Consider the following 56269-nt stretch of genomic DNA (forward strand, 5'->3'; position numbering starts at 1 on the left):
CGCCGGCGCCTGCGCCTGCCGCCCGTCTCCGTCCCGCCCACGCCGGCCGCCACCCGAACCGCCCCCGCCCGTTTCGGCCACCCCTCCCACTCGTCGGCGGGATCCCGGTGGGCCCCGGGCCGAAGAGCGGACCCGGTACCCGGCGCACCCTCTCGCCGTCCAGGGTGGCCGAGGCCGCCTCGAGCGCGCAGGGCCTACTCCACCTCGATGCCGTAGTCCTTGACGAGTTCCTCCAGACCTCCCGTGTAGCCCTTGCCACCGAGGACGAAGTCCCAGTCCCCGTTCGCCCTGCGGCGGAAGGAGCCGAGTGCCAAGGCGGTCTCACGGGGTCGGCCGTCGGAGACCTCAAGGCGTCCCAGTTCCGTCATCCCGGGATCGAGAAGCCGGATGAACGCGTCCGTGAAGCCGGAGAGGTCGGCGTGCGGATTGGTCTCGGGGTCGATGGCGGCCACGAGAACGAACCGGTCGGCCTCCGCGGGCAACGCGTCGAAGGAGACGCAGATCGCGGCCGTGTCGGGTGGCGTGGCGGGAAGAGCGCGTACGGAGCCGTCCGGCGTCCGCGGGTTGTTGTAGAAGACGAAGTGATCGTCGCTGAGGACCTGGTTGCCTCGGCAGACGAGAGCGCACACGTCCAAGGCGACGCTTCCGGTCCACGACATGCCCAGGACGTTGTGGTCGGCGGGCAGCCGGGTCTCCGGAACCGTCGGCGTCGACCGCGCTCCATGCCGGCGGGCGCCCTCACCCAGGCGCCCGCGGAGGCCGTGCCGGTGCAGCAGATCGACGAGTTCGGTTCCCGAGATCAGCTCCAGCGGCTTGCCGTTGGCGAAGGTGTGTGAGCCGGGGCCGAACCCTGACGTCGTCACGAGGACACCCTTGTTGGCGCCGGCGTCCTGAACGGTTCCGTACAAGTCACGCACGGCGGTGGGCGGCACCGTGTGGCGGTAGCGCTTCACCTGCACGACGATCTTGCCGCCTCGGATCGGTGCCGGATCCAGTGCGTCGACGTCCACCCCACCGTCGTGCGAGCGTTGGGTGGTGACCGCCCGCATCCCCATGGCCCGGAACAGATCGGCGACGAGGTCCTCGAAGGCGATCGGATCCATGTCGTACAGGTCTGGTTCCTCGTCGCCGCCGTGCGTGACGACGCGGTTCCCGACGTCCTGCGGCCGGCGGCTCGGCCGCACGGGCGTGAGCTGGTCGGGGCGGGCCGAGAGTTGCCCGCGCAGCGCATCGGCCAGGCAACTGCCAGCGTCCACCTGCGCCAGGTGCAGGTCGCGGAAGGTCGAGCGCGGAGCCATGACGGTCGCCAACGGGATGTGGCCCGGCCGGCCCGTCGTGGGGTCGTGCCCGTCCACGAAACCGTTCAAGGTCACCGATTCGAGGGCGCCCCGCTCGTCCGCGGCGAAGAGTTCGTGCAGGACGAGCAGCATGCACTGCGCAAGGACCTCGCGGTACAGGGCCCGACGCTGACTCACCGGCCGGGCGGTCTCCTTGTCCTGGTCCGCTCCGGGCATGTACCGGACAGACTTGACCTCGGGGACGACGCGGTAGGCGGGCAGCTCCCAGTCCAGCACCAGCTGGCCGGCTGCCGGGTCGTAGGCCGCCGCCACCTGACGCGGGAAACCCTCCGGCCACGCGGTCGAGGCGTAGAGAGCGGCGGAGAAGTACTCGACCACGGAGTCGGGATCGCGGCGCCCGACTCCCTCGGTCAGTTCGGCGATGCCGGCGTTGTGTCGCCGCACATCGGCCAGCTGGGCGTCGGCCCAGTGCTGGTACTGCCTCTGGTAGGACGCCAACTGCCGCTGCCGCTGCGCCTCCGCCGCCTGGGCCGCGTGCCAGTCCCGCTCGAAGCGCGCTCGGGCCTCGGCCTGTGCCTGAGCGCGGCGACTGGCCGTCCACCCGCTCTGCGTCTGGTAGTGATCGAAGTCCGGCATGGGCACGGGCTGGGCCAGAGGTCCCGGCGCGAAGGGCTCGACGACTTCGGGGCGTATGAGAGAGGAAGCCCGGAAGGCCGGAGCCCGGCACCCCGAGGCGAGGAGACCTTGCAGCGACGCGACCTGCGCGTCCAGCTCCTCAGTGCGACGCAGTGCCTCCGCCTGCCGGTACTCGCGGTAATTCTGCGCCGCGCGCCGTTGGCGGGCACGTTCTTGCTGCTCCTCCTGCCTCCGTCGTCTGGCTTCGGCCTCCACCTGGCGCTGCTGCTGCCTCTGCATCTCGGCCCAGACGCCGACCATGCCTTGAGAACGACGACTCATGTGCTGCAGGCCCTCCCCGAGGCGCTCCGGCTGTCCCCACAACCAGGTGTAACGGGACGACTTTATACAGCAATGGCCGGGTCGCATATCCACTCGGCAAGGGCGGCCGTTCCGGGCCGGGCCGGACCAGGTCGGGGCGGGTCACGTGGGGTGGGGCCGGGTCGGGCCGTGCGCTGCCCCTCGGTGTCGCGTGACGCGGCGTGACAGCTCCCGCTGACGGTCGGCACAGCTCGTGGGCGGGCCGGACACGGTACCCCGTCCCTGCCCACGAGAGCGGGGCCGCGCAACGTCCTTGCAACGTCCGCCTTCCTAGCCTCGTGCCGAAGCTGCCCGACGGCGGGCAGCGCTGCTGAGGGAGGCACACCAGGATGACCCGTTACGCGGCGCCCGGCACCGAGGGCGCGATCGTCTCCTACCAGGCGCGCTACGACCACTTCATCGGTGGGGAGTACGTGCCGCCGGCCCGCGGGCAGTACTTCGAGAACCCGTCGCCGGTGAACGGGCAGCCGTTCACTGAGGTCGCGCGCGGCACGGCGGAGGACGTGGAGCGGGCGCTGGACGCGGCGCACGCGGCCGCCCCAGGCTGGGCCCGGACGTCGGCGACGGAGCGCTCCGACATCCTCCTGAAGATCGCCGACCGTATGGAGGCGAACCTCGAAGCCCTCGCGGTCGCCGAGAGCTGGGAGAACGGCAAGCCGGTCCGCGAGACGCTGGCGGCCGACATCCCGCTGGCGATCGACCACTTCCGCTACTTCGCGGGCGCGATCCGCGCGCAGGAGGGCTCGCTCTCCGAGATCGACGACGACACGGTGGCGTACCACTTCCACGAGCCGCTCGGGGTGGTCGCGCAGATCATCCCGTGGAACTTCCCGATCCTGATGGCGGCGTGGAAGCTCGCTCCGGCGCTGGCCGCGGGCAACGCCGTGATCCTCAAGCCGGCCGAGCAGACCCCGGCCTCCATCCACTTCTGGATGAGCCTGATCGCGGACCTGCTCCCGCCGGGTGTGCTGAACATCGTCAACGGCTTCGGCGTGGAGGCGGGCAAGCCGCTGGCCTCCAGCCCGCGGGTGGCGAAGGTGGCGTTCACCGGCGAGACCACGACGGGGCGGCTGATCATGCAGTACGCCTCGGAGAACATCAGGCCGGTCACGCTGGAACTCGGCGGCAAGTCGCCGAACATCTTCTTCGACGACGTCTCGGCGCACGACGACGACTTCCTGGACAAGGCGCTCGAGGGCTTCACCATGTTCGCGCTCAACCAGGGCGAGGTGTGCACCTGCCCGTCCCGGGCGCTGATCCAGAGCGGCCACTACCGCGAGTTCCTGGAGGCCGCCGTCGCGCGCACCGAGCTGATCAAGCCGGGGCACCCCCTCGACACCGACACGATGATCGGCGCGCAGGCCTCCAACGACCAGCTGGAGAAGATCCTCTCCTACTTCGACATCGGCCGGCAGGAAGGCGCGCGCGTCCTGACCGGCGGCGAACGCATCGAGTACGACGGCGAGTTGAAGGGCGGCTACTACGTCAAGCCGACGATCTTCGAGGGCGACAACCGGATGCGGATCTTCCAGGAGGAGATCTTCGGGCCGGTGGTGTCGGTGGCGTCCTTCGACGACTTCGACGACGCCCTCAAGATCGCCAATGACACGCTGTACGGGCTCGGGGCGGGCGTGTGGACCCGGGACGTCAACACCGCCTACCGCGCGGGCCGCGCGATCCAGGCCGGCCGGGTCTGGACGAACTGCTACCACGCCTACCCGGCCCATGCCGCCTTCGGCGGCTACAAGCAGTCCGGGATCGGACGCGAGACGCACAAGATGATGCTGGAGCACTACCAGCAGACGAAGAACCTGCTCGTGTCGTACTCGCCGAAGAAGCTGGGCTTCTTCTAGACGCACGCGAAAAGGCGCCTGACCTGGGTTTTCACCCGTCAGGCGCCTTTCGCTCAGCTGGCTCTCGACCGAGCCCGGCTTGCGCGCTGACTCCCAATTTCCCCCACGGCTGTGCCCCTCCTTACCAGTGCTTCCGGACCAGCCACGGACCAAACCCCTGGTTCAACCCTCGGGTACGTCACCGGGGAGCGGAATACGTTGCGCCGGGGCATACCAAGGCGGGCGTGATCGTGGCGAAGGCATCAGTCAGGGAGCGGCGGGTGTTCCCTGGCGCGCGCCGGTGGACGAGCCATTGACGTTTCCTCGGGGATTGCGGATTGACGGCCGCCCAGGCGGCAGCACGCCGCTTGTGACGGCTGTCGAGGGCCGCGCTGTGCCGTAGGGACGAGGTATCCCGATGGCGGAGGGCTGACCGCTGACGAGCGAGTCCGGCGTGAGGGGGTCCGGTTGGCGGTCCCCGATCGATCGAGGCGCGGGCGAGTGACCGGAAGGTGGCCCGGCAAGGGTCTCTGGCGGACCGAACATAGGGGCCGGCCGGCGCGATCGGAGCACGAGGCCGCGCCGTGCCGTCCTCACGAACACCCCGAGCCCGTTGTCGATCAGCCGGCTCAGATCGTGTGCAACGACACGCTCGGAGATGGGGTCCCGCGTGATGGTGCAGGCGATCACCGTGCAGGTGTGCGCGGGCGGATGCCCGGGGCGTGCATCCGGTGACGGTCTCCGCTCCCTGCGCATGAGGCAGCCACCGTGCAACTCTCCATGGTGAAGGGAGCAGTTCAACGCAGGAGGTGCGCGGTGGCCTTGTCCCGGCCTGACTTACTCCGCCTGCTGGAGTCACTACGTTCGGCGGACGGACTCGAACTCGTGCGGAGTGTGGCCGAGCGATGCTGCAGGAGCTGATCGAGTGCGAGGCCGCGGCCCGGACCGGCGCCGAGTGGAACGAGCACACCAAGGCCCGCACCGCCTACCGCAACGGGCTCCTGCGGCTGGTCACCGCCGTGCTCTTCCTCGACGCTCTGCCCGAGATGGACCTCGACGGCCACCGGGAGGGAGTCGTCTGGCGCCCCGCTCCCTCCACCACTGCCTGGTCGCCCTGCCCGTCACCTCCCACGAGCTGAAGGAGACCTCACCGTGTCCGAACAGCAGATACTCGTCCTCGACCCGACCGGATCCGACCCGGACGCCGAACACCAGGCCCTGCGCGAGCGCGGCCCGGCGACGCTGGTGGACATCCTCGGCGTGCGCGCCTGGTCGGTCTCCGACCCGGCCCTCCTCAAGCATCTTCTGACCAGCAAGGACGTCTCCAAGGACGGTCGCTCCCACTGGCCGGCCTTCGCCGAGACCGTCGCCACCTGGCCGCTGGCCCTGTGGGTCGCGGTGGAGAACATGTTCACCGCCTACGGCAAGGATCACAGCCGCCTGCGCCGCATGGTTGCCCCCGCCCTCTCCGCCCGCCGCACCGCCGCTCTCCAGGCGGACATCGAGGCGCTCGTCGACGGCATCCTCGACGCCCTCCCGGCCGGCGAGACGGTCGACCTGCGCGAGCACCTCGCCTACCCGCTCCCGATCGCTGTCATCGGCAAGCTCATGGGCGTCCACGCCGACCAGCGCGCCGAACTCCGCACCGTGGTGGACAACGTGTTCGCCACCCATCTCTCCGCCCAGGAACAGGCCGCGAACACCGCCGCCCTCTACAGCCTGCTGGACGTCCTGATCGAGACCAAGCGCACTGAGCCCGGTGAGGACATGGCCTCGCTGCTCATCGCCACCCGCGACGAGGAAGACGGCTCCGCCCTCAGCCACGCCGAGCTGCGCGACACGCTCCTGCTGATGATCAGCGCCGGATACGAGACCACCGTCAACGTCATCGACCAGGCCATCACCACCCTGCTGACCGATCCCCAGCAGCTCGCCCACATCCGGGAAGGCCGCTGCACCTGGCAGGACGTCGTCGAGGAGACCCTGCGCCACCAACCCGCGGTCAAGCACCTTCCCCTGCGCTACGCCCGCACCGACATCCCGCTCCCCGACGGCCGAACGATCAAGGCCGGCGAGGCGATCCTCGCCTCCTACGCCGCCGCCAACCGCCACCCCGACTGGCACAAGGAGGCCGACCGTTTCGACGCCACCCGCCCCAGCAAGGAACACCTCGCCTTCGGACACGGCGTTCACTTCTGCCTCGGTGCCCCGCTGGCACGACTCGAAGTCGCCACCGCGCTGCGCATGCTCTTCGAGCGCTTCCCCGACGCCCAACTCGCCACGGAGCGAACCGCGCTGAAGAGGCTGCCGAGCCTTATCAGCAACGGACACGCCTCCGTCCCCGTGCGCCTGCGCCCGATGTCGGGCCGCTGACCGATACCGACGGGGAAGACCACCATGACTGCCCCCGCCCCGACCACGCCGCTCACCCGGCCGGGGGGCGCATCGCCCAGCACATGGCGAGAGCCGGCTGGGTGATGTGCCCGCTTCCGGCCCAGGTTCCCCATGAACCCCGGGCAGACCGACGACAGCACACCGGACAGTGACGGGTCATCGGTCAGGGAAGCGGCCGGGAAACCGCACGCAGCATGCTGACGGGCTTGTTGGGTCGCCCACGCTGCAAAGCGCCCGACGGAGGAAGGCGGGTGTGCCAAGATCCGGACCAGGTGCGGACCAACTCGGTTGCGCAGCAGAGGATTCCACCATCTGCCGCAGGTCAGGGGCGGATGGGGCCGTGTACCACCAGCAGACGAAGAACCTGCTCGTGTCGTACTCGCCGAAGAAGCTGGGTTTCTTCTAGCCGCACGAGAGGGGCGCCCGACCAGGGCGGTTGCCCGGCAGGCGCCCCTGTCGAGCTCGCCCTGGGTCGCGACGCGAAGTTCGGCCCGCACCCGATGCCTGCAGCGCCTCGCGCTCGTCCCACCGCCGCATGGAGTCCTCGATGAGACGGTTCGTGGGAGCACGCGCTGCGACTTGCGGAGGTCCGCAGAGCTCCAGCACACGGGCCCGGCGAAGTCGACGCCGAGGGCCGCGAGTCAGCGGCCCACCACCCCGGCGTCGATTCCGACGATGTCCGCGCTAGACACCGATGCCAGCTCCTTGCCTGAACGGCAACGCGTCACCCAGCAGTTGCCCCCCGTCGATCACCATGGTCTCGCCCGTGATCCAACTCGCGGCGTCCGAGACGAGGAAGGCGACCGCGGAGGCGATGTCGGCAGGCTCCCCTATGCGGCCGAGCGCCACCGAGGCGGACACCGCCTGCTCGTGCTCCTTCCACAGAGCCTCGGCCAGCTTCGTGCGCACCACACCCGGTGCCACGGCGTTGACGCGTACCTTCGGCGAGAGCTCCAGGGCCAGTTGCCTGGTGAGATGGATCAGTGCGGCCTTCGAGGCGTTGTACAACCCGATGTTCGCCTCGGAGGCCATGCCGCCCACCGACGCGGTGTTGACGACCGCCCCGCCGTGCTCCCCCATCCAGGCCCGGGTGGCCAGACCCGTCCACAGGACGGGCGCCCACAGGTTCACGTCGAAGGTCTTCGCGAAGCGACCGTGGTCCTGGGCGATGACCGGCCCGTAGGCCGGGTTGGTCCCCGCGTTGTTGACGAGGACGTCCAGGCTGCCGAAGCGCTCGAGTGTCAGCTCCACACAGCGTTGGGCCGCCTCTTCGTCGACCGCGTGCGCACCGACGCCGACCGCTGTGCCCTCGACCTGGGCCGCGGCGGCGTCCGCCGCCTCCTGGGACCGGGAGGTGAGGACGACGTTTGCGCCGGCCGCGGCGATGGCCTGGGCGATCGCCAGCCCGATACCGCGCGAGGCCCCGGTGACAACGGCGGTGCGACCGGTGAGATCGAGTCCTGTCATCTCAGCTCACCGCCGCCGTCGCCGTGTCCCGGTACTGCCGCAGTTCCTGCTTGGCGATGGCCCGCTTGTGAACCTCGTCCGGACCGTCCGCCAGCCGCAACGTCCGCAGCCCCGCGTACATCATCGCCAGGGGGAAGTCGTCGGTCACTCCCGCTCCCCCGTGCACCTGGATCGCGCGGTCGACGATCTTCAACGCGATGTTGGGGGCGGCGACCTTGATGGCCGCGATCTCGGTGCGTGCTTCCTTGTTCCCGACCGTGTCCATGAGATGCGCGGTCTTGAGCGTGAGCAGGCGGATCATCTCGATGTCGATACGCGCTTCCGCGATCCAGTCCTGGATGTTGGACCGTTCGGCAAGCGGGCTGCCGAAGGTCACCCGTGACTGTGCGCGCCGGCACAACAGTTCCAGCGCCCGCTCGGCCGCGCCGATGGCCCGCATGCAGTGGTGAATACGACCGGGCCCGAGCCGGGCCTGGCTGATCGCGAACCCCTCGCCCTCGCCCTTGAGCAGGTCCTTGGCCGGCACCCGGACATTCTCGAAGATGATCTCCGCATGGCCCTCGCGATCCGCGTACCCGAACACCGGGAGGTTCCGGACCACGGTGACCCCGGGGGCGTCGATCGGGACGACCATCATCGACTGCTGGCGATGCGGGGCCGCAGTGGGGTCGGTCTTGCCCATCACGATGAGCACCTTGCAGTTCTTGTGCATCGCGTTCGAGGCGAACCACTTGCGGCCGTTGAGCACGTACGCGTCGCCGTCGCGCTCCATCCGCAGCTCGATGTTGGTGGCGTCGGAGCTGGCGACACGCGGCTCGGTCATCGCGAACGCCGAGGCCATCGTCCCGTCGAGGAGGGGCTTGAGGTACTTCTCCTTGTGCTCGTCGCTGCCGAACAGCGTGAGCACCTCCATGTTGCCGGTGTCGGGCGCGTTGCAGTTGCACGCCTCGGAGGCAATGTGGCTGCGGCCCATGATCTCCGCCAGCGGCGCGTACTCAAGGTTCGTCAGACCCGGACCCCACTCCGGGTGCGGGTGGAACAGGTTCCACAGCCCGCGCCTGCGCGCCTCCGCCTTGAGCTCCTCGAGGATCGGCGGGTGGAAGTGCGGGTCACCCGACGCGCGCATCTGCTCGTGGTAGACGGCCTCGGCGGGGTAGATGTGCGCTTCCATGAACTCGAGCAGATCCGCCCGGTATTTCTCGGCGCGGTCCGACACTTCAAACAGGGACATTCGAACTCCTGACGGGTTGACGGGTAGGGAGGGAAGGGGCGGGCGAGCGCTTCTCCGGGTGACTGGCCACGCCTTCGCCGACGTCGGCCCCCGGGCGGGGCTGGGGCATGGCCCCGAGAGGCCGTGCTCTTGCCGACCTGTATAATTGAATCCGGCGTCAAGTTCAATATTGGGGTGTGCGGCGCCGCTCGAGGCACGGCTTCAGACCGGCCCGGTGAAGGAGGCGGGAAAAAGGAAGAGCACCCGGCGTTGCCGGGTGCTGTGAAGTGGGCGGTCCAGCCGCCGGCTCAGCGGTGGCCGGGGAAGCGGAGGGCGTTCGCCCAGAGCCGGGTGACCGTGGACACGAGCTCCTCGAAGCCCGCCGCCGCCCCTTCCTCCCGTTCGCCGAGCACGAAGGCGTTGTAGGCCATGACGCTGACCATGCCCGACAGTGCACGGGAGGCCATCATCGGATCGACCTCGCGGTCTGCGACCCCCCGTGCCTGCAGATCGGCGATGCCGCGGGCATTGCGGCGGATGAACGCGTCGGCGCGCCGTCTGCGGAACTCACGGAATTCCGGCTCCACCTGGGCGACCTGCTCGAGCAGTCCCATCAGCTTGGCGTTCCGCTTGTACGCCTCGAGATACGCGCGATTGCTCGCCTCGAGAACCGCATAGGGATCGTCGGTACCCTGCACCCGGCCCATGCCGGGGTGCATCATGTCCTCCTGCGCCTCCAGAAGGACGGCGGCAAGCACCTCTTCCTTGTTGGCGAAGTAGGTGTAGAAGGATCCCGCGGCGCACTGAGCCTCTTTGGTGATGTCGGTCAGGCGGGTGTCGAGGTAGCCGTCCCGTTCGAACACCTTCCGCGCGGCCCTCACCAAAGCGGCCCGGGTCCGCGCTCCGCGCTTCGTCGTGGGCGGCTCACGAAGGTGCGAGAGGGGCGCCATGGGCGGTGCCTGCTCGCCGTCCAGCTCCTCGGGCCCAGTGGTCTCCATTCCGGGAACTGTACTTGAATCCGACACCACAATCACAAGGCAGAGGGCGCGGGCTCAGTGCCGACGGGCGGCAACGTCGGTGGGCGCCGTGTCACGGGTCAGGACCGCGTACGGTCGATGGACCGTGAGGATCCTCCCGGTCGGGCCCTTGGGCAACGCGTCGACGAACCGGACGATGCGCGGCGTCTTGTAGGTGGACAGCCGCTGTCGTGCCCAGCTCGACACTTCGGCGGCACCGAGCCGCGAACCGGATCGGGCGGCGACGAGCGCGGCGACCTCCTCGCCGTAGAGCTCGTCGGGAACGCCGATCACGGCTGCCTCGACGACGTCCGGGTGCTCGTGGAGAACAGCCGACGCGGGCCACGAAGGCCCGGGCGGTCTCCCCCCGGGAACCGACGCGCCGCCGGAGACGGCGACACGGAGCCCGGCGAAGTCCGCCGGGTTCGCATCACCCGCCTCGTGCAGCAGGGCGTTCCACATGGTCGGTACGCCGGCCATGAGGGTGAGCCGGTCGCGGCGCAGCATGTCCAGCATCGGCTCCCGGCCGGATCGGGCCGGCAACGACATCGAACCGCCCAGGGTCAGGGTCGCCATCATGACCGCTGCCCGGCCGAACATGCGGAACAGCGGGAGTCCGGTGCCGGTACGGTCGGCGCTCGAGGCACGGCTGCACTCGGCGCCGATCTCTCCGGCGGACAACAGGTTCCCGACGGTGAGTCGGGCCCCCTTCGGCCGCCCCGCTTCCCCCGAGGACAGGCCTGCGGCTGCCAGGGCGCCCGCGTACCGCATGCTCGCGTCCCGCAGCTGTAGGTAGGCCCACTGATCCGTGGCGCCGCGCAGTGCGATGTGGTCGGGGGTGGCGGCCGCGTGGCGGCGCACTGGATCGAGAACACCGGTCATGGGCGGTGCCTTCCGGGATGTGAGCGGGTGAGGGTGCGGATCGCACCCTCACCGACGGCTTGACGTGGCCCGGTTTCGATATCAAGTTCCCGGACGGTGTGGCCGGATGACCGACATCACTGCGCCCGGTCGCCGGATCGTCAGGTGGTGATCCGGAAGCGTTCGGCGAGTTGGCGGCGGGTGTCGGCGGCGCTGGTGTGCAGTACGCCCTCGATTCCGATCCGTGCCGCTCCGTCGAGGTTCTGCTGCAGATCGTCGATCATGACTGCCTCCTCGGGATCGATACCGAGACGTTCGCATGCGATCGCGTAGATCCGCCGGGAGGGCTTGCGAATCCCGGCCTCACCGGAGATGACGATCACATCGGCTACGGCGTCGAGTTCGACACCGTCGTAGGTGCCGGTACCGAACGAATTGGAGACGAGCGCAACGGGACGGCCGGCGGCTCGGAGGTCACCGAGCAGCGCCAGCATGTCCTGGTCGATCGACATTCCCGCCTGCATGCGGGCCGTGAGCCCCTCGGCCGCCACGTCGGCACCATGGGCACGGAGCCGTTCGGCGAATCCTCGCTCGAAGGCTTCGGCGTCGATACGGCCGCACTCGTGGTCGGCCAGGAGGGTGCGTGATTCCTCGTCCCGGCCGAGGAGGTCCAGTGGCAGGCGCGGGTCGCCGCCGAGCGAGGCGCCGAAGCCGGTGAAAGCCCGCAGCACACTGGAGGTGATGACCCCGCCGAAGTCCACGAGGACCGCGGTCCGCGCCTTGTCCGTCACGCTCGGCACCTCAGGCGACCTCGAACAGCCCGGCCGCGCCCATTCCGCCGCCGATGCACATCGAAATCACCACATACCGGACGCCTCGGCGTTTGCCCTCGATGAGGGCATGCCCCACCAGCCGGGCACCGGTCATTCCGTACGGATGACCGACCGAGATGGCACCGCCGTTGACGTTGAACCGGTCCGGATCGATGCGCAGTTCGTCCCGGCAGTACAGCGCCTGGGAGGCGAAGGCCTCGTTGAGCTCCCACAGGCCGATGTCGTCGATGGTGAGGTTGTGCTGCTTCAGCAGCTTCGGAATGGCGAACACCGGTCCGATGCCCATCTCGTCCGGCCCGCAACCGGCGACGGCCATACCCCGGTAGACACCCAACGGTTCGAGTTCTCGACGCTCGGCCTCCCTCGACTCCATCAGCACCGACGCCGAGGCCCCGTCCGACAACTGCGAGGAGTTGCCGGCCGTGACACGGGAATGCGCACTCACCCGACCGTCCGGCAGCACCGGCGCCAACCCCGCCAGGCCCTCGAGCGTCGTCGACGCGCGGTTGCCCTCGTCACGGGTCAGGGTCACGGCCTCGTCCCGAACCTCCCCGGACTTCTTGTCCAGGATCTTCTTCACGCTGTCGAGCGCGACGATCTCCTGATCGAACCGACCGGCCTCCTGCGCCGCCGCGGTGCGCTGCTGTGACTCCAGCGCGAACGCGTCCTGGCGTTCCCGGCTCACGCCGTAGCGTTCGGCGACGATCTCCGCCGTGTGCAGCATGGGCATGTAGATGTCCGGCGCATGCTCGACCAGCCAGGGATCCGTCATGCGATGGGTGTTCATGTGGTCGTTCTGCACCAGGGAGATCGACTCGACACCGCCGCCGACAGCGACCTGCATTCCGTCCGCGACTATCTGCTTGGCGGCCGTCGCGATGGCCATCAGGCCCGACGAGCACTGCCGGTCGATCGTCATCCCCGGCACGATGTCCGGAAGTCCGGCACGCAGAGCGGCCTGACGCGCGACATTGAAACCCGAGGACCCCTGCTGCACGGCGCAGCCGAAGATCACGTCCTCGACCTCACCTCCCTCGAGCCCGGCGCGCTGCACCGCGTGCGAGAGAGCATGGGCGGCAAGTTCCTGCGCCTGGGTGTCGTTGAACGCGCCGCGGTAGGCCTTCCCGATCGGCGTCCGTGCCGTCGAAACAATGACTGCTTCCCTCATGTCGCCTCGCTGTTTTCTGTTGGTCCGGTTGATCCGGGGGCTTCGGGGCCTGCACTCCGGGCTCCGTCAGCCGGGCTCGCTCGCCGGCAGGCGGTGCCGCACGCCAACTGCGGTGCACACAGGGCTCATCGGCCGTCTCCTCAGATGACCGATGACATGTCGTGGCTCCAGGGGTGGTGACATGGGCCGGCCTTCCGGACCGGTATATTTGAATTCGGCGTCAAGTTCAACCAGCGGCGGGCCTTGACAGCCCGCCCCCTTCCCTGGAATGTACCGACCAGTCGGTATGAGAAGGTGGGTCGTGACTCAGTTGAGCATCTCCACAGCTGCGGGCGTGTTCGACGCGATCGTGGCGGGTCCGCCCGAGGGCCGGCCGGTGCTGCTACTGCACGGCTTCCCGCAGACGGGGCTGGTGTGGCAGCGGCAGATCGAGGCGCTGGCCGCGCACGGCTACCGGGTGGCGGCCCCCGACCAGCGTGGGTACTCCCCCGGCGCCCGCCCCCAACGGCCCGGTGACTATCGCATCGGCCATCTCGTCGACGACGTGACAGCGATCAGCGAGGAACTGGGCTGGGCGGCGTTCGACCTGGTCGGCCATGACTGGGGAGGCGCGGTGGCCTGGTGGACCGCCCACGCCCACCCCGGCCGGGTGCGCACCCTGACGGTTGTCTCGACCCCGCACCCCGGCGCTCTGGCCACCACCCTGCGCACCGACCAGGATCAGCGCAAACGCTCCCACTACATGATCGACTGGCGCGACACGCCCGCTACCGAGGAGCGCATGCTCGCCCACGATGCCCAGGAGCTTCGCGATTTCTACGCCGGCAGGGTCCCGCAGGACCATGCCGACGCCTACGTGTCACACCTGTCCCGGCCGGGGGCTCTCACCGCCGCGCTGAACTGGTACCGGGCCGGCCGCCCCGACGGCGCGATCGGCGCCGTCGACGTACCCACCCTGTACGTCTGGAGCACGGAGGACAGCGCGTTCGGCTGGGCGGCCGCACAGGAGACCGAGCGATGGGTCAACGGGCCGTACCGGTTCGAGACCCTCCAGGGAATCAGCCACTGGATCCCCGAGGAGGCGCCCGAAACCCTGAGCCGCCTGCTGCTCGAACACCTGCAAGCGCACGGCGAGTACTGAATCCGCAGCGAATGTCCCGTTCCTCGACTCTCCGAAAAGGTGACCCGATGCAGACTGCACGCACGGCCTGGCGCCGTCTCGAGCCCGTCCACGCCATGATCTACTTCGTTCCCGAGGCAAGGCGGCGGTACGCGGACCTCGGACTGAGCGGACGCGCCGGGTACTTCACCTCCAGGAGCGCCGCGTTCGGCCGAGCATCCGCCGAACTGGTCATCTCGACGTTCTACAACTTCAACCCCGATGTCGTACGGCAGGCGGTCGACGGGGCCTGGGACGCGACAACGCCTCAGCAGGTGCTGGACGCGCGGTACGCCGCGGCGGGCGAAGCCCTGCGGCGGGCGGGAATCCACGAACTGCCCGGCCTGGACGAGGTGCGGGCCCTGACCCGCCGGGCCGCCGAGGCTGCGTGCGAACACGCTGAGGGCCGCCCGCTGTTCGCCGCGCATGCCGCGCTGCCTTGGCCGGAGGAGCCGATACTGCAACTGTGGCACGCCCAGACGCTGCTCCGGGAGTTCCGTGGCGACGGCCATGTGGCGTGCCTGCTGAGCGAAGGGGTCGGAGGGTTGGAGGCCCTGATTCTGCACGCCGCGACGGGTGAAACTCCCGTCGCCTTCCTCAAGTCGAGCCGTGCTTGGCCCGAGGAGGAGTGGACCGGCGCCCAGGAGCGCCTGCGCGAGCGAGGTCTCCTCGACGGCGACTCCCTCAGCGAGGAAGGCGTACTCCTGCGGCAGCACATCGAGGACCGCACCGACCGCCTGACCCTTCCCGCGTACGCCGCCCTGGGTGATGCCGACTGTCAACGTCTCGCCGAACTCGCGAGCCCCTTCGGCCGCGCCGTCCTCGAAGCCGGCCTTCTCAGTCTCGGCTGACCGGGCCCTCACCCCGCCCTCTCTCTCCGGCGTGCAGAACTTCTTCTCCGGTTTGCGCCCACCGGCTCAACCAAGTACTCGTACGAGCGTGCGACGGTGTACTGCGGTCCCCCGCCGGCGGCGGGTCGGCCGGCTCGGGCAGGTCGCTGGAACCGGCTCCTGGGACCGGGCATCCGGGAGCCGACTCGGCGCTCTCGCCGAGGAATCCGCCCGACTGGTGCTGCCACAGCTTGGCGTAGGCACCGTTCGCCGCGAGCAACTCCTCGTGGGTGCCCTGCTCGACGACGCTTCCGCGGTCGAGGACGACGAGAGCGTCCATGCCGGCGACGGGCGACGCGTTGGCGCCGGCCGCCCGAGAGTTTCACTCCCCGCTCCCCCACCAGGGTGGCGAAGCCGTCGGGGAGTTGGGCGGCGAACTCCGTGACGGGCGCGGCCGCGGCCGCCGCGTGGATTTCGTCGTCGGTGGCGCAGGGCCGGGCGAAGGCGATGTTGTCCCGCAGGCTGCGGTGGAACATGACGGGTTCCTGCGGGACGTAGGCAATCAGGGGGCGATGACGGGTGGCGCGGCGCGCCGCCCTCCTCGCGCTGGACGACCGGGGCTTTCGCCGGGGGGACCCCGTCGCCGGCCCCGCGCACCCCAAGCCCCGCTCACGCAGAGCTTGTTGGGCTCACCGGTTCGTGCGCGCGGTCTTTACGGTGCTCCAAGGTTGCACTACTTTGCGGCAAGATTCGGCAATTCCTTTCACGCCATCGGTGTCCAGGGACCGGCGCCGAGGGCCTTTCCTGCCTGCCTTCAGGAGCCGCCGTGCCTTCGCCCTCCCCTGCCCGCACGCGGATAAGACGCCGTTTCGGCCTGCGGACCGCCACCGCGGTCCTCACCGTCACCACGGCCCTCGTCGCACCGCTGCCCTCCGTCGGTCTCGCCGCACCGGCCGCCGCCGCCACGGGCGGTCCACTCGGCGCCCACTACGACGCGTCCGGCACGAACGTGGAGTTCCGGATCCACTCCTCCCGTGCCACCCGCATCGAGCTGTACCTGTACCGGGCGGCGACCGGCAGCCAGGAGGCCGCCACCCTGCAGCTCACCAAGGACGCCACGACCTCCGTCTGGTCGGTCACCGTCCCGGTGGCGACGATCCAGCAGCAGTACGGCATCACCGGCCCGGTCTACTACGGCTACCGCGCCTGGGGACCCAACTGGCCCTACGACCCGGCGTGGACGAAAGGTTCCACCACGGGGTTCGTGGCGGACGTGGACGCGGCCGGCAACCGGTTCGACCCGAACAAGCTGCTGACCGACCCCTACGCCCGGGAGCTGACCCACGACCCGGTCACCCCGGCCGCCACCGACGGCTCGGTCTACGGCACCGGGCCCCAGTACCGCGCCGTCGACGACGCCCCGCAGGCCCCCAAGGGCATCGTGCTCGCCGCGGACACCACGAGCACCGGCACCAAGCCGACCCGCGCCCTCAAGGACGACGTCGTCTACGAGGTCCATGTGCGCGGACTCACCGAGAACGACCCCTCCGTGCCCAGCGCCTACCGGGGCACCTACAAGGGCGCCGCCCTGAAGGCCGCCGACCTCGCCTCCCTCGGGGTCACCGCGGTGGAGTTCCTCCCCGTGCAGGAGACACAGAACGACGCCAACGACGTGGACCCGGCCGGCACGGCCGGGGACAACTACTGGGGCTACTCCACCCTCGACTACTTCGCGCCGGACCGCCGCTACGCCGCCGACCGGAGCGCCGGAGGGCCCACCCGCGAGTTCAAGGAGATGGTGAAGGCGTTCCACGACTCAGGGATCAAGGTCTTCACCGACGTGGTCTACAACCACACCGGCGAGGGCGGGCCCTGGAACGCGAGCGACAAGAACACCTACAACCTGTTCTCGCTGCGCGGCCTGGACAACCCCACCTACTACTCGCTGACCAGCGACATGCAGAGCCCGTGGGACAACACCGGCGTCGGCGGCAACGTCAACACCTACAACCCCGTCACCCGGGCCCTGATCACCGATTCGCTGGCGTACTGGAAGGACACCCTCGGCGTCGACGGCTTCCGCTTCGACCTCGCGCCGGTCCTCGGCAACACCTGCCAGCACGGCTGCTTCCAGTACAGCCGCACCGACCCTGACACCGCACTCAACCGCATCACCGCCCTGATGCCCGCGCGTCCCGCGGGCGGCGGCTCCGGCACCGACTGGATCGCCGAGCCGTGGGCGCTGGGCAGCGGCACCTACCAGGTCGGCAACTTCCCTGCCGGATGGTCCGAATGGAACGACAAGTTCCGTGACACCATGCGCCGCGACCAGAACGCGATGGGCGTGGAGAACGTCACCCCCAGCGACCTGGCCACCCGCTTCGCCGGCTCCTCCGACCTCTACCAGCCGAACGGCCGCGCGCCGTTCAACTCCGTCAACTTCATGGTCGCGCACGACGGTTTCACCCTCGCCGACCTCTACCGCTGCAACAGCAAGAGCAACAACCAGGCCTGGCCCTACGGCCCGTCCGACGGCGGCTCCGACTACAACCTGTCCTGGGACCAGGGGGGCGTCGCGGCCGACCAGCGCAAGGCCGCCCGCAACGGCTTCGCCTTCCTGATGCTGTCGGCGGGTACGCCGATGACGACCGGCGGCGACGAGTACCTGCGCTCGATCCGCTGCAACAACAACCCCTACAACCTGGACTCCTCGGCCAACTGGCTCGCCACGTCGTACACCGCCGACCAGAGCACCTTCCGCACGTACGCCGAGCGCATGATCGCCTTCCGCGAGGCCCATACCGCCCTGCGCCCGGTGGACTTCTACAGCGCGGCCGACGGCAACGGCAACGGCATGGGCGAGCTGGACTGGTTCACCCCGGCCGGCAGCGCACCCGACGGCACCTACTGGGGCGACTCCGCCAACCACGCCCTGGCCTGGCGCTACGACGGCACCGAACTCGGCGACCCGAGCAGCGCGATCTACGTCGCCTACAACGGCTGGTCCGGCGACGTCGACTTCACGCTCCCGTCCCCCGGCGGGGGCAAGTCCTGGTACCGCGTCACCGACACCTCCACCTGGGCCGAGGGCGCCGACCAGGTCGCCCGGCCCGGCAGCGAGCCCCTGCTGGGCGGCTCCGGCACCGTCTACCGGCTGCACGGCCGCGCCGTCCTGGTCCTGATCGCCAAGTAGCGGCCGGACCACGACCTCCACCCCACCCGCCAAGGCCGCGACCCCACCGCGGCCCCGCACACGAGGAGCCCCCCACCATGGACCTCGCCCACCCGTCCGGCAGACGGCCCCGCTCCCGGCCACTGCCGGTCCTCGTCGCCGCCCTGTGCGGCCTGCTCATGACCCTGCTGCCCGGCGCCCAGGCCCACGCGTCACCGAGCGCCCCCGCGCACCCCACCGCGGTGAACGGGGCGAGCGCCGCGAACTCCGCCACGGTGTACTACTACACGCCGACCCGGGCCTGGTCGGCGTACTACCTGCACTGGGCGCCCTCCGGCGGCGCCTGGACCACCGTCCCCGGCACCCGGATGGCCTCCGCCTGCACCGACTGGGTCAAGCTGACCGTCGACCTCGGCACCGCCACCAGCTGGCAGGCGACCTTCAACGACGGCACCGGCGTCTGGGACAACAACAACGGCGCCAACTACCCGCTCGGCACCGGGGCGATCACCGTCAAAGACGGAATCGTGGCCCACAGCGACCCGTGCGGCTCGACGCCGCCCCCGGCCGGGAACGCGGCGACGGTGTGGTACTCGACGGCAGCCGTCGGCTGGCCCACCGTCAATCTGCACTGGGCGCCCGCGGGCGGCAGTTGGACCACCGTCCCCGGCGGCGGCATGGAGCCGGCGTGCACCGGCTGGGTGAAGAGGACCGTCGACCTCGGCTCCGCCACCGCCTGGCAGGCGACCTTCAACAACGGCAACGGTGTCTGGGACAACAACAATGGCGCCAACTACCAGCTCCGGCAGGGCAATTCGAGGGTCGACAACCACACCGTCACGGCCGACGCGACCGACCCCTGCGCCGCCGCCGAACCCGACACCACCGCGCCCACCACGCCCACCGGCGTGAGCGCGAGCGTCACCGGCACCTCCGTGGTGCTGACCTGGAACGCCGCCGGCGACGACGTCGGCGTCACCGGCTACCGGGTCACCCGCACCGGCGGCAGCCACGGCACCTCGGTGTCCACCACCTCCTCCACCGTCCAGTCCGAGAGCGGCCTGGAGGCACACGCCGACTACTGCTGGACCGTGAAGGCACTTGACGCGGCCGGCAACCTCTCCCCCGCGAGCACCTCCGAGTGCGCCACCACCGGGGACGCCCCGCCGCCCGCGGCCTCCGGCGCCCCGCTCGGCGGCGACCCGCGCAAGGACCCGATCTACTTCGTGCTGACGGCACGCTTCTACGACGGCGACACCTCCAACGACCGCGGCGGCAGCCAGCACGTGAAGTCCGGCAACGCGGCCAACGGCGATCCCATGTTCCGCGGCGACTTCAAGGGCCTGATCGAGAAGCTCGACTACATCAAGGCCCTCGGCTTCTCCGCCGTGTGGATCACCCCCGTCGTCCTCAACCGCTCGGACTACGACTACCACGGCTACCACGGCTGGGACTTCTACCGCGTCGACCCCCGCCTGGAGTCGGCCGGCGCCTCCTACCAGGACCTGATCGACGCCGTCCACGCCAAGGGGATGAAGATCTACCAGGACGTGGTCTACAACCACTCCTCCCGGTGGGGCGCCAAGGGCCTGTTCGTCCCCAAGGTCTACGGCGTGCGCGACTCCCAGTGGTCCTGGTACTACGACCAGCCGAACGCGGACTTCGCCTACGACGGCCTCACCGTCGAGCCCGTGTCGGGCAAGTCGTACTACAACGGCGACCTGTGGTCCACCGCCGAGCCCAGCGGCAACACCTGCCTCGACTGGGGCAAGCCCACGGGCCAGTCCAGCGCCGAGGGCTACACCCTGTACAACTGCCAGTGGCCGTCACCCACGAACAAGCTCTTCCCCGCCGCGCTCTACCACCAGTGCTGGCTCGGCAACTGGGAGGGCGAGGACTCCCGGTCGTGCTGGATCCACGAGGACCTGGCCGACTTCAACACCGAGAACGCCACCGTCCAGCAGTATCTGATCGGCGCCTACGACAAGTACATCGACATGGGCGTGGACGGCTTCCGCGTCGACACCGCCGTACACGTCCCGCGCATCACCTGGAACCGCCGCTTCCTGCCCGCGATCCACGACGAAGTCACCCGTAGGTTCGGCCCGGACAAGGCGAAGGACTTCTTCGTCTTCGGCGAGGTCGCGGCCTTCGTCAACGACAAGTGGAACCACGGCTCGGTCAACCACTCCGCCCAGTTCTACACATGGAAGGAGCGCAAGGAGTACACCTCCGACGACGTCCAGGCCGCCCTCGACCAGTACACCTACGAGGAGAACCTCGGCCCGGCCGGCCAGCCCACGTCGGACAACGCCTTCCTCAACGGCAACAGCTACCACACGCCGGACCACAGCCGGTTCAGCGGCATGAACATCATCGACATGCGGATGCACAACAACTTCACCTCCGCGTCCAACGCCTTCGGCAACGGCAAGGACTCCGACGACGCCACCAACGACGCCACCTACAACGTCGTCTACGTCGACAGCCATGACTACGGCCCCAACAAGTCGAGCACGCGCTACGCCGGAGGCACCGACGCCTGGGCCGAGAACATGTCCCTGATGTGGACCTTCCGGGGCGTCCCCGCCCTCTACTACGGATCGGAGACCGAGTTCCAGGCCGGCAAGCAGATCGACTGCGGACCCACCTGCCCGCTGGCCTCCACCGGCCGCGCGTACTACGGCGACGAGGTCGCGGGCGAGGTCACGGCGAGCGACTTCTCCCAGGTCTCCAGCGCGTCCGGGGCCGTGGCCACCACCCTGCAACAGCCGCTGGTCAGGCACGTCCAGCGGCTCAACCAGATCCGCCGCGCCGTCCCCGCCCTGCAGATGGGCCAGTACTCCACCGAGGGCGTCAGCGGGGACATGGCCTTCAAACGCCGCTACACCGACACCGCCACCGGCGTCGACAGCTACGCCCTGGTCTCGGTCGGCAACGGCGCCACCTTCACCGGCATCCTCAACGGAACGTACAAGGAGGCGGTCACCGGCCGCAGCGTCACCGTCACCGACGGCACCCTCGACGTCCCCGCCTCCGGCAAGGGCAACCTCCGCGTCTACGTCCTCGACCAGGGCGGGGTGAACGCCGCCCCGGGCAAGATCGGCACCGACGGGCCGTACCTGAAGTAGTCGTACCCAGGTCGCGCAAGGGAGGGCCAGAGGGGTCGGTGGTTGCCTCCCCCACATCACGCGGGGAGACAACCACCGGGCCTCGCTGTCACGTTCGGCCGGGTCCTGGCCGCCGCCCCGATCCCGGCCCCGGGTCCGGCCCCGGGTCCGGCCCCGATCCCGGCCCCGGCCCCGGCCCGAGCACGGTGTCCACGATGCGCCGACCGTCGCCGGGGGCGGACGCGCGGCCCGCTAGGTGGTCGGCGTAGCACGCGCCGAGCAGGGCCGAGGCCAGTGCCTCCGGATCGGCGTCCGCGGGTACGCGGCCGCCGGCCCGGCCCTCGTCCAGGACCGCGCGGAGGGCCGCCCGGCGGGGAAGGACCGCCTGCTCGCGCAGGGCGTGCAGCAGGCGCGGGGTGTGGGCCTCCTCGGCCAGGCAGGTACCCATCAGCGCCGCGCCTCGGCGCCGGGTGAGCGCGTCGATGAAGTCGTCGAGGAGGGTGGCGAGTTCGGCCCGCGGGTCTCCGGCCGGGCGCGGGGTGCCCTGCTGCTGCGGCGGGGCCGGGGCGGAGCAGAGGAGCGGGGCGGCGGCCAGCGCGGCCGCGGCCAGGTCGGCCTTCGCCTTCCAGCGCAGGTGGATGGTCGCCTTGCTCACCCCGGCGGTCCGGGCGACCCGGTCGAGGGTCATCCGGGAGAAGCCCTGATCGGTGAGCAGGGTGAGCGCGGCCGCCAGGATCGCGGCCCGCTTGTCCGGGCACCGCGGCCGGCCCGCCGCGCTCGGGCAGTCCCCCGTCTTCGTCTTCCGCATGGCTCCACCCTACCCGCTTGCAATACCGAACCGCTCGGTTTAGTTTTAGGGACGTGCCGAACACGGAACACCTGTCGGCACCGACACCCGGAAAGGACCACCCCATGCGCTACGCAGTCCTCGGCACCGGCTCCGTCGGCCAGGCCATCGCCGGCAAGCTCGCCTCCCTGGGCCACGAGGTCGCCGTCGGCACCCGCGACCCGGAGGCCACCCTGGCCCGCACCGAGCCCGACGCCTACGGCAACCCGCCGTTCGCCCACTGGCTGGCCGAGCACGGCGAGGTGCGCCTGCTGTCCTTCGCGGACGCGGGCGCCTTCGGCGAGACGGTGGTGAACACCACCGCCGGTGCCGCCTCGCTCCAGGCCCTCGAGGCCGTCGGCCGTGACCACCTGTCCGGCAAGATCCTCGTCGACATCGCCAACCCGCTGGACTTCTCCCAGGGGATGCCGCCGTCGCTGAGCCCGGTCAACACCGACAGCCTCGGCGAGCAGATCCAGCGCGCCTTCCCCGAGACCCAGGTCGTCAAGACCCTCAACACCATGAACGCCCAGGTCATGGTGGACCCGTCCCGGGTGGCCGGACAGCACAACGTCTTCGTCTCCGGCGACGACACCGGCGCCAAGAAGGCCGTCACCGACCTGCTGGAGTCGTTCGGCTGGCCCCGGCAGGACGTCATCGACCTCGGCGACATCACCACCGCGCGCGGCACCGAGATGCTGCTGCCGATCTGGCTGCGCCTGTGGGGAGCCGTGGGCCACGCCGACTTCAACTTCCACATCGCGGGCGCCCGCCCCGGCGCCTGAGCCGTTCGCGGAGTTCGCGACGTTCGCGGAACACGAGCCCGCGCCCGCTCGCGCACGGCGACGGGCTCGCCGCCCCCCCTCTCCGATCCCCCCGACCGAAGGAACCGCCCCACCATGCCCGCCCCGCGCACGCTGGTCGTCGTCGCCCACCCCGACCTGGCCGCGTCCCGCGTCACCGCCCGCCTCGCCGACGCGATACGCGACCTCGACCACGTCACCGTGCACGACATCGCCGCCGCCTACCCCGACGGCCGCATCGACATCGCGCACGAGCAGCGACTGCTGCGCGACCACGACGTGATCGTCTGGCAGTTCCCCTGGCACTGGTACTCCGTGCCGGGCGTGCTCAAGTCCTGGATCGACCAGGTGCTCACCCACGGCTTCGCCTACGGCAGCGGCGGCACCGCGCTGCACGGCAAGACCCTGCGGCTGGTCACCTCCGCCGGCGGCCCCGCCGAGTCCTACGGCGCCGGCGGCTACAACCGCTTCACCTTCACCGAACTGCTCGCGCCGATCGACGCCACCGCACACCTCACCGGCATGCGTCCGGCCGAGCCGCTGGTGCTGTTCGGCGCCCACACCGTCTCCGACGAGGATCTCGCCCTGCACGCCAAGCGCTACCGCGAGCTCCTGGCTCCGTGAGCGGTCCGTTCCGGCGCCGGGAACGTCGTGGGGCCGGGCGTCCGGTGGTCACGGGCCGGTCCTCGAAGGCTGCCGCGGAACCCGGACCGAACCGCTCGGTGCGGTAACGCCCTATTCTGAAGCGATGCACGACACGAACACCGCCAAGGGCGCCGGACGCCCGCGGTCGGCGGAGAAGGACGCGGCGATCCTGCGTGCGGCCCTGGAACTGCTGGCGTCCCACGGATACACCCGCATGAGCCTGAGCCAGGTCGCCGCGGCGGCGCAGGTCAGCAAGTCCACCATCCATCTGCGCTGGAAGACCAAGGCGGACCTGGTCACCGCGGCGCTGGAGGCCATGCGGATGACGGAGGCCCCGCCGGCCACCGGGGACACGCGCACGGACCTGGTGGCGATCCTGCGCGACTTCGCGGGGACGGTGGAGCGGGTGCGCGGCATGGCGCTGATCGGAACCTGCCTGGCCGAGGAGGCCCACACCCCGGAGCTGCTCGCCCTGCTCCGCGAGCGGACCGTCCTGCCCCGCCGGGCCCTGTTGCGCCAGGTGCTCGAACAGGCGCGGACCCGGGGGGAGATCCGGCAGGACGCCGATCTGGAAGCGGCCGTCTCCGCGCTGCTCGGCCCGTTCTACGCCGACTACATGGCCGGTCGCGGCGGTCGCCGGGAATGGGCCGAGCAGGCCGTGGACCTGACCCTCGCAGGACTGCGCGCATCCGGCGGGTGACCTCGTCCGGGCGGGCGGTCCAGCGCTGGTCCGGCGGCCGGGCGCCGGCAGGCAGGCAGGCAGGCAGGCAGGCAGGCAGAAAAGCGTGGACCCCGTCCCGCACGAAGCGGGACGGGGTCCACGGGGTGGAGCGCCGGGCAGGCCTTGCACCTGCATTTCCCCGCAGGAAGCGGGGCGTCCTTCCTTGGACCACCAACGCACGGCCGAGAACCGGGAGTTCCGGCGACCAGCTCAAGATCGAGCATACCGTATGCCCGCGGTGGCTCACCGCCGCCCGCTCACCGCCGTCCGGCTCACGGCCGCCCGCTCGCGCGGGACCGGCCCGCGACCGGCCGAATGCCCGGCTGCCCGGGGCCGGGCCGTGGTCACCCCCGCAGGGTGAGGTCGCCCTCGGCGCCGGGTGCTGTGATGGCTGTGTGAGCAGCACCGCGGACGAGTCGCCCCGCCGGGTGGCACCGGGTGGATCGGGCGAGTACGGTCACCGGCGGCCGCTGCTCACGGGCGTGACACGGCTGGTCGTAGGGGCGGCCGACCTGGCCTCGGAAGCCGTCGCCGCCGCACGGCCCCCACGGTCGCGCGCACCGGCCGCGACGGCGCCACTCGGTGACGCCGTGCTGGCACTCGCGATGGAGCTGCAACGCCGGTCCCTGTCCGTCGTCGTGGAGACGGCCGGCCGGGCCGGGCACTGGGCGGGGGCCGCCACCCGGCGGCTGGTGCCGGCGGGAGTGCGCGGCGCGGTCGACCGGCGGATCGCGGAGTGGGGCACACGCGGGGCGGTGGAGCGGGCGCGGGCGCGGGACGACGTGGTGCCGTCGGCGCGCGCGCTCGTCCGGGCGCTCACGGCGGCCGTGGTCGACCAGATCGACCTCGACGCCGTCGCCGACCGGCTGGACGTGGACCGCGTCGCCGCGCGGATCGATCTGAACGCCCTGCTGGAGCGCATCGACATCGACGCCCTCCTCGACCGCGTGAACCTCGACGCCCTCCTGGACCGGGTCGACATCGACGCGGTGGTCGCGCGCGTCGATTTCGACGCCCTGCTCGGCCGCGTCGACGTCGACACCGTGGCCGACCGCGTGAACCTCGACGCCCTCCTGGACCGGGTCGACATCGACGCGGTGGTCGCGCGCGTCGATTTCGACGCCCTGCTCGGCCGCGTCGACGTCGACACCGTGGTCGACCGCGTGGACGTCGACGCCCTCCTGAACCGTGTCGACGTCGGCTCCGTCGTCGATCGCGTCGACCCGGACGCCGTGGCCGACCGGCTGGACGTGGACCGTCTCGCCGAGCGGATCGACCTCGACGCGGTGCTGGCGCGCGTGGACCTGGACGCCGTGGCCTCGCGCCTCGATCTCGACGCGCTCCTCGCCCGCGTGGACCTGGACGCCCTGCTGGCGCGGGTCGATCTCGACGCCGTGCTGGCGCGCATCGACCTGGTGACCTACACCGAGCGGGTGCTCCAGGAGCTGGACGTGGGACGGATCGTCCGGGACACCGGCGGCAGCATCACCGCGGAGACGCTGGACGGGTTCCGCGAGCAGAACGCGCGCGCCGACCGGTTCGTCCAGCGGCTCACCGACCGTCTGCTGGGCCGCGCCGAGACGGCCGGGGCCGAACCTCCGGTCGACGAGGCTTCCCGGGGATCGTCCCCAGGGCCGCCCGGGCCGTCCCCGGAGCCGTCCGCGGCACCCTCCGAGGGACCCGGAGAACGGCCGCCCGGGCCGGGAGCGTCGCCGTGAGCCCGGTGGACCGCGCGCATGAGCCGGTGGACGTGCAGGGGCGGCCGGCCGGGATCGTCTCGCGTGGTGTGGCGGCCGTCGTCGACGGGCTGGTCCTGCTCGGGGCCGTCGTGGTGGCCGAACTCGCCTTCGCCTCGGTGCGCTATCTGCTGCTCGGGCCGCCGTTCTCGATGCCCGACCCCGGACCCTGGATCACGCTCGGGGCCGGCGGCGTCGCCGCCGTCGCCTACCTCGCGGGCAGTTGGGTGACCGCCGGGCGCACCGCCGGGGACCAGGTGATGGGACTGCGGGTGACGAACCGCTCGGGGGCGCGGCTCTCGCCGGGTGCCGCCGTGGCGCGCGCCGTCCTGTGGCTCGTCATCCCCTGGGGGGTGCTGTGGATCCCGGCCAGCAGGCGCCGGGCCTCGGTGCAGGACCTTCTCGTGGGCAGCGCGGTCGTGCACGACTGGTACGGCCACTCCCGGACGTCCGCGCACGGCCGGCGCGCGTGAGCGGCGGAGCATCGGCTCGCCCCGGATGAGCGACGGAGCATCGGCTCGCCCCGGCCGCGGGATCGCGCCGTGGGGTCAGCGGTCGGGATCGGAGGGGACGGAGGCGCCGGGCGTGGAGGTGGCGGAGGAGGCGTGGCCCGCCGGGGCTCCGCCGGAGAGGATCACGTCCTTGGCCCGGGCGAACTCCGCGTCGGTGATGTCGCCGCGGGCGCGCATCTCGGAGAGCCGGGCGAGGTCGTCGACGCTGCTGCTCCGGCCGCCGGCCGCGGTCTCCCGGACGTAGGTGTCGAAGGCCTGCTGCTGCGCGCGGGCCTGCTCGACCTCGCGGCGGCCCATGTCCTTGCCGCGGGCGATCAGATAGACGAGGACACCGAGGAACGGCAGCACGATCACGAAGACCAGCCAGCCGGTCTTGCCCCATCCGCTCAGGGAGTCGTCGCGGAAGATGTCGCCGATGACCCGGAAGAGCACGATGAACCACATGATCCACAGGAAGAACCACAGCATGGTCCAGAAGGCGCTCAACAGCGGATAGTCGTACGCCAGGTAGGTCTGCGCGTTCATGACTCTCCTCCCGTTCCGGGGCCCGGACCGGCTGCGGCCCGGTGCCGACTTCAGCGTGCGCACGGCAACAAGGGGGCGCCTCACCCGGGACGGGTGAGCATGCCCGGCACGCGGCCGACAGGGATCAGGACGTCCATTCCGGCAGCCTGCGCATCTCCAGCAGCCGCAGCCCCAGCGACCGGCACCGCGCCAGCAGCCCATAGAGGTGGGCGTCGTCCACCACGGCGCCGAAGAGGACGGTCTGGCCGCTCATCACCACATGCTCCAGCTCGGGAAAGGCTTCGGCCAGCGTCTCCGAGATGTGCCCGGCGACGCGGATCTCGTAGCGCATGAGCTGCTCTCCACACGTGCCCGGGTGCCGGACGGACGGCACCTTTCTCACGACCGTCTCCCGCGACCTTCTCCGCAGATGGTCCGCCCCCGGACCGCCGCCGGGCCTCACCCGGCACAGGTGATCCGGGGTGCGGCGGCCCCGGCCGCGGAGCAGGCTGGAAGCGCACGCCCCGGCGCGCGGGGGCAGCGGTGTGCCGGGACAGGCGCCCGACAGAGCCCGGAGGTGGTTCCAGTGGCGCACACCGACCCTGGTCGGCAGCGGGACGAGACACAGGCCGCGATGCTGGAGGCCCTGTTCACCAGCTCACCGATCGGCCTCCACCTGCTGGACACCGAGCTGCGGGTGGTGCGGGTGAACACCGCCACGCCCGCCATGCGGGGCATACCCACGGCCGATCTGGTCGGGCGGCCGGTCGAGGACGTGTACGACATCGCCGAGGCCGGCGAGATGGAGGTCCTGCTGCGCGAGGTGCTGGACACGGGTGTTCCCCTGCGGGAGCGCATCGTCCGGGCGTTCCTGCGCGGGGACCCGTGGCAGGAGCACCACTTCGAGCTGACCGCGCTGCGTCTGGACAGTCCACAGGGTGAGGTGCTGGGGCTGGCGGTCACCGCGATCGACGTCACCGAACGGGAGCGGGGCCGTGCCCGTGTCCGGGTCCTCGACGCGGTGCGCCGGCGCGTGGGCCGGACGCTGGACCCGGTGGTGACGGGTGAGGAGCTCGTCGGCGCCGTGGTACCCGCGTTCGCCGACATCGCGGTGGTGGAGGTGGTGGACGCCGTGATCCGCGGCGACGACCCGCCGCTGGCCCCGCTGCCGCCGGGCACGCCCCTGATGCGCACCGCCTTCCGGAGCAGCGACCCGCATCCGCCGCGGGCGCATCCGGTGGGCGACGTGCGCCGCCTGCCCTCCCCCACGCCCTTCACCCAGGCCCTGACCGACCTGCGCCCGCGCGTGGTTTCGCTGTGCCCGTCCGAGCCGTGGATGCCCGTGGACGTGCCCCGGGCGGAGGCGATGCGCTCGTCGGAGGCGCACACGCTCCTGGTGGTGCCGATGGCCCTGCGGGACGCGGCGCTGGGCCTGGTCAGCCTGTACCGCGTGGGGCAGTCGCCGCCGTTCGACGAGGGCGACCGGCAGCTCGCGGTCGAGCTGGCCGCGCACACGACCCTGTGCATCGACAACGCGCGCCGCTTCGTCCGCGAGCACGCCATCGCCGCCACCGTGCAGCGTCAGTTGCTGCCCCGGCTCCCCGAGACCCACGCGTCGCTGGAGACCGCCTACCTCTCGGTCACCGGCGCCGACCCCGGGGCCTGGTACGACACCATCGCGCTGTCCAGCGCGCGGACCGCGCTGGTCGTCGGCAACGTGTCGGGGCAGGGCCTGAACACGGCCGCGACCATGGGCCAGCTGCGGACCGTCGTACGGTCGCTGGCGGCGTTCGACCTCGCTCCCGACGAGCTCCTCGCCCGCCTGCACGACACGGCCGCCGAACTGGCGGCGGAGCGGGCGAACCTGCCCCTCGGGGACCCGCTGCGCCGCGAGGTGCTCAGTGCCGACTGCGTGTACGCCGTACACGACCCGCTCACCGGCACGTGCGTGATGGCGGCGGCCGGGCGTCTGGCGCCCCTGGTGGTCCGCCCCGACCGGATCGTCGCCGTCCCCGACACCCCGTCCGGGCCGCGTCTGGGCACCGCCGAGGACGCCCCCTTCGCGGCCGTCACGTTCCAGGTGCCGGAGGGCAGCGTGCTGGTGTTCACCAGTGATCCGCTGCTCACGACGTATCTCGCGGACTTCTCGCAGCCCTTGCGGGCGGCACCGGACTACGGCGACCGGCCGCTGCAGGAGCTCTGCGACGCCCTGGTGTACGAGCTCCCGGACAGCCTGGGCGCGGGCGACGCCGCGGTGATCGTCGCGCGCACCCGGTCCTTCGCCGCCGAGGAGTTCGCCTCCTGGCGGCTGGAGTCCGAAGCGGCGGCGGTGGCGACCGCCAGGAGCCGCACCCGCAAGCAGCTCGCCGCCTGGGACGTGGACGACGAGACGGCGTTCAACGCGCAGGTCATCGTCAGCGAACTCGTCACCAACGCGGTGCGTTACGGGGCACCGCCCATCGAGCTGCGCCTGATCCACGACCGCAACCTGACCTGCGAGGTGCGGGACACGGGGACGGCGGCGCCGCATCTGCGCCATGCCCGGACGGTCGACGAGGGCGGGCGCGGCCTGTTCATCGCAGCCCAGCTGGCCCAGGCGTGGGGCACCCGGTACACCACCGGCGGCAAGACCGTCTGGACCGAACAGGCGCTGCCGCAGCGGCAGGGCTGACGGCGGCCGGTCGCCGACCCTCGGTCCCGCCGGAACCCGTTCCACCGGGGCCCTGACCGCCGGGCGGACCGGTGCCGTCCGCGCCGAGGCGCTCGCGGCCGCCGCGCCTCCTGCGTGCCGTGCAACCTCTTCGCAACCTTCCGTCCGATTGCCTGGACCCGGTTTCTTCCGGTGCGGCGAAGGACGGCGACGATGGACGAGCAGACCCCGCGCGTGACGCTCACCCCCGCGGCGGCCGAGCTGGTGCGGCGGCTCAGCGAGGCGCACGGGCCCCTGATGTTCCATCAGTCGGGCGGCTGCTGCGACGGCAGCGCCCCCATGTGCTACCCGGTGGGCGAGTTCCGCACCGGCGGCTCGGACGTGCTGCTCGCGGAACTGGACGTCGAGGGCGTGTCGCGGCCGGTGACGTTCTGGATGTCGCGCAGCCAGTACGAGGTGTGGAGCCACACCCGGCTGATCGTCGACGTGGTGCCCGGCCGCGGCAGCGGCTTCTCGCTGGAAGCACCCGAAGGAGTGCGTTTCCTCATCCGTTCGCGCGTCGTCGGCGCCTGAACACCGCCCCGGCCATCGCCCTCTGATGCACTTCCCCTGAGTCCTGGCAGGGTTGACGAGACATCAGGGGGCACTGTGAGCAGTGCGGCACGCCGCGACGGACGGCTGAGAACGGCGTTGGCGGCTCTCCTGGCATGTGCTCTGGCCGGTGCGGCCCTCGTGGGGGCGGCACCGGCCAGTGGCGCGCAGCGGGCCGAGGAGATCGCGCCGGGGGTGGAGTACCGCGAGTTCGACCTCGGCTCGGCGGGCGGAGTCGCACACGCGCACCTCATCAGCGTGGACCTGAACAACAGGCACGTTCGGGTCGACCTGCTGCATCCCGCTGCCGTGGCGGCGCGGGCCACCGTGTCCCGGCTCGCCGACGCGCAGCGCGCGGTGGCGGGCGTCAACGGCGACTTCTTCCACATCAGCGAGACGCAGCACCCGGGTGTGGCGGTGACCGGCTCGGCGGTCGGTCCGGAGATCGCGGCCGGGCGCGCGCTGAAGGCCGCCGTGCCGCGCGGGCAGCGCTTCGGGCCCGCGCTGCCGCCCGGCACGTCGACCGAGGACGTGCTCGGGGTGGACACGGACCACACCGCCCGACTGGACCGGCTGAGCCTCGCCGGTTCGGTGAGCACGCCCGAGGGGCAGTTGGCGCTCCGCGGCCTCAACCAGTACGCGCTGCCGGTGGGTTCGGTCGGCGCGTACACCGCGGACTGGGGCAGCGTCTCGCGGCTGCGGGCGACCTGCGGCACGGACACCAGCCGCAGTGCGCCGTGCAGCACCGACACCTACGAGGTGACGGTCCGCGGCGGGCGGGTCGTCGCCACCGCCGACGTGCCCGGCAGCGGCGTCATCGCGGCCGGCACCACCGTCCTGGTGGGCCGGGAGGCGGGCGCTCAGCAGTTGCGCAAGCTGTTCATGGGCGAAGAGGTCCAGGTGCGGCACCAGTTGGTGGCGGCCTCCGGGACGGCGTACGCCTTCGCGGTCGGCGGCTTCCCGGTGCTGCGCGGCGGCGCGCCACTGCCCGGCCTCGACGACTCGGCGTCCGCCGTGCGCAGCGGGGTGGGCATCGCGGGCGGCGGTCACCGGCTGCTGCTCCTCGCCCTGGACGGCTCCCCCGGGTACCGCACCGGTCTCACCGTCGCCGAACTCGCCGCCACGCTGCGGTCCCTGGGCGCCACGGAGGGCGTCAACGTCGACGGCGGCGGCTCCAGCACCCTGGTCGCCCGGAAGCGCGGCGAGAGCGTGGTGAGTGTGCGCAACCACCCGAGCGGCGGCGCCGAACGGGCGGTCGCGAACGGGGTCGGCGTGTTCGCGTCCTGACGGTCAGGGGTGCAGGCTGCCGACGATCTGCGCCGTGGCCTCCAGCCCTTCCTGGATGGTGGGCGCCATGCTGGTGCCGGCCAGGAAGAAGCCGAGCATGCAGCAGACGATGGCGTGCGAGCACTTCAGCGCGCCGTTGCGTACGAAGATCACCGCAAGGACCAGCAGCAACAGCACCGCAGAGATGGAAATGGCCACCGTCAACCTCCTCCGCCACGCCCGTTCGCGGCTTTCGGCCGCAAGTGTGGCGTAGCGGAGGGTTCGTCCGGGCGGCTGACGTGTCCGCCGAACGTGTGGTTCTACGGTCGCTCGTGGGCGTCGAGGAATGCCTCCAGACCGGCCAGGTCGTCCGTGTTGAGAAGGTCGACACCGGCGGCGAGCAGTTCGCCCCACAGCGCGTCGCGGGCGGGCCCCGCGGTGTCGGGGGTCGCCCAGAAGCGCACCCGCTGCCCGTGCGCGTGCGCGGTGTCGACGATGCCGCGCAGCTTGCGCCGCTCGGCTTCGGGGAACGGGCCGTCACCGCGCCAGGTGAAGTTCAGCGTCCAGTTGTCGCTGATCAGCGGGACGAAGGAGGCGGGCGCCAAGGTGCCGAGGTCGGTGAGCCGTCCGTCGTAGAAAGCGCGGCGCACGGTCTGCGCCTCCATGGGCGCGCGGGCCGCGCCGTCGCCGGAGATCACGGCGGTGACCGGGCCCGGGTGCACGCGTCCGTGCGCGTACGTCGTGAACAGGTGCCGGTAGCGCTTGAGGTGCCGGTCGAGTTCGAGGTACGTCGAGGAACCCTCCGTCTTGATGTCGACGAGGAGTCGCAGCGGCCCGCGCCATCCCCGGTACACCGAGCCGCGGTTCGCCTCGACCCGGGCGGCGAGCGGGTCGAGGTAGAGGGATTCGAGGGTGCGCTTCGGGTCGAGGTCGACCGGGTCGTGGGCGACGAGCAGGCGGTCGCCGACGAGGTGGATGTCCGCCTCGACGCTGCCGAAGCGGTGGTCGAGGGCGTCGAGGAGGGGGCGGGGGTGCTCGTAGTCGTTGTGGGCGTGGGCGTGCCACAGCGGGCGCGGGCCGCGGGCGTTCTCCGCGGACGCGCGCGCGGCGGGCAGCGTGACCGCGCCGGCGAGCGCGGCGCCGAGGGTGGTGAGGGCTCTGCGGCGGGTGGTGAGGGCCATGCTCTGCCTCCCTGGACGGGCCGTACGGGACCTCAAGGGAGTATGGGGGCCTCGGGCACGCAAGAGGCAGGGACAGGAGGGGAGTTGGCCGGTCCGCCACCCCGCGTTCGGCTCACCGGTAGCCGGGGGACGAGGGATGGCGGGGCGCGGGGCATGGCACAGCCCGCCCGGGGGCCGGGCGGGCTGTGCCGGGTGGGCGTCAGGGAGCCTGGAGGTCGACCAGCCGGGCCAGCGCCTCGCGGTGGGCGCCCGCCGTGCCGTACGCGATCGAGTCCGCCTTGGCCCGCTTCAGGTACAGGTGGACGGGGTGCTCCCAGGTCATGCCGATGCCGCCGTGCAGTTGCAGCGCCTCCTCCGCGGCGTGGACGGCGACGGGCGCCGCGTAGGCCTGGGCGACGGCGACCGCCACGTCGGTGTCGGTGCCGCTCGAGAGGGCGTCGGCGGCGGCCCGGGCGGCGGCGCGCAGATGGACCACTTCCAGCCACAGCTGGGCGAGCCGGTGCTTGATCGCCTGGAAGCCGCCGACCGGCCGGTTGAACTGCCTGCGCTCCTTGAGGTAGCGCACGGTCTCGGTCAACGCCCAGTCGGCCAGGCCCAGTTGCTCGGAGGCCAGCAGCCCCGCACCGGCGCGCAGGGCGCGGCGCACGGCCGGGCCCGCCTCGCCGAGCCTGCGGCCGGGGGCGCCGTCGAGGACGACGCCCGCCACCGGGCGCGTCAGGTCCAGGGAGACCTGCGGGGTGACGGTCACGGCGCCGGCCTCCACGGCGTACAGTCCGCCGTCGTCCGCGGGTACCAGCAGCACGTCCGCGGCCGCGGCGTCCGCGATGCCGGTCAACTCGCCGTACAGCGCGCCGTCCTCGTGCCGTACGGCCTCGGGGGCACGCTCCGGGGCGAGGTGCAGCCCGACGGCCAGCGCGCCGATCGTCCGCCCCGACGCCAGCCGGGCCAGCAGTTCGTCGGCCGCGTCGCCGGGGCAGGCCAGCAGGGCCTCGGTGGCGACGACGGCGCTGGTGAGGTAGGGCACGGGCGCGACGGACCGGCCCAGCTCCTCCAGCACCACGGCCGCTTCGCGGTGTGTGGCCCCCTGACCGCCCCGCGCCTCCGGCACCAGCAGACCGGCCAGTCCCATGCCGTCGGCGAGCGGCTTCCACAGGCCGCGGTCGTGCGGGGCGTCCGACTCGGTGCGCGTGATGACGCCCGCCGCGTCGCAGTGGTCGGTGAGCAGGTCCCGGACGGCGGCGCGCAGCGCCTCTTCCTCCTCCGAGTACAGCAGGTCGGGCTGTGTGCTCATCGGGCGAGGTCCTTCCATGCGACGTCCTTGTCGGTGCGCGGCTCGGCGGGCAGGCCGAGGACGCGCTCGGCGACGATGTTCAGCAGGACCTCGCTGGTCCCGCCCTCGATGCTGTTGCCCTTGGCGCGCAGATAGCGGTAGCCGGCGTCGCGTCCGGTGAAGTCCACCAGCTCCGGGCGTCGCATCGTCCAGTCCTCGTACAGCAGGCCCTCCTCGCCGAGGAGTTCGACCTCCATGCCGCTGATCTCCTGGTTGAGACGGGCGAAGGCGAGCTTCATGCCGGAGCCCTCCGGGCCGGGCTGGCCCGCGACGAGCTGCTGGCGCAGCCGCTCGCCGGTGAGGCGGGCGACCTCGGCCTCGACCCACAGGCCCAGCAGCCGCTGGTGCAGGTCGTGGGTGCGCAGCTCGGGGCGCTCGCGCCAGGTCTTCGCGACCGGGCCGATCATGCCGCCCTCGCGGGGCAGCCGCATCCCGCCGATGGACACGCGCTCGTTCATCAGCGTGGTCTGCGCGACCCGCCAGCCGTCGCCGACCTCGCCGAGGCGGTGCGCGTCCGGGATGCGGACGCCGGTCAGGAAGACCTCGTTGAACTCGGCCTCACCGGTGATCTGGCGCAGCGGCCGCACCTCGACGCCGGGGTCGGTCATGTCGCAGACGAAGTAGGTGATGCCCGCGTGCTTGGGCACGGCCGGGTCGGTGCGGGCGATGAGGATGGCCCAGCGGGCGAGGTGCGCGCTGGACGTCCACACCTTCTGCCCGTCGACCACCCAGGTGTCGCCCTCGCGGACGGCGCGGGTGCCGAGCGCGGCCAGGTCGGATCCGGCGCCGGGCTCGCTGAAGAGCTGGCACCAGACCTCCTCCCCCACCCACAGGGGCCTGAGGAAGCGCCGCTTCTGCTCCTCGGTGCCGTAGCGCAGGATGGTGGGCGCAGCCATGCCGAGGCCGATGCCGATGCGCCGCGGGTCGTTGTCGGGGGCGCCGGCGGCCTCCAGTTCCGCGTCCACGACCGCCTGCAGGGAGCGTGGCGCGCCGAGGCCGCCGAGACCCTCGGGGTAGTGCACCCAGGCGAGTCCGGCGTCGAAGCGGGCCCTGAGGAAGTCGGTGCGGTCGGTGGTGGCGGGCGGGTGCGCGGCGAGCAGTTCGCTGGTGCGGCGGCGCAGCTCGGCCGCGTCGACGAGGCGGTCCGTCATGCGGTGGCTCCGTTCTCCGGCGTGGGCAGGACGGCGATCCGGCCCGTGGTCGTGCCGTCGGCGACGCGCTGGACGGCGCTCGCGGCCGCGCTCAGCGGGACCCGCTCGCTGATCAGCGGCTTGATCGCGCCCTGTGCGGCCAGTTCGGTGAGCTGTTCGTGGCAGTGCTGGATCAGCTTGGGGTTCTTGGTGTTGTACAGGCCCCAGTGCAGGCCGAGGATCGCGTAGTTCTTCACCAGCGCGTGGTTGAGCGCCGGGCTGGGGATGGTCCCGCTGGCGAAGCCGACCACGACGATGCGGCCCTCGAAGGCGACGGCCTTGGCGGACTGGGCGTAGGCCGCGCCGCCGACCGGGTCGTAGATGACGTCGGCGCCCCGGCCGCCGGTGGCCTCCTTCACGGCGGTGACGACGTCCTCGGCGTGCCGGTCGATGACGACGTCGCAGCCCAGCTCGCGGGCGACGGCGGCCTTGCCGGCGCCGCCCACGACGCCGACGACCGTGGCCCCGGCCGCCTTGCCCAGCTGCACCGCCGCGCTGCCGACCCCTCCGGCGGCCGCGTGGACGAGCAGCGTCTCACCGGCCTGGAGGTGCGCCCGGCGGTGCAGGCCGAACCAGCCGGTCTGGTAGCCGATGTGCAGGGCGGCGGCCTCGGCGTCGTCGAGCGCGTCGGGCGCGGGCAGCACGGCCCCGGCGTCGGCGACGACGTACTCGGCGAAACCGCCGTGCGGCAGCGCCGGGTTGGCGATGACCCGGCGGCCGTCCTCGGTCTCCCCGCAGATCTCCACGCCAGGGGTGAAGGGCAGCGGCGGCCGGACCTGGTACTGGCCGCGGCACAGCAGGGCGTCCGGGAAGTTGACGTTGGCGGCACGTACCTTCAGCAGGACCTGGCCGTCGCCCGGCGTGGGCGGCTCCACGTCCTCCAGCCGCATCACCTCGCTCGGCTCGCCGTTCTCGTGCACTTGCCATGCCTGCATGCGGTGCCTCCACGGGACTGCTTCGTCTGACCGGGGTCGAGGGCATACTAAGCGGTCGCTTGCCCATCAGGGAACACCATCAGGGAGGCCATCGGGAAACACCGCCGGGGACCACGCGCGATGACGCCATCGGGAAGCACCGGCCGGGACCAGCTCGGGCGCGTCACGAGCGAGACGGCCGCGCCCGTACGTGCATCCGCTCGCCCTGCGGGCCGAACAGGCTCAGGAACTCCACCGGCCCCTCCCCCGTCGACCCGAACCAGTGGGGCACGCGGGTGTCGAACTCGGCGGCCTCCCCCGCCGCCAGCACCACGTCGTGCTCCCCGAGCACCAGCCGCAGCCGCCCGGACAGCACGTAGAGCCACTCGTACCCCTCATGGGTGCGCGGGTCCGGCTCCTGCCGCCGCTGCGGCTCCAGCACCTTGAACGCCTGGAGCCCGCCGGGCTGCCGGGTCAGCGGCCAGTGGGTGCGCCCGAACCGCACGATCGGCTTCGACCGGACGCGCGGATCACCGACCGGCGGGGCGCCGACCAGTTCGTCCAGGGGCACCTGGTGGGCCCGCGCGATCGGCAGCAGCAGTTCCAGGCTGGGCTTGCGCAGGCCGGACTCCAGCCGCGAGAGGGTGCTGACGGAGATGCCGGTCGCCTCGGACAGCCCCGCGAGGGTCACCTCCCGCTCCTTCCGCATGCGCCGCAGCCTCGGGCCCACGTCCGCGAGAACGTCGTCGGTGCTCATCACCGTATTGCAGGTTCGGCAAACGAGTTTGTCAATATGGAGGCGCGCGGGCGACCGTCGGGCGTGGAGGTGGTCACCTTGACCGAGCACACGTCCCCGCACACGGACCAGATCACGACCGAGCCCACCGGACGTCACGACGCCGTCGTCCTCGGGGGCGGGGCGGCCGGGCTGTCCGCCGCGCTGGTCCTGGGCCGGGCCCGGCGCCGCACCCTGGTCGTCGACGCGGGCGAGCCCCGCAACGCGGCCGCCGCGCACATGCAGGGCTACCTGTCGCGGGACGGCATGCCGCCCGCCGAGTTCCTCGCCGTGGGGCGGAAGGAGATCGCGCGGTACGGCGTGGAACTGGTCCGGGACCGGGCGGTGGACGTCCGGCGGGACGGGGACTTCACGGTGGCCCTGGCGAGCGGGCGCGCCGTGCGGGCCCGGCACCTGGTCGTCGCGACGGGCCTGAAGGACGAGCTGCCGCCGGTGCCCGGTCTGGCCGAGCGGTACGGCCGCGAGGTGCTGCACTGCCCGTACTGCCACGGCTGGGAGGTGCGCGACCGGGCCTTCGGCGTGCTGGCCACCACCCCGATGAGCGTGCACCAGGCGCTGATGGTGACCCAGTGGTCCAAGGACGTGACGCTCTTCCTGCACGAGGTCGCGCCGGAGGAGCTGAGCGACGAAGACCTGCGCAGACTCGCGGCGGCCGGCGTCGCCCTGGTGCCGGGCGCGGTAGCAGAGGTGGTCGCCGACGGCGGTCGGCTCACCGGGGTCCGGCTCGCGGACGGGACGGTGCACGGCCGCGAGGTGCTGTTCGTGGCGCCGCGTGCCGTGCCGCGCACCGGGCTGCTCGTGCGACTGGGCGCCGGGATGCGCGAGACACCGTTCGGCGCGTACCCGGTCGTCGACGAACGGGGCCTGACGACCGTGCCCGGTCTGTGGGCGGCGGGGAACGCGAGCGGCTTCGCCGAGCAGGTCGTGAACGCGGCGAGCCGCGGCTACCGCGCCGGCGCGGCGATAAACGCCGAGCTGCTCCTCGCCGACCTCGACGCGGCCGTGGCCGCCCGAAACGCCGGACCGGGCGCCGCCGCCCGGGTGTAGACCACCGCCCGCCGGTGCACCCTGACTGCATGTTGCTGATCCGACTGGCCCAGGTGTCCCGGGAGATCGCCGCCACCTCGGCGCGGTCCCGGAAGACCGCCCTGCTCGCGGAGCTGTTCCGGGACGCCGAGGCGGACGACGTGCCCGTCGTCATCCCGTATCTGGCGGGACGGCTGCCGCAGGGACGCCTGGGAGTCGGCTGGAAGGTGCTCGGCCTTCCGGTGACCCCCGCCGCCGAGCCCTCGCTGACGGTGCGCGCGGTGGACGCCCGGCTCACCGAACTGGGCAAGGTGTCCGGCGCCGGCTCGCAGGCCGAACGGTCGCGGATCGTCGGTGAGTTGATGGGCGCGGCCACCGAGGACGAGCAGCGGTTCCTGCGCGGACTGCTCACCGGCGAGGTCCGGCAGGGTGCCCTGGACGCCCTCGCCGTCGAGGGCCTGGCGCAGGCGACCGGCGCTCCTCCGGCGGACGTGCGGCGGGCGGTGATGCTGGCCGGGTCGCTGCAGACGGTGGCCCAGGCCCTGCTGGCGGACGGCCCCGCGGCCCTGGACCGGTTCCGGCTCACCGTGGGCCGCCCGGTGCTGCCGATGCTCGCGCACAGCGCGTCCTCGGTGGCCGAGGCGGTCGGCAGGCTCGGCGCGTGCGCCGTGGAGGAGAAGCTCGACGGCATCCGCGTGCAGGTCCACCGGGACGGCGACGCCGTACGGATCCACACCCGGACGCTGGACGACATCACCGACCGGCTGCCCGAACTGACCGCGGCCGCGCTGGAGCTCGACGGCGAGCGGTTCGTCCTGGACGGCGAGGTCATCGCCTTCGGCCCGGACGGGCGTCCGCGCTCCTTCCAGGAGACCGCCGGACGGGTCGGCTCCCGCGTGGACGTGGCCACGGCCGCGGCGGCGGTCCCCCTCTCGCCCGTCTTCTTCGACGCGCTGTCGGTCGGCGACCGCGACCTGCTCGACCTGCCGTTCGACGAGCGGCACGCCGAGCTGGCCCGGCTGGTCCCCGAGCCGCTGCGCGTGCGGCGCACCCTGGTGTCCGGGCCGGACGACGTCGCCGAGGCCGAGCGGTTCCTCGCCGCCACGCTGGAGCGCGGCCACGAGGGCGTGGTCGTGAAAGCGCTGGACGCGCCCTACAGCGCGGGCCGCCGGGGGGCGTCCTGGCTGAAGGTCAAGCCCGTGCACACCCTCGACCTCGTGGTCCTGGCCGCCGAGTGGGGCCACGGCCGCCGCACCGGGAAACTGTCCAACCTGCACCTGGGCGCCCGCACCGCCGACGGCGGCTTCGCCATGCTCGGCAAGACCTTCAAGGGCATGACCGACGCAATGCTGGCCTGGCAGACCGAGCGGCTGCGGGAGCTGACGGTGGACGAGCACGGCTGGGGGGTGACCGTACGGCCCGAACTGGTCGTCGAGATCGCCTACGACGGTCTGCAGCGCTCCACGCGCTACCCGGCCGGCGTCACCCTGCGCTTCGCCCGGGTCGTGCGCTACCGCGAGGACAAACCTGCCGACCAGGCGGACACGGTGGGCACCGTGCTGGCCGCGCACCCCGGGGTGCAGCCATGAGGAGGCGTGCCACGGCGGGCGGCGTGCCGGAGGCGCCGCAGCGGCGGAGCGCGGGGCTGCTGCTGTTCCGGCGGGGTGAGGGCGGCCTGGAGGTGCTGCTCGGCCACATGGGCGGCCCGTTCTTCGCTCGGCGCGACGCGGGGGCCTGGACCGTGCCGAAGGGCGAGTACGCGCCCGAGGAGCCCGCGTGGGAGGCCGCACGCCGCGAGTTCGAGGAGGAGCTGGGCCTCCCGCCGCCCGACGGCGAGGCCGTGCCGCTCGGCGAGGTCCGGCAGAGCGGCGGCAAGCTCGTCACCGCCTGGGCGGTGGAGGCCGACCTGGACCCCGCGTCGATCACGCCCGGCACGTTCCGGATGGAGTGGCCGCCGCGGTCCGGGCGGACGGCCGAGTTCCCGGAGCTGGACCGGGTGGAATGGTTCGGCCTTGACCGGGCCCGCGAGGTGATCGTCACGGCCCAGGCGGCGTTTCTCGACCGGCTGGCGGAGCACTCGCCCTGACGAGAGGTGTACGCGTTGCGGTCCTCACCGCGGCGCGCGAAGGTCGTACCACAGCCCGCTCCCAGGGAGGTCAGCCATGCCCATCGCGACGGTGAACCCGGCGAACGGCGAGACGCTCAAGACGTACGAGGCCATGGGCGAGGAGGAGCTCGAGCGCCGGCTCCAGCTCGCCGAGGCCACGTTCCGCACGTACCGGACGACGACGTTCGCCGAGCGCGCCCGCCTGCTGAACAAGGCCGCCGATCTTCTGGACGAGGACCAGGACGAGATCGGCCGGGTCATGACCACCGAGATGGGCAAGCCGGTCAAGCAGGCCCGCGCGGAGGCCGCGAAGTGCGCCAAGGCGATGCGCTGGTACGCCGAGCACGCCGAGGGTCTGCTCGCCGACGAGGAGCCCGCGGAGCGCGACGTGACGGACACCGGCGCCTCCCGGGTTCGCGTGCGCTACCGGCCGCTCGGCCCCGTGCTCGCGGTGATGCCCTGGAACTTCCCGCTGTGGCAGGTCGTCCGGTTCGCGGCCCCGGCGCTGATGGCCGGGAACGTCGGGCTGCTCAAGCACGCCTCCAACGTCCCGCAGACCGCCCTGTACCTGGAGGACCTGTTCCATCGGGCGGGGTTCCCCGAGGGCTGTTTCCAGACCCTGCTCATCGGCTCCGCCGCGGTCGACGACATCCTGCGCGACGAGCGGGTGAAGGCGGCCACCCTCACCGGCAGCGAGCCGGCGGGACGGGCGGTCGCGTCCACCGCCGGGGAGATGATCAAGAAGACGGTGCTGGAGCTGGGCGGCAGCGACCCGTTCGTCGTGATGCCCTCCGCCGACCTGGACCGGGCCGCCGAGGTCGCGGTGACCGCACGGGTGCAGAACAACGGGCAGTCGTGCATCGCCGCCAAGCGCTTCATCGTGCACACGGACGTCTACGACGCCTTCGCCGAACGCTTCGTGAGGGGCATGAAGGCGCTGAAGATGGGCGATCCGATGCAGGAGGACACGGAGGTCGGGCCGCTCTCCAGCGAGCAGGGGCGGGCCGATCTGGAGGAGCTGGTGGACGACGCCCGGCGCAGCGGCGCGACCGTGCTGTGCGGCGGTGAGCGGCCGGACCGGACCGGCTGGTTCTACCCGCCGACCGTTCTGGCCGGCATCACCCGGGAGATGCGCATTCACCGCGAGGAGGCCTTCGGACCGGTTGCCACGCTGTACCGGGCGGCCGATCTCGACGAGGCGGTGCTGATCGCCAACGACTCGCCGTTCGGCCTGAGTTCGAATGTCTGGACGCGGGACGAGGACGAGGTGGACCGGTTCGTGCGGGACCTGGAGGCGGGCGGTGTCTTCGTCAACGGGATGACGGCCTCGCACCCGGCCTTCCCCTTCGGCGGGATCAAGCGGTCCGGCTACGGGCGTGAGCTGTCCGGGCACGGAATCCGCGAGTTCTGCAACATCACCACCGTATGGCAGGGGGCGTGAGTCCCCCGCGGCTACGATCGCCTTTGTGAACCGCGAAGTGACTCTCCCACTGATCGTCGACGACCGCGGTACCTTGCAGGTGACCGCGGCCGATGTGAGCAAGCTGCTGCGCACGGTGGGCGGGCGGTGGCTGCGGCTGGTGGAGGCCGGCCAGGAGGGTCTCGACGAGGACACGGTGGCCGCGTTGACCATCGAACTGGCGAAGCTGGCCGACCGGATCGACGTGGCCTGCATCGCGCACAGCAGCGGGACCAACGGGTAGGGCCCCGTCCCGTGCCCCCGTCCGGGCGTTCCGCCGGATGCCGCCCGGGATCCCCGGGCGGCGGCGAGGCGGCTTTTCCGCTCTGTTCTCCGCTCGCGCGCGGGCGCGGCGTGGGCGTCCCGGTCCGGCAAACGCCACTCGATCACCGAGCGATCCCTCCGACCTGCGGCTTCAGGGCGGCATGCGCGTCTCCGGCGGTCCGCCGCGGCCGCCGGTGAGAGGCCCGTCGCGTCCCCCGTTCGGCCGACGGCGCGGCGCCTCCCCGGTCCTGCCCGGTGTCCCCGGTTCGGAGTAGTCCGGCGCGAGATCTTCGCTCTCCCGGGTGATCGTGGGTGGACCACCCTTCTGGGTGCACCACCCTCTGACCGGGGGGCTACCGCCCTTCCGGAAGGCGAAAGCAGGCACGGCTCATGGCGACTTTGTGCAGACCCGCGGTGTCCGTTCCAGAGCACGTGATCACGATGGAGGAGACGCTGGAGCTCGCACGCTCCCGCCACGCGGACCACCCGCAACTCCCCCTGGCCCTCCGGCTGATCGAGAACACCGGTGTGCGCACCCGGCACATCGTGCAGCCCATCGAGGAGACCCTCAAGCACCCGGGCTTCGAGGAACGCAACAAGCTCTACGAGCAGGAGGCCAAGGCGCGCGTGCCGGCGGTGATCCAGCGCGCGCTCGACGACGCCGAGCTCCTCACCACCGACATCGATGTCATCATCTACGTCTCGTGCACGGGCTTCATGATGCCCTCGCTCACGGCGTGGCTGATCAACGAGATGGACTTCGACAGCACCACGCGGCAGATACCCATAGCCCAGCTGGGCTGTGCGGCCGGCGGCGCGGCGATCAACCGGGCCCACGACTTCTGCACGGCGTACCCGGACGCCAACGCGCTCATCGTGGCCTGCGAGTTCTGCTCGCTGTGCTACCAGCCCACCGACCTCGGTGTCGGCTCCCTGCTCTCCAACGGGCTGTTCGGCGACGGCATCGCGGCCGCCGTGGTCCGCGGCACCGGCGGCACCGGCGTCCGGCTGGAGCGCAACGGCTCGTACCTGATCCCCAAGACCGAGGACTGGATCGCGTACGACGTCCGGGCGACCGGCTTCCACTTCCTGCTGGACAAGCGGGTGCCCACCACGATGGAGCCGCTCGCCCCAGCCCTCCAGGACTTGGCCGGACTGCACGAATGGGACGCCTCCGACCTGGACTTCTACGTCATCCACGCGGGCGGTCCCCGCATCCTGGACGACCTCAGCAAGTTCCTGAAGGTCGATCCGCACGCTTTCCGCTTCAGCCGGGCCACGCTCACCGAGTACGGCAACATCGCCAGCGCCGTCGTGCTGGACGCGCTGCGCCGGCTGTTCGACGAGGGCGGCACCGAGCACCGGGCGCGCGGGCTGATGGCCGGCTTCGGCCCCGGCATCACCGCGGAGATGACCCTGGGCCGCTGGCAGGACGGGGACGCCCGATGACCGAAGAGACTCTCACCCAGACCCTGCCGCCCGTCCGGCACTGGCCGGCGGTCGACCTGCCGGGGGTCGACTTCGACCCTGTCCTCACCGAGTTGATGGAGGACGGCCCGGTCACCCGCATCAGACTGCCCAACGGCGAGGGCTGGGCGTGGCTGGTGACCCGCATGGACGACGTGCGGATGGTCACCAACGACCCCCGCTTCGGTCGCCAGGCGGTCATGGACCGTCGGGTCACCCGGCTCGCCCCGCACTTCATCCCCTCGCGCGGCGCGGTCGGCTTCCTGGACCCGCCGGACCACACCCGGCTGCGCCGCTCGGTCGCCCCCGCCTTCACGGCGCGCGGCGTGGAGCGGGTGCGGGACGACGCCCGGCGCGTGCTCGACGAGCTGGTCGACGAACTCCTCCAGGACGGGCCGCCCGCCGACCTCACCGAGGCGGTGCTCAGCCCCTTCCCCATCGCGGTGATCTGCGCGCTGATGGGGGTCCCGGCCGGCGACCGGCACGCCATGCACACCTGGACCCAGCTGATCCTGTCCTCCGCGCACGGAGCCGCCGTCAGCGAGAAGGCCAAGGAGGAGATGGGCGCCTACTTCACGGATCTCATCGGCTCGCGCGCGGACAGCGCGGACGAGGACGTCGCCTCGCTGCTCGGCGCCGCCGTGGGCCGCGAGGAGATCACGCTCGCGGAGGCCGTCGGACTGGCGGTACTGCTGCAGATCGGCGGCGAGGCGGTCACCAACAACAGCGGCCAGATGTTCTACATCCTGCTGACCAGGCCGGAGCTGGCCGAACGGCTGCGCGCCGAGCCGGAGATCCGCCCGCAGGCCATCGACGAGCTGCTGCGGTACATCCCGCACCGCAACGCGGTCGGGCTGTCCCGGATCGCCCTGGAGGACGTGGAGATCAAGGACGTGCGGATCCGGGCGGGCGACGCGGTGTACGTGTCGTACCTGGCCGCGAACCGCGACCCGGAGGTCTTCCCGGACCCCGGGACGGTCGACTTCGCGCGCAGCCCGAATCCGCATGTGTCGTTCGGCTTCGGCCCGCACTACTGCCCCGGCAACCAACTGGCCAGGCTGGAGTCGCAGTTGCTGGTCGACGCACTGCTCGACCGGGTACCGGGGCTGAAGCTCGCGGTGCCGCAGGACGAGGTGCCCTTCAGGAAGGGCGCGTTGATCCGCGGACCCGAGGCTCTGCCCGTGACCTGGTGAGGCCGCGATGACCGCGTCCGAAGGACTGCTGGTGCCGCCTGGACACGGCCGCGTCGTCGAGACGCCCGCCCAGCGCGTGACGTTCAAGGTCACCGGCTCGCACTCGCGGATCGCCTCCACCTTCGAGGTGGACGTGCCGCCCGGGTTCGACGTCGGCGCCCATGTGCACGCGCGCAGCGAGGAGTTGTTCTACGTGCTCGAGGGCGAGCTGGACGTGCTCGCCTTCGAGCCGCGGATCCGCACTCCCGACAACTGGCAGAGATGGGAGTCCCGTTCGGGCCACCGCGTGGTGCGGGCGACGCCGGGCACGGTGATCGTCGTACCGCCCGGCTGCCCCCACGCGTTCGCGAACCCGACGGACGCCCCGGCCAGGATGTTCTTCCAGGCCTCCCCGCCGCCCGACCACGAGCGGTACTTCGAGGAGCTGCTGGAGATCCTGGGCGCCGGGGGCCCGCCGGACCACGCGGCGATCGAGGAGCTCAGGAAGCGCTACGACATCGAGCAGCTCACCCCGCTGAAGCACCGGTGAAGCCCCGGCGCCCCTCCCGGCCGGAAGGGGCGCCGGGGCGGGCGCCTACCGGATCGGCATGCCGGCGAGCGTCCGGGCGATCACCAGGCGCTGGATCTCGCTGGTGCCCTCGAAGATGGTGTAGATGGCCGCGTCGCGGTGCATCCGCTCCACCGGGTACTCCCGGGTGTAGCCGTTGCCGCCCAGGATCTGGATCGCCTGGGCGGTGACCTTCTTCGCGGTCTCGCTGGCGAACAGCTTGGACATCGAGCCCTCGGCGGCCGTGAACGGTTTGCCGTTGACCGCCATCCAGGAGGCCCGCCACACCAGCAGCCGGGCCGCGTCGATCTGCGTGCGCATGTCGGCGAGCTGGAAGGCCACGCCCTGGTTGTCGATGATCGGGCGGCCGAACTGCTCACGCGTCCTCGCGTAGTCGAGGGCGACCTCGTAGGCGGCCCGGGCGGTGCCCACCGCCATCGCGCCGACCGCGGGACGGCTCGCCTCGAAGGTGGCCATGGCCGCGTTCTTGACGCGCTCGCCGCCCTTCCTGGCCCGCTCGCGGGCCCGGGCGAGGCGCTCGTCGAGTTTCTCCTTGCCGCCGAGCAGGCAGGAGCCGGGGACGCGCACGTTGTCGAGGATCACCTCGGCGGTGTGCGAGGCGCGGATGCCGTGCTTCTTGAACTTCTGGCCCTGGGACAGCCCCGGCGTGTTCGGCGGGACGATGAAGGAGGCGTGGCCCTTGGAGCCCAGCTCCGGGTCCACCAGGGCGACGACGACGTGGACGTTGGCTATGCCGCCGTTGGTGGCCCAGGTCTTGGTGCCGTTGAGCACCCACTCGTCCTTGGCCTCGTCGTAGACCGCGCGGGTGCGCAGGGAGGCCACGTCGGAGCCGGCGTCGGGCTCGGAGGAGCAGAAGGCGGCGACCTTGACGTCGTTCGCGTCGCCGTACATCTGGGGGATCCAGGTGCCGATCTGCTCCTCGGTGCCGTTGGCGAGCACGCCCACGGCGGCGAGGCCGGTGCCGACGATGGACAGGGCGATGCCCGCGTCCCCCCAGAAGAGCTCCTCCATGGCCATCGGGATGCCGAGGCCGGTGGAGTCGAAGTACTGCTGGGCGTAGAAGTCGAGGGAGTAGATGCCGACCTTGGCCGCCTCCTGGATGACCGGCCAGGGAGTCTCCTCACGCTCGTCCCATTCGGCGGCCGCGGGGCGGATCACGTCGGCGGCGAAGCCGTGGAGCCAGTCCCGGACCTCCTTCTGTTCGTCGTTGAGCTCCATGGTGAACTCGGCCATGTCCCCTCCAGTGGCGCATTCGTGCATGTTACTTGCGGTAACCCGAGTCTGTTACCGATGAGTAGGAAAAGTCAACTCCCGGGGTCTCCTCGGCAGCCCGTTCGAGGTCCCCGGCGCGGTCAGTGTTACTTTGCGCAGGCGTCACCGATTCAGCACGGGTGGGGAGAGCTCATGGACACCACGCAGCGGACCGATCAGCAGCGGTCCGCCGACCGCCGACGGCGCGAGCTGCTGGAGGCCGCCGACCGGGTGGTGCTGCGCGACGGCCCGCAAGCCTCGATGAACGCCATCGCGGCCGAGGCCGGCATCACCAAACCGATCCTCTACCGCCACTTCGGCGACAAGGGGGGACTGTACGCGGCCCTCGCCAAGCGCCACACGGACGCGCTCCTCGACTCGCTGCGGGCGGCGCTGGACGCCCCGGCGGAGCGCCGCGAGCGGGTGGAGGCGACGCTCGACACCTACCTCGCCGCCATCGAGGCACGCCCCCAGGTGTACCGGTTCCTGATGCACCCGGCGGAGGGCGGCCAGGGCGGCGACCAGGGCTTCGACGTCGGCAAGCACTCGGCTCCCCTGCTGCGCCGGATGGGCGAGGAGCTGGCCCAGGTGATCGAGGACCGGCTGGACCTCGGACCGGGCAGCCAGCGGCTCGCCCGGGTCTGGGGCCACGGGATCGTCGGCATGATGCACGCGGCGGGCGACTGGTGGCTGGGCGAGCGCCCGTGCTCCCGGGCGGAGCTGGTGCGCAGCCTGGCCGACCTGCTGTGGGGCCGCCTCGCGGCCGCCGGGGACAAGATGGGCGGCCCGGGCTTCTGACATCCGCCGCGGGGCGGCGGGCGGGGATCCCTGCGCCCGCCCGGCCGTCGGCCGGGACTCCGGCGCAGGCGCCCCGGCCGCGGGCCCGGACGAAGGCGGGCCACCACGGCGTACGGAAAGCCGGCAACGCCGGCAGGGCCGACCGTGCCCGCGCGGCGCCGCCGGGCACCGGAGCCGCCCGGCGTGCGGCCCCGCCCCCCGGGCCGCCGACCTCACCGGTGCCAGGAGGCCCGCCCCACCTGGCGCATCAGACGGCGCCGGCGCCGGCCCTCCAGACGGTCGGCGTACACCATCCCCTCCAGGTGGTCGCACTCGTGCTGCAGGCACCGCGCGAAGAACCCCGTGCCGTGCACGGTGACCGGCTCCCCGGTCACCGTCCGGCCCTCGACGACCGCGTGGTCGTAGCGCTCGGTGCCCGCCTCCAGGCCCGGCAGGGACAGACAGCCCTCCGGGCCGCGGACCACCACGCCGTCCGCCTCCACCAGCCGCGGGTTGACCACGTGCCCGAGGTGCCGGACGTCCTCGTCGTCCGGGCAGTCGAAGACGAACACCCGCAAGGACTCGCCGATCTGGTTCGCGGCCAGTCCCACCCCCCGCGCCGCGTACATCGTCGCGAACAAGTCCTCCACGAGCCGTGCCAGTTCGGGACCGAAGTCGGTGACCTCCCGGCAGGGCTCGCGCAGCACCGCGTCCTGGAGCAGGGTGAGGGGCCGGACGCGCCCGCGGGCGCCCGGGATCGAGCCGTGTCGCATGGCGGCAAGGGTACGGTCCTGTCGGACGCGCGAAGGGCGCGCGGGTGCCGCTGCGGTGCCGGGGTTCGGGAGTGCGAAGGGATCTCGATAGGCTGAGGTCCACACCACGTTGCCGAATGGCTTTTCAGGCGCGGCGCGTACGCAAGGAGGATCGAGAACTGATGGCAGGCAACTCGGACCCGCTCTCGCCGCGGGCCAAGCTGGCCGTGACCGCGGGCAAGGCGGTCGCTGCGGCATCGCGCGCCGCGGGGCGCGGGAGCGGTTCGGTGATCGGGGGCAAGGTGGCCCTCAGGCTCGACCCCGACCTGCTCGCCCGTCTGGCCCAGCACCTGGACGTGGTCCTGGTCTCGGCGACCAACGGCAAGACCACGACGACCCGGCTCATCGCCGAGGCGCTGCGGGCCGCGGGCCCGGTGGTCTCCAACGCACTCGGGGCCAACATGCCCGCGGGCATCACCTCGGCCCTCGCGGGCGGCTCGGACGCGAAGTTCGGCGTGATCGAGGTCGACGAGAAGTACCTCGCCGGTGTGGCCCGGGACACCTCCCCCAAGTGCATCGCGCTGCTGAACCTCTCCCGCGACCAGCTCGACCGCGCCGCCGAGACCCGGATGCTCGCCGAGCACTGGCGCGAGGGACTGTCCGGGTCCAAGGCCGTGGTCGTCGCCAACTGCGACGACCCGCTGGTGGTGTGGGCCGCCTCCTCCTCCCCCAACGTGGTCTGGGTGGCCGCCGGGCAGATGTGGAAGGACGACGCCTGGTCCTGCCCGTCCTGCGGCGGTGTGATGCAGCGTCCGGGCGAGGACTGGTTCTGCAGCCAGTGCGGCTTCCGCCGGCCCACGCCGAGCTGGGCGCTCTCCGGCGACCACGTCCTCGACCCGCACGGTTCGGCCTGGCCGATCCACCTGCAGCTGCCGGGCCGGGCCAACAAGGCCAACGCCGCCTCCTCGGCCGCCGTGGCCGCCGTCTTCGGGGTGCCGCCGCAGGTCGCGCTGGAGCGGATGTACCAGGTGCAGGCCGTGGCCGGACGCTACGACGTCGTGCAGTTCATGCAGCGCGACCTGCGCCTGCTGCTGGCGAAGAACCCGGCCGGCTGGCTGGAGACGTTCTCCCTGATCGACCCGCCGCCCACCCCGGTGATCCTCTCCGTGAACGCGCGCGGTGCCGACGGCACCGACACCTCCTGGCTGTGGGACGTCGACTACACGCGGCTGACCGGCCACCCCATCTTCGTGATCGGCGACCGGAAGCTGGACCTCGCGGTGCGCCTGGAGGTGGCGAACCAGCACTTCCAGGTCTGCGAGAACCTCGACCAGGCCGTCCAGCAGGCCCCCCCGGGCCGCATCGAGGTCATCGCGAACTACACCGCGTTCCAGGACCTGCGCCGCCGCGTCGGCAACTGACCACGAAGGACGATCACTTCATGAGCGACAACCAACTGCGGCTGGTGTGGATCTACCCGGACCTGCTGAGCACCTACGGCGACCAGGGCAACGCCCTCGTGGTGGAGCGCCGGGCCCGGCAGCGCGGCCTGGAGGTGGCCCGGCTCGACGTGCGCAGCGACCAGCCGATCCCGACCTCCGGCGACATCTACCTGATCGGCGGCGGCGAGGACCGTCCGCAGCGGCTCGCGGCCGAGCGGCTGCGCCGCGACGGGCACCTCCAGCGTGCGGTGCAGAACGGCGCGATCGTCTTCTCCGTGTGCGCCGGCTACCAGATCCTCGGCCACGAGTTCATCAACGACCTCGGTCAGCGCGAGCCGGGCCTCGGCCTGCTCGACGTGGTCTCGGTGCGCGGGGAGGGCGAGCGGTGCGTCGGTGACGTACTGGCCGACATCGACCCGCAGCTCGGCCTGCCCCCGCTGACCGGCTTCGAGAACCACCAGGGCGTCACCCACCTCGGCTCGACCGCCCGCCCCTTCGCGCGGACCCGCATCGGCAAGGGCAACGGCACCGGGGACGGCACGGAGGGCGCGTACAACGGCACGGTCTTCGGCACGTACATGCACGGGCCGGTCCTCGCCCGCAACCCGCAGATCGCCGACCTGCTGCTGAAGCTGGCGCTCGACGTCAACGCGCTGCCGCCGATCGACGACCGCTGGTACGAGGCGCTGCGCGACGAGCGCATCGCAGCGGCGCAGCAGCCCGCGTAGCGACGGCGAGCCGGCGCGGCTTCGGCCCGGCCGCGCCGGCTCGTCCATGTGCTCCCCCACTCGGTCTCACCAGCCCGTCTGACAGCGTCTCCGCACAGGTGAGCGGGCCCTTCTGACAGCCCTTCCGCACAGGTGAGCGGGCCCGTCCAGCAGGCGGACGCACGGTGCTGCCCCTGCCCCCGGTGCCGCTAGGGTGGCGGGGATCGAGCCGGACAACGTGGTCCGGTCCCCGCGCCCACGTTGAGAAGGTTGTTCGGGCTATGCGCATTGGTGTCCTCACGTCCGGCGGCGACTGCCCCGGCCTGAACGCCGTCATCCGGTCCGTCGTGCACCGTGCCGTCGTCGACCACGGCGACGAGGTCATCGGCTTCCGCGACGGCTGGAAAGGCCTCCTGGAGTGCGACTACCTCAAGCTCGACCTCGACGCGGTGGGCGGCATCCTCGCCCGCGGCGGCACCATCCTCGGCTCCTCCCGGGTCCGACCCGAGCACCTGCGGGACGGCGTGGAGCGGGCCAGGGGCCATGTCGAGGAGCTCGGGCTCGACGCGATCATCCCGATCGGCGGCGAGGGCACGCTCAAGGCGGCCCGGCTGCTGTCGGACAGCGGTCTCCCCATCGTCGGGGTGCCGAAGACCATCGACAACGACATCGCCGTCACGGACGTCACCTTCGGCTTCGACACGGCCGTGACCGTCGCCACCGAGGCCCTGGACCGCCTCAAGACCACCGCCGAGTCCCACCAGCGGGTGCTGATCGTGGAGGTCATGGGCCGCCACACCGGCTGGATCGCGCTGCACTCCGGCATGGCGGCCGGCGCGCACGCCGTCGTCGTCCCGGAACGGCCCTTCGACATCGACGAGTTGACGCGCAAGGTCGGCGAGCGTTTCGAGGCGGGCAAGCGGTTCGCCATCGTCGTCGCCGCGGAGGGCGCCAAGCCGAAGGCCGGCGGCATGGAGTTCGACGAGGGCGGCAAGGACGTCTACGGCCACGAGCGGTTCGCCGGGATCGCCCGCCAGCTCTCCGTCGAGCTGGAGGAGCGGCTGGGCAAGGAGGCGCGCCCGGTCATCCTCGGGCACGTGCAGCGCGGCGGGACGCCCACGGCGTACGACCGGGTGCTGGCGACCCGGTTCGGCTGGCACGCGGTGGAGGCCGTGCACCGGGGCGAGTTCGGTCACATGACCGCGCTGCGCGGCACCGACATCGTGATGGTGCCGCTGGCGAAGGCCGTGGAGACGCTGAAGACGGTGCCACAGGAGCGGTACGACGAGGCGGAGTGCGTGCTCTGACCCCGCCCCCTGAGGGTGTCCCACCGCCCCCGGTCCATTGCACCGCCCCCGGTCGCAGTCGTGACCGGGGGCGGTTCTAGTCTGGTGCGGACAGACGTGCACAACCCCCACGAATCAGGAGCCGGCGGATGGATCACAGCGGGCACGGCATGACGATGGATCTGCCGCCGTTCACGCTGGCGCGCTCTCTCGCGTGGTCGGCGGACCCGTTCTTCCTCGTCGCCTGCCTGCTCGGGCTGGGTCTGTACGCCTGGGGCGTGGTGCGGCTGCGGCGGCGCGGGGACTCCTGGCCGGTGGGCCGGACGGCCGCCTTCGTCACCGGGGTGCTGACCGTGGGCCTGATGATGTGCACCCGGCTGAACGACTACGGCATGGTCATGTTCAGCGTGCACATGGTCCAGCACATGGTCATCAGCATGCTGTCGCCGATCCTGATCCTGCTCGGCGCGCCGGTCACCCTGGCGCTGCGCGCACTGCCGGTGGCGGGCCGGGGCCGCAAGGGGCCGCGCGAGGTGCTGCTGGCCCTGCTGCACAGCCGCTACCTGCGAATCGTCACCCACCCCGCGTTCACCATCCCGATGTTCATCGCGAGTCTGTACGCCCTGTACTTCACGCCGCTGTTCGACTTCCTGATGGGCTCGAAGGCGGGGCACGTCGGGATGATGGTGCACTTCCTCGCCGTCGGCGTGGTCTTCTTCTGGCCGATCATGGGCGTCGACCCGGGCCCCAACCGGCCGGGCTACCTCATGCGGATGCTGGAGCTGTTCGCGGGGATGCCGTTCCACGCGTTCTTCGGCATCGCACTCATGATGGCCACCACCCCCATGGTCGGCACCTTCCTGCACCCGCCCGCCTCGCTCGGCATCGACCCGCTCTCCGACCAGAACGCGGCCGGCGGCATCGCCTGGGCGTTCAGCGAGATCCCGTCCGTGCTGGTGCTGCTCGCGCTGCTGTTCCAGTGGTACCGCTCCGAGCAGCGGCAGGCCCGGCGCAAGGACCGGGCCGCGGACCGCGACGGCGACAAGGAGCTGGAGGCGTACAACGCCTATCTGGCCTCGCTCAACGCCCGCGGGAACTGACCGGCCGCGCAGCCGCGAGACGGAAGGCGGCCGCGCGGATCGGGCCGCCGCGTGACGGAAGGGCACCGCGCGGATCGAGCCGCCGGGCGGCGGACGGGGCACCATGGTGGGGTCGGACCATGAGGAGGGTGTCGCGATGCCCGGTTCCACGGACGGTTCCACGAAGACGATGGGAGCGCTCACCGTCGGCGCGCTCGTCGCGGTGACGGCGTACACGGTGGCGCTGGGCAGCAACGGCTGGCTGTGGTTCGGCTGGGTCGTGCTGGGCCTGATCACCCTCGCGCTGGTCGCGTCCCGGCGCGCCTGACGGTCACTGCCCGGAGGGGCGCCCGGCGGAGTGCACCCCAGGCTGGTACTTGGGCAGCCGGACGGTGATCTTCATGCCCGCCCCCGGCGCGGTCTCGAGGACGAGGCCGTGGTCGTCGCCGTAGACCTGGCGGATCCGGTCGTCGACGTTGGACAGACCGATGCCGCCGGAGGGGCTGACCTCGCCGGACAGGATGCGGCGCAGCACGCCGGGGTCCATGCCCGCACCGTCGTCCTCGATGACGACGAGCGCCTCGGCGCCGGCGTCCTGCGCGGTGATCCGGATGCGGCAGGTGTCGGTCCTGCCCTCCAGGCCGTGCTTGACGGCGTTCTCGACGAGCGGCTGCAGGCACAGGAAGGGCAGCGCCACCGGGAGCACCTCGGGGGCGATCTGGAGGGTCACGGCGAGGCGGTCGCCGAAGCGTGCCCGGACCAGCGCGAGGTAGTGCTCGATGGCGTGGAGCTCGTCGGCCAGGGTGGTGAAGTCGCCGTGCCGGCGGAACGAGTAGCGGGTGAAGTCGGCGAACTCCAGCAGCAGCTCCCGGGCCCGCTCGGGGTCGGTGCGGACGAACGAGGCGATCACCGCCAGCGAGTTGAAGATGAAGTGCGGGGAGATCTGGGCGCGCAGGGCCTTGATCTCGGCCTCGATGAGCCGGGTGCGGGAGCGGTCGAGGTCGGCGAGCTCCAGTTGGACGGAGACCCAGCGGGCGACCTCGGCCGCGGCCCGGACCAGCACGGCGGACTCTCGGGGCGCGCAGGCGACGAGGGCGCCGTGCACCCGGTCGTCGACGGTGAGCGGGGCGACGACGGCCCAGCGCAACGGGCAGTCCGGTGTCTCGCAGGTGAGCCGGAACGCCTCGCCGCGCCCGGTCTCCAGGGGGCCCGCGAGGCGCTCCGCGATCTCGCCGCGGTGGTGCGCGCCCACCCCGTCCCAGACCAGGACCCGCTGGTCGTCCGCGAGGCAGAGGGCGTCGGTGCCGAGCAGCGTGCGCAGGCGGCGGGCCGACTTGCGGGCGGTCTCCTCCGTCAGTCCCGCGCGCAGCGGGGGCGCGGCGAGGGAGGCGGTGTGCAGGGTCTGGAAGGTGGCGTGCTCGAGAGGGGTGCCGAGGCCGCCGAGGCTCTCCGGGCGGGCGGTGCGCCGCCCGAGCCAGAACCCGGCGGCCAGCAGCGGCAGGACGGCCACGCAGAGCCCGGCGAGGAAACCGCTCACGCCTTCACCTCCGCCCGCAGCTGTTCGGGCAGGTGGAACAGGGCGAGGATCGCCGCGGTCCCGGCGGGCACCCGGCCCGGCGTGGCCAGGGACACCAGCATCATGGTGAGGAAGCCCAGCGGTACCGACCACAGGGCGGGCCAGGCCAGCAGCGCGTGCAGCGGACCGGCGCCGGGCAGGCCCGCCATGGTCGCGGCCACGGCGACCAGCGCGGAGCCGCCGCCCACCAGCATCCCGGCGGCCGCGCCGGGCGGGGTGAGGCGGCGCCACCAGATGCCGAGGACGAGCAGCGGGCAGAAGGACGAGGCGGACACCGCGAAGGCGAGCCCGACTGCGTCGGCGACGGGCAGTCCGCCGACGAGGACGCTCGCGGCGAGGGGCACGGCCATGGCGAGCACCGTGCCGAGCCGGAAGTGGCGTACGCCGCGCGAGGGCAGGACGTCCTGGGTGAGCACCCCGGCCACCGCCATGGTCAGTCCGGAGGCGGTCGACAGGAACGCGGCGAAGGCGCCGCCCGCGACCAGCGCGCCCAGCAGGTCGCCGCCGAGGCCGCCGATCAGCCGGTCGGGCAGGAGCAGGACGGCGGCGTCGGCGTCCGGGGTGAGGGCGAGTTCGGGGGCGTAGAGGCGGCCCAGGGCGCCGTACACGGGCGGCAGCAGGTAGAAGCCGCCGACCAGGCCGAGGACGGCGACCGTGGTGCGGCGGGCGGCGACCCCGTGCGGGCTGGTGTAGAAGCGGACGACGACGTGCGGCAGGCCCATGGTGCCGAGGAAGGTGGCGAGGATCAGTCCGTACGTGGCGTACAGCGGGCGTTCCTGGCGGCCGGCGGCCAGCGAGGTCGACATTCCGCCGTCGGTGCCGAGCCCCGTCTGCGGGACGCGGGAGTCCTTGGCGAAGGTGAGGCGGGTGCCGCGCTCGACGTGGTGGACCCCGGCGGCCAGGCGCACCGGCCGCCCGTCGTGGCCGTGGCCGTCGACGGTGCCGCGCACGGTGACGGTCAGGGGCCGCTCCAGGCGCAGGTCGAGGGTGTCGGCGACGCGGACGGTGTGCCGGTCGCGGAAGGCGGGCGGTTCGTCGAACACGTGACGGGGCGCGCCGTCGTGCTGCCAGGCGAGGACGAGGAAGAGGGCGGGGACGAGCAGGGCGGTCAGTTTCAGCCAGTACTGGAAGGCCTGGACGAAGGTGACGCTGCGCATGCCGCCCGCGGCGACGGTCGCCACCACCACGACGGCGACGATCACTCCGCCGAGCGCGTCGGGCGCGCCGGTGAGCACCGTCAGCGTCAGCCCCGCCCCCTGGAGCTGCGGCAGCAGGTAGAGCCAGCCGACGCCCACGACGAAGGCGCCCGCGAGCCGTCGTACCGCCTGCGAGCCGAGCCGGGCCTCGGCGAAGTCGGGCAGCGTGTAGGCGCCGGAGCGACGCAGCGGGGCGGCGACGAACAGGAGCAGGACCAGATAGCCGGCCGTGTAGCCGACCGGGTACCAGAGCATGTCCGGGCCCTGGACGAGCACCAGGCCGGCGATGCCGAGGAAGGAGGCGGCGGAGAGGTACTCGCCGCTGATGGCAGCCGCGTTCAGGCGCGGTCCGACGGTGCGGGAGGCGACGTAGAAGTCGGAGGTGGTGCGCGAGACGCGCAGCCCGAAGGCGCCGACGAGGACGGTGGCGACGACGACGAGGGCGACGGCGGGGACGGCGTATCCGGAGTGCACGGTGCTGTGTGGCCCCCTCAGCGGTCCTCGACCAGGCGCACGAAGTCGCGTTCGTTGCGCTCCGCGCGGCGCACGTACCAGCGGGCGAGCAGCACCAGCGGGGCGTAGAGGCAGAAGCCGAGCACGACCCAGCGCAGGCGGCGGGCGTCCGGGGCGGCCGCGAAGACCAGCGGCAGCGGGCCGACGAGCAGTACGAGCACGGTGAACACGGCGAGCCCGGCCCGCAGTTGGGAGCGCATCAGGGAGCGGACGTAGGTGTGGCCGAGGGTGGTCTGCTCGTCGATCTCGGTGCGCGGGCGGTACTGGCCGGGGACCCGGCGGGTGCGGCGGGCCGGGCCGGTGACGACGACGCGGCGTCCGGTGGCGTCCTGCGGCATGTGCGGCATCCCCCTAACGTGCGGTCCGGCGCATCAGCAGCTCCCGCAGTTCGCGGGCGTGGCGGCGGCTGACCTGGAGTTCCTCCGCGCCGACGAGCACGCTCACCGCGCCCGCGTCCAGGCGGAGCTCGCCGATGTGGCGCAGGGCGACCAGGTGGCGGCGGTGGATGCGGACGAAGCCGCGGGAGCGCCAGCGCTCCTCCAGCGTGGACAGCGGGATGCGCACGAGGTGGCTGCCCTTGCCGGTGTGCAGCCGG

50 protein-coding genes and 2 pseudogenes (1 of these 52 only partly in view) are annotated in these 56269 nt (G+C 72.0%); 29 read left to right on the forward strand and 23 right to left on the reverse strand.

The window, feature by feature from the left end; all coding sequences use genetic code 11:
* Window positions 1–194: 194 nt before the first annotated feature.
* Window positions 195–2255 (reverse strand): restriction endonuclease, encoded by a 2061-nt coding sequence (locus tag ACF1A5_RS15310; protein WP_392193323.1) that lies wholly within the window; start codon window positions 2253–2255, stop codon window positions 195–197.
* A 368-nt stretch (window positions 2256–2623) separates the two neighbouring features.
* Here ACF1A5_RS15310 and adh point away from each other — a divergent pair, with 368 nt between their 5' ends.
* The 3 genes from adh (at window position 2624) to ACF1A5_RS15325 (ending at window position 6499) form a co-directional block, all read left to right on the forward strand.
* Complete coding sequence (gene adh, locus ACF1A5_RS15315) at window positions 2624–4147, forward strand: aldehyde dehydrogenase (RefSeq protein WP_392193324.1); 1524 nt, start codon at window positions 2624–2626, stop codon at window positions 4145–4147.
* Between the two features lie 884 nt (window positions 4148–5031).
* Complete coding sequence (locus ACF1A5_RS15320; protein WP_392193325.1) at window positions 5032–5265, forward strand: hypothetical protein; 234 nt, start codon at window positions 5032–5034, stop codon at window positions 5263–5265.
* Window positions 5266–5278: 13 nt separating this feature from the next.
* Window positions 5279–6499 carry a cytochrome P450 gene (locus tag ACF1A5_RS15325; protein ID WP_392193326.1) on the forward strand — a complete coding sequence of 407 codons (1221 nt, stop codon included), beginning with the start codon at window positions 5279–5281 and terminating at the stop codon, window positions 6497–6499.
* A 705-nt stretch (window positions 6500–7204) separates the two neighbouring features.
* On the opposite strand, the gene ACF1A5_RS15330 is transcribed toward ACF1A5_RS15325, so the two are convergent.
* The 6 genes from ACF1A5_RS15330 to ACF1A5_RS15355 all read right to left on the reverse strand — a co-directional run bounded on the left by ACF1A5_RS15330 (window position 7205) and on the right by ACF1A5_RS15355 (window position 13075).
* On the reverse strand, window positions 7205–7987 hold the full coding sequence (locus tag ACF1A5_RS15330) for an SDR family oxidoreductase (protein ID WP_392193327.1): 783 nt from the start codon (window positions 7985–7987) through the stop codon (window positions 7205–7207).
* Window position 7988: 1 nt separating this feature from the next.
* A complete protein-coding gene (locus tag ACF1A5_RS15335) occupies window positions 7989–9218 on the reverse strand; it encodes an acyl-CoA dehydrogenase family protein (protein WP_392193328.1) in 1230 nt (409 codons plus the stop codon).
* A gap of 287 nt (window positions 9219–9505) precedes the next feature.
* Entirely contained in the window at window positions 9506–10195 is a 690-nt protein-coding gene (locus ACF1A5_RS15340; protein WP_392193329.1) for a TetR/AcrR family transcriptional regulator, read from the reverse strand.
* Between the two features lie 54 nt (window positions 10196–10249).
* The gene (locus tag ACF1A5_RS15345; RefSeq protein WP_392193330.1) at window positions 10250–11095 is read right to left on the reverse strand and encodes an AMP-binding protein; all 846 of its coding nucleotides are present in this window, start codon (window positions 11093–11095) and stop codon (window positions 10250–10252) included.
* A 140-nt stretch (window positions 11096–11235) separates the two neighbouring features.
* Complete coding sequence (locus ACF1A5_RS15350) at window positions 11236–11865, reverse strand: HAD family hydrolase (protein WP_392193331.1); 630 nt, start codon at window positions 11863–11865, stop codon at window positions 11236–11238.
* A gap of 10 nt (window positions 11866–11875) precedes the next feature.
* On the reverse strand, window positions 11876–13075 hold the full coding sequence (locus tag ACF1A5_RS15355) for an acetyl-CoA C-acyltransferase (protein WP_392193332.1): 1200 nt from the start codon (window positions 13073–13075) through the stop codon (window positions 11876–11878).
* A 301-nt stretch (window positions 13076–13376) separates the two neighbouring features.
* Here ACF1A5_RS15355 and ACF1A5_RS15360 point away from each other — a divergent pair, with 301 nt between their 5' ends.
* Window positions 13377–14216, forward strand: a complete 840-nt coding sequence (locus tag ACF1A5_RS15360) for an alpha/beta fold hydrolase (RefSeq protein WP_392193333.1) — start codon at window positions 13377–13379, stop codon at window positions 14214–14216.
* A gap of 47 nt (window positions 14217–14263) precedes the next feature.
* The gene (locus tag ACF1A5_RS15365) at window positions 14264–15085 is read left to right on the forward strand and encodes a hypothetical protein (RefSeq protein WP_392193334.1); all 822 of its coding nucleotides are present in this window, start codon (window positions 14264–14266) and stop codon (window positions 15083–15085) included.
* Here ACF1A5_RS15365 and ACF1A5_RS15370 read toward each other — a convergent pair.
* Window positions 15072–15636 (reverse strand): annotated as a pseudogene (locus ACF1A5_RS15370) (hypothetical protein); the annotation flags it as partial. The gene ACF1A5_RS15365 and the pseudogene ACF1A5_RS15370 sit on opposite strands and share 14 nt — an antisense overlap.
* A 254-nt stretch (window positions 15637–15890) precedes the next feature.
* On the opposite strand from ACF1A5_RS15370, the gene ACF1A5_RS15375 reads away from it, so the two are divergent.
* Together ACF1A5_RS15375 and ACF1A5_RS15380 are read left to right on the forward strand one after the other, a co-directional pair.
* Window positions 15891–18257: a glycogen debranching protein gene (locus ACF1A5_RS15375; RefSeq protein ID WP_392193335.1), complete on the forward strand. Its 2367-nt coding sequence runs from the start codon at window positions 15891–15893 to the stop codon at window positions 18255–18257.
* A 77-nt stretch (window positions 18258–18334) separates the two neighbouring features.
* Entirely contained in the window at window positions 18335–21367 is a 3033-nt protein-coding gene (locus ACF1A5_RS15380) for a carbohydrate binding domain-containing protein (protein ID WP_392193336.1), read from the forward strand.
* Window positions 21368–21455: 88 nt separating this feature from the next.
* On the opposite strand, the gene ACF1A5_RS15385 is transcribed toward ACF1A5_RS15380, so the two are convergent.
* Entirely contained in the window at window positions 21456–22154 is a 699-nt protein-coding gene (locus tag ACF1A5_RS15385; protein ID WP_392193337.1) for a TetR/AcrR family transcriptional regulator C-terminal ligand-binding domain-containing protein, read from the reverse strand.
* Window positions 22155–22258: 104 nt separating this feature from the next.
* Between ACF1A5_RS15385 and ACF1A5_RS15390 the strand changes: the two genes are divergently transcribed.
* The 5 genes from ACF1A5_RS15390 (at window position 22259) to ACF1A5_RS15410 (ending at window position 26550) form a co-directional block, all read left to right on the forward strand.
* On the forward strand, window positions 22259–22957 hold the full coding sequence (locus ACF1A5_RS15390) for an NADPH-dependent F420 reductase (RefSeq protein WP_392193338.1): 699 nt from the start codon (window positions 22259–22261) through the stop codon (window positions 22955–22957).
* Window positions 22958–23071: 114 nt separating this feature from the next.
* Window positions 23072–23599, forward strand: coding sequence for an NAD(P)H-dependent oxidoreductase (locus ACF1A5_RS15395; RefSeq protein ID WP_392193339.1), 528 nt, complete (start codon window positions 23072–23074; stop codon window positions 23597–23599).
* 124 nt (window positions 23600–23723) lie between these two features.
* A complete protein-coding gene (locus tag ACF1A5_RS15400; RefSeq protein ID WP_392193340.1) occupies window positions 23724–24320 on the forward strand; it encodes a TetR/AcrR family transcriptional regulator in 597 nt (198 codons plus the stop codon).
* A gap of 416 nt (window positions 24321–24736) precedes the next feature.
* Window positions 24737–26059 (forward strand): hypothetical protein, encoded by a 1323-nt coding sequence (locus tag ACF1A5_RS15405; protein WP_392193341.1) that lies wholly within the window; start codon window positions 24737–24739, stop codon window positions 26057–26059.
* Entirely contained in the window at window positions 26056–26550 is a 495-nt protein-coding gene (locus ACF1A5_RS15410; protein WP_392193342.1) for an RDD family protein, read from the forward strand. The genes ACF1A5_RS15405 and ACF1A5_RS15410 overlap by 4 nt, the downstream gene beginning before the upstream one ends.
* Window positions 26551–26625: 75 nt before the next feature.
* Here the strand turns inward: ACF1A5_RS15410 and ACF1A5_RS15415 are convergent, their stop codons facing one another.
* Window positions 26626–27114: an SHOCT domain-containing protein gene (locus ACF1A5_RS15415; RefSeq protein WP_392193343.1), complete on the reverse strand. Its 489-nt coding sequence runs from the start codon at window positions 27112–27114 to the stop codon at window positions 26626–26628.
* 124 nt (window positions 27115–27238) lie between these two features.
* The gene (locus ACF1A5_RS15420; protein WP_392193344.1) at window positions 27239–27445 is read right to left on the reverse strand and encodes a hypothetical protein; all 207 of its coding nucleotides are present in this window, start codon (window positions 27443–27445) and stop codon (window positions 27239–27241) included.
* 234 nt (window positions 27446–27679) lie between these two features.
* Between ACF1A5_RS15420 and ACF1A5_RS15425 the strand changes: the two genes are divergently transcribed.
* The 3 genes from ACF1A5_RS15425 to ACF1A5_RS15435 all read left to right on the forward strand — a co-directional run bounded on the left by ACF1A5_RS15425 (window position 27680) and on the right by ACF1A5_RS15435 (window position 31621).
* On the forward strand, window positions 27680–29764 hold the full coding sequence (locus ACF1A5_RS15425) for a SpoIIE family protein phosphatase (protein ID WP_392193345.1): 2085 nt from the start codon (window positions 27680–27682) through the stop codon (window positions 29762–29764).
* 192 nt (window positions 29765–29956) lie between these two features.
* Entirely contained in the window at window positions 29957–30316 is a 360-nt protein-coding gene (locus ACF1A5_RS15430; protein WP_392193346.1) for a DUF779 domain-containing protein, read from the forward strand.
* A gap of 105 nt (window positions 30317–30421) precedes the next feature.
* Window positions 30422–31621, forward strand: coding sequence for a phosphodiester glycosidase family protein (locus tag ACF1A5_RS15435; RefSeq protein ID WP_392193490.1), 1200 nt, complete (start codon window positions 30422–30424; stop codon window positions 31619–31621).
* Between the two features lie 3 nt (window positions 31622–31624).
* Here ACF1A5_RS15435 and ACF1A5_RS15440 read toward each other — a convergent pair whose 3' ends face one another.
* The 6 genes from ACF1A5_RS15440 to ACF1A5_RS15465 all read right to left on the reverse strand — a co-directional run bounded on the left by ACF1A5_RS15440 (window position 31625) and on the right by ACF1A5_RS15465 (window position 36972).
* Entirely contained in the window at window positions 31625–31819 is a 195-nt protein-coding gene (locus ACF1A5_RS15440; RefSeq protein ID WP_392193347.1) for a hypothetical protein, read from the reverse strand.
* 101 nt (window positions 31820–31920) lie between these two features.
* On the reverse strand, window positions 31921–32781 hold the full coding sequence (locus ACF1A5_RS15445; RefSeq protein WP_392193348.1) for a phosphatidylinositol-specific phospholipase C/glycerophosphodiester phosphodiesterase family protein: 861 nt from the start codon (window positions 32779–32781) through the stop codon (window positions 31921–31923).
* A gap of 199 nt (window positions 32782–32980) precedes the next feature.
* A complete protein-coding gene (locus ACF1A5_RS15450; protein ID WP_392193349.1) occupies window positions 32981–34072 on the reverse strand; it encodes an acyl-CoA dehydrogenase family protein in 1092 nt (363 codons plus the stop codon).
* Complete coding sequence (locus ACF1A5_RS15455; protein ID WP_392193350.1) at window positions 34069–35262, reverse strand: acyl-CoA dehydrogenase family protein; 1194 nt, start codon at window positions 35260–35262, stop codon at window positions 34069–34071. The genes ACF1A5_RS15450 and ACF1A5_RS15455 overlap by 4 nt, the downstream gene beginning before the upstream one ends.
* Complete coding sequence (locus tag ACF1A5_RS15460; RefSeq protein ID WP_392193351.1) at window positions 35259–36236, reverse strand: NADPH:quinone oxidoreductase family protein; 978 nt, start codon at window positions 36234–36236, stop codon at window positions 35259–35261. Before ACF1A5_RS15460 ends, ACF1A5_RS15455 begins: the two co-directional genes overlap by 4 nt.
* A gap of 163 nt (window positions 36237–36399) precedes the next feature.
* A complete protein-coding gene (locus tag ACF1A5_RS15465; protein ID WP_392193352.1) occupies window positions 36400–36972 on the reverse strand; it encodes a helix-turn-helix domain-containing protein in 573 nt (190 codons plus the stop codon).
* 36 nt (window positions 36973–37008) lie between these two features.
* On the opposite strand from ACF1A5_RS15465, the gene ACF1A5_RS15470 reads away from it, so the two are divergent.
* From ACF1A5_RS15470 to ACF1A5_RS15505, 8 genes and pseudogenes are all read left to right on the forward strand, one after another.
* A complete protein-coding gene (locus ACF1A5_RS15470; protein ID WP_392193353.1) occupies window positions 37009–38058 on the forward strand; it encodes an NAD(P)/FAD-dependent oxidoreductase in 1050 nt (349 codons plus the stop codon).
* A gap of 29 nt (window positions 38059–38087) precedes the next feature.
* Entirely contained in the window at window positions 38088–39626 is a 1539-nt protein-coding gene (locus tag ACF1A5_RS15475) for an ATP-dependent DNA ligase (protein ID WP_392193354.1), read from the forward strand.
* The gene (locus ACF1A5_RS15480) at window positions 39623–40123 is read left to right on the forward strand and encodes an NUDIX domain-containing protein (RefSeq protein WP_392193355.1); all 501 of its coding nucleotides are present in this window, start codon (window positions 39623–39625) and stop codon (window positions 40121–40123) included. The genes ACF1A5_RS15475 and ACF1A5_RS15480 overlap by 4 nt, the downstream gene beginning before the upstream one ends.
* 76 nt (window positions 40124–40199) lie before the next feature.
* Window positions 40200–41585, forward strand: a complete 1386-nt coding sequence (locus ACF1A5_RS15485; protein ID WP_392193356.1) for an NADP-dependent succinic semialdehyde dehydrogenase — start codon at window positions 40200–40202, stop codon at window positions 41583–41585.
* A gap of 25 nt (window positions 41586–41610) precedes the next feature.
* Complete coding sequence (locus tag ACF1A5_RS15490; RefSeq protein ID WP_392193357.1) at window positions 41611–41847, forward strand: DUF6213 family protein; 237 nt, start codon at window positions 41611–41613, stop codon at window positions 41845–41847.
* A 401-nt stretch (window positions 41848–42248) separates the two neighbouring features.
* A pseudogene (locus ACF1A5_RS15495) lies at window positions 42249–43316 on the forward strand (type III polyketide synthase); the annotation flags it as partial.
* A complete protein-coding gene (locus ACF1A5_RS15500) occupies window positions 43313–44527 on the forward strand; it encodes a cytochrome P450 (RefSeq protein ID WP_392193358.1) in 1215 nt (404 codons plus the stop codon). The pseudogene ACF1A5_RS15495 and the gene ACF1A5_RS15500, both read left to right, overlap by 4 nt.
* Window positions 44528–44534: 7 nt before the next feature.
* Window positions 44535–45056: a cupin domain-containing protein gene (locus ACF1A5_RS15505; protein ID WP_392193359.1), complete on the forward strand. Its 522-nt coding sequence runs from the start codon at window positions 44535–44537 to the stop codon at window positions 45054–45056.
* A 45-nt stretch (window positions 45057–45101) separates the two neighbouring features.
* On the opposite strand, the gene ACF1A5_RS15510 is transcribed toward ACF1A5_RS15505, so the two are convergent.
* On the reverse strand, window positions 45102–46328 hold the full coding sequence (locus ACF1A5_RS15510) for an acyl-CoA dehydrogenase family protein (protein WP_392193360.1): 1227 nt from the start codon (window positions 46326–46328) through the stop codon (window positions 45102–45104).
* A 171-nt stretch (window positions 46329–46499) separates the two neighbouring features.
* Between ACF1A5_RS15510 and ACF1A5_RS15515 the strand changes: the two genes are divergently transcribed.
* A complete protein-coding gene (locus ACF1A5_RS15515) occupies window positions 46500–47144 on the forward strand; it encodes a TetR family transcriptional regulator (RefSeq protein ID WP_392193361.1) in 645 nt (214 codons plus the stop codon).
* A gap of 212 nt (window positions 47145–47356) precedes the next feature.
* Here ACF1A5_RS15515 and def read toward each other — a convergent pair whose 3' ends face one another.
* Window positions 47357–47896: a peptide deformylase gene (def, locus tag ACF1A5_RS15520; RefSeq protein WP_392193362.1), complete on the reverse strand. Its 540-nt coding sequence runs from the start codon at window positions 47894–47896 to the stop codon at window positions 47357–47359.
* Between the two features lie 161 nt (window positions 47897–48057).
* Between def and ACF1A5_RS15525 the strand changes: the two genes are divergently transcribed.
* From ACF1A5_RS15525 to ACF1A5_RS15545, 5 genes are all read left to right on the forward strand, one after another.
* Window positions 48058–49296, forward strand: a complete 1239-nt coding sequence (locus ACF1A5_RS15525; RefSeq protein WP_392193363.1) for a MurT ligase domain-containing protein — start codon at window positions 48058–48060, stop codon at window positions 49294–49296.
* A gap of 20 nt (window positions 49297–49316) precedes the next feature.
* Complete coding sequence (locus ACF1A5_RS15530; protein ID WP_392193364.1) at window positions 49317–50045, forward strand: type 1 glutamine amidotransferase; 729 nt, start codon at window positions 49317–49319, stop codon at window positions 50043–50045.
* Between the two features lie 260 nt (window positions 50046–50305).
* The gene (locus tag ACF1A5_RS15535) at window positions 50306–51331 is read left to right on the forward strand and encodes a 6-phosphofructokinase (RefSeq protein WP_392193365.1); all 1026 of its coding nucleotides are present in this window, start codon (window positions 50306–50308) and stop codon (window positions 51329–51331) included.
* Window positions 51332–51459: 128 nt separating this feature from the next.
* The gene (locus ACF1A5_RS15540; RefSeq protein ID WP_392193366.1) at window positions 51460–52410 is read left to right on the forward strand and encodes a cytochrome c oxidase assembly protein; all 951 of its coding nucleotides are present in this window, start codon (window positions 51460–51462) and stop codon (window positions 52408–52410) included.
* A gap of 136 nt (window positions 52411–52546) precedes the next feature.
* Entirely contained in the window at window positions 52547–52717 is a 171-nt protein-coding gene (locus tag ACF1A5_RS15545) for a hypothetical protein (RefSeq protein WP_392193367.1), read from the forward strand.
* A 3-nt stretch (window positions 52718–52720) separates the two neighbouring features.
* On the opposite strand, the gene ACF1A5_RS15550 is transcribed toward ACF1A5_RS15545, so the two are convergent.
* The 4 genes in view from ACF1A5_RS15550 to ACF1A5_RS15565 are tightly spaced (at most 17 nt apart) and all read right to left on the reverse strand, a layout consistent with a single transcriptional unit that may run on beyond the window.
* On the reverse strand, window positions 52721–53926 hold the full coding sequence (locus ACF1A5_RS15550; protein ID WP_392193368.1) for a sensor histidine kinase: 1206 nt from the start codon (window positions 53924–53926) through the stop codon (window positions 52721–52723).
* Complete coding sequence (locus ACF1A5_RS15555) at window positions 53923–55635, reverse strand: cation acetate symporter (protein ID WP_392193369.1); 1713 nt, start codon at window positions 55633–55635, stop codon at window positions 53923–53925. Before ACF1A5_RS15555 ends, ACF1A5_RS15550 begins: the two co-directional genes overlap by 4 nt.
* Window positions 55636–55652: 17 nt before the next feature.
* Window positions 55653–56012, reverse strand: coding sequence for a hypothetical protein (locus ACF1A5_RS15560; RefSeq protein ID WP_392193491.1), 360 nt, complete (start codon window positions 56010–56012; stop codon window positions 55653–55655).
* Between the two features lie 13 nt (window positions 56013–56025).
* Window positions 56026–56269, reverse strand: the end of a protein-coding gene (locus ACF1A5_RS15565; protein WP_392193370.1) for a LytR/AlgR family response regulator transcription factor. Its footprint extends 512 nt past the window's final position; only the last 244 of its 756 coding nucleotides appear in the window; its start codon lies beyond the right edge, outside the window; the stop codon is at window positions 56026–56028.

Origin of the sequence: Streptomyces sp. NPDC014864 (genome assembly GCF_043081525.1) — a bacterium.
GTDB lineage: Bacteria > Actinomycetota > Actinomycetes > Streptomycetales > Streptomycetaceae > Streptomyces.

Excerpts from the sequence above, each read along its gene's own strand:
- ACF1A5_RS15310 (WP_392193323.1), bottom strand. The coding sequence starts at position 2,255 with ATGAGTCGTCGTTCTCAAGGCATGGTCGGCGTCTGGGCCGAGATGCAG.
- adh (WP_392193324.1), top strand. The coding sequence starts at position 2,624 with ATGACCCGTTACGCGGCGCCCGGCACCGAGGGCGCGATCGTCTCCTAC.
- ACF1A5_RS15320 (WP_392193325.1), top strand. The coding sequence starts at position 5,032 with ATGCTGCAGGAGCTGATCGAGTGCGAGGCCGCGGCCCGGACCGGCGCC.
- ACF1A5_RS15330 (WP_392193327.1), bottom strand. The coding sequence starts at position 7,987 with ATGACAGGACTCGATCTCACCGGTCGCACCGCCGTTGTCACCGGGGCC.
- ACF1A5_RS15335 (WP_392193328.1), bottom strand. The coding sequence starts at position 9,218 with ATGTCCCTGTTTGAAGTGTCGGACCGCGCCGAGAAATACCGGGCGGAT.
- ACF1A5_RS15340 (WP_392193329.1), bottom strand. The coding sequence starts at position 10,195 with ATGGAGACCACTGGGCCCGAGGAGCTGGACGGCGAGCAGGCACCGCCC.
- ACF1A5_RS15345 (WP_392193330.1), bottom strand. The coding sequence starts at position 11,095 with ATGACCGGTGTTCTCGATCCAGTGCGCCGCCACGCGGCCGCCACCCCC.
- ACF1A5_RS15355 (WP_392193332.1), bottom strand. The coding sequence starts at position 13,075 with ATGAGGGAAGCAGTCATTGTTTCGACGGCACGGACGCCGATCGGGAAG.
- ACF1A5_RS15365 (WP_392193334.1), top strand. The coding sequence starts at position 14,264 with ATGCAGACTGCACGCACGGCCTGGCGCCGTCTCGAGCCCGTCCACGCC.
- ACF1A5_RS15380 (WP_392193336.1), top strand. The coding sequence starts at position 18,335 with ATGGACCTCGCCCACCCGTCCGGCAGACGGCCCCGCTCCCGGCCACTG.
- ACF1A5_RS15385 (WP_392193337.1), bottom strand. The coding sequence starts at position 22,154 with ATGCGGAAGACGAAGACGGGGGACTGCCCGAGCGCGGCGGGCCGGCCG.
- ACF1A5_RS15390 (WP_392193338.1), top strand. The coding sequence starts at position 22,259 with ATGCGCTACGCAGTCCTCGGCACCGGCTCCGTCGGCCAGGCCATCGCC.
- ACF1A5_RS15395 (WP_392193339.1), top strand. The coding sequence starts at position 23,072 with ATGCCCGCCCCGCGCACGCTGGTCGTCGTCGCCCACCCCGACCTGGCC.
- ACF1A5_RS15400 (WP_392193340.1), top strand. The coding sequence starts at position 23,724 with ATGCACGACACGAACACCGCCAAGGGCGCCGGACGCCCGCGGTCGGCG.
- ACF1A5_RS15415 (WP_392193343.1), bottom strand. The coding sequence starts at position 27,114 with ATGAACGCGCAGACCTACCTGGCGTACGACTATCCGCTGTTGAGCGCC.
- ACF1A5_RS15420 (WP_392193344.1), bottom strand. The coding sequence starts at position 27,445 with ATGCGCTACGAGATCCGCGTCGCCGGGCACATCTCGGAGACGCTGGCC.
- ACF1A5_RS15430 (WP_392193346.1), top strand. The coding sequence starts at position 29,957 with ATGGACGAGCAGACCCCGCGCGTGACGCTCACCCCCGCGGCGGCCGAG.
- ACF1A5_RS15445 (WP_392193348.1), bottom strand. The coding sequence starts at position 32,781 with ATGGCCCTCACCACCCGCCGCAGAGCCCTCACCACCCTCGGCGCCGCG.
- ACF1A5_RS15450 (WP_392193349.1), bottom strand. The coding sequence starts at position 34,072 with ATGAGCACACAGCCCGACCTGCTGTACTCGGAGGAGGAAGAGGCGCTG.
- ACF1A5_RS15455 (WP_392193350.1), bottom strand. The coding sequence starts at position 35,262 with ATGACGGACCGCCTCGTCGACGCGGCCGAGCTGCGCCGCCGCACCAGC.
- ACF1A5_RS15460 (WP_392193351.1), bottom strand. The coding sequence starts at position 36,236 with ATGCAGGCATGGCAAGTGCACGAGAACGGCGAGCCGAGCGAGGTGATG.
- ACF1A5_RS15465 (WP_392193352.1), bottom strand. The coding sequence starts at position 36,972 with ATGAGCACCGACGACGTTCTCGCGGACGTGGGCCCGAGGCTGCGGCGC.
- ACF1A5_RS15470 (WP_392193353.1), top strand. The coding sequence starts at position 37,009 with ATGGAGGCGCGCGGGCGACCGTCGGGCGTGGAGGTGGTCACCTTGACC.
- ACF1A5_RS15475 (WP_392193354.1), top strand. The coding sequence starts at position 38,088 with ATGTTGCTGATCCGACTGGCCCAGGTGTCCCGGGAGATCGCCGCCACC.
- ACF1A5_RS15480 (WP_392193355.1), top strand. The coding sequence starts at position 39,623 with ATGAGGAGGCGTGCCACGGCGGGCGGCGTGCCGGAGGCGCCGCAGCGG.
- ACF1A5_RS15485 (WP_392193356.1), top strand. The coding sequence starts at position 40,200 with ATGCCCATCGCGACGGTGAACCCGGCGAACGGCGAGACGCTCAAGACG.
- ACF1A5_RS15500 (WP_392193358.1), top strand. The coding sequence starts at position 43,313 with ATGACCGAAGAGACTCTCACCCAGACCCTGCCGCCCGTCCGGCACTGG.
- ACF1A5_RS15505 (WP_392193359.1), top strand. The coding sequence starts at position 44,535 with ATGACCGCGTCCGAAGGACTGCTGGTGCCGCCTGGACACGGCCGCGTC.
- ACF1A5_RS15510 (WP_392193360.1), bottom strand. The coding sequence starts at position 46,328 with ATGGCCGAGTTCACCATGGAGCTCAACGACGAACAGAAGGAGGTCCGG.
- ACF1A5_RS15515 (WP_392193361.1), top strand. The coding sequence starts at position 46,500 with ATGGACACCACGCAGCGGACCGATCAGCAGCGGTCCGCCGACCGCCGA.
- def (WP_392193362.1), bottom strand. The coding sequence starts at position 47,896 with ATGCGACACGGCTCGATCCCGGGCGCCCGCGGGCGCGTCCGGCCCCTC.
- ACF1A5_RS15525 (WP_392193363.1), top strand. The coding sequence starts at position 48,058 with ATGGCAGGCAACTCGGACCCGCTCTCGCCGCGGGCCAAGCTGGCCGTG.
- ACF1A5_RS15530 (WP_392193364.1), top strand. The coding sequence starts at position 49,317 with ATGAGCGACAACCAACTGCGGCTGGTGTGGATCTACCCGGACCTGCTG.
- ACF1A5_RS15535 (WP_392193365.1), top strand. The coding sequence starts at position 50,306 with ATGCGCATTGGTGTCCTCACGTCCGGCGGCGACTGCCCCGGCCTGAAC.
- ACF1A5_RS15540 (WP_392193366.1), top strand. The coding sequence starts at position 51,460 with ATGGATCACAGCGGGCACGGCATGACGATGGATCTGCCGCCGTTCACG.
- ACF1A5_RS15545 (WP_392193367.1), top strand. The coding sequence starts at position 52,547 with ATGCCCGGTTCCACGGACGGTTCCACGAAGACGATGGGAGCGCTCACC.
- ACF1A5_RS15560 (WP_392193491.1), bottom strand. The coding sequence starts at position 56,012 with ATGCCGCAGGACGCCACCGGACGCCGCGTCGTCGTCACCGGCCCGGCC.